Genomic DNA, 57,671 nt, shown 5'->3' with positions numbered 1-57,671 from the left:
GCTCCACAGCCGCGATCTTCCCGATCGACGAGGAGACGCTGCGCTACCTCACCCTGACCGGGCGCCCGCAGGAGCAGCTCGACCTGGTCGAGGCATACGCCAAGGAGCAAGGCCTGTGGCACGACCCTGCCAGGGAGCCGGTCTACTCCGAGTACCTCGAGCTCGACCTGTCCACCGTCGTACCGTCGATCGCAGGCCCGAAGCGGCCGCAGGACCGCGTCGCGCTGTCCGCCGCGCGGCCCTCGTTCCGGCAGTCGCTGCGCGACTACGTCACCCACGACGAACAGGTGCCGCACACCAACCTGGACGAGGTCGACGAGGAGTCCTTCCCCGCCAGCGACGCACCGTCGCTGTCCTTCGGCACCGAGGACCGCAGTCCCGCGCGGTCCGCGGCGGCAGGCTCGAACGGCAGGCCGTCCAAACCGGTGACGGTGAACTCGAGCGAGCGCGGCCAGTTCGAGCTCGACCACGGGGCCGTGGTGATCGCCTCCATCACCTCGTGCACCAACACCTCCAACCCGTCGGTGATGCTCGGCGCGGCCCTGCTGGCCCGTAACGCCGTGGAGAAGGGTCTGGAGTCCAAGCCGTGGGTCAAGACGTCGATGGCGCCCGGCTCGCAGGTGGTCACCGACTACTACGAGCGCGCGGGCCTGTGGCCGTACCTGGAGAAGCTGGGCTTCCACCTGGTCGGATACGGCTGCACGACCTGTATCGGCAACTCGGGACCGCTGTCACAGGAGATCTCCGAGGCGATCGCGGACAACGACCTGGCGGCGGTGTCGGTACTGTCCGGTAACCGCAACTTCGAGGGCCGCATCAACCCTGACGTGAAGATGAACTACCTCGCGTCGCCTCCGCTGGTCATCGCATACGCGCTCGCGGGGACGATGGACTTCGACTTCGACAACCAGCCGCTCGGCACCGACCGCGACGGACAACCCGTATACCTGGCCGACATCTGGCCGACCCCCGCCGAGATCCAGCGGACGATCGACTCGTCGATCACCAAGGACATGTTCACCCAGGACTACGCCGACGTGTTCGACGGTGGGCAGCGGTGGAAGTCCTTGCCCACGCCGACCGGCAAGACCTTCGAGTGGGATGCCGACTCCACCTACGTGCGCAAGCCCCCGTACTTCGACGGCATGCGGCTCGAGCCCGCACCGGTGACCGACATCAGCGGGGCGCGGGTACTCGCCAAGCTCGGTGACTCGGTGACCACCGACCACATCTCGCCCGCAGGCGCGATCAAGCTCGACTCCCCCGCAGGCCAGTACCTGGCGGCGCAGGGCATCGAGCGCAAGGACTTCAACTCCTACGGTTCCCGCAGGGGCAACCACGAGGTGATGATCCGCGGCACCTTCGCCAACATCCGCCTGCGCAACCTGCTGCTCGACGACGTGCAGGGTGGCTACACCCGCGACTTCACCCAGCCGGGCGGTCCGCAGTCGTTCATCTTCGACGCCGCGCAGAACTACGCCCAGCAGGACATCCCTCTGGTCGTGCTCGGCGGCAAGGAGTACGGCTCGGGCTCGTCGCGGGACTGGGCAGCCAAGGGCACCCGCCTGCTCGGGGTCCGGGCGGTCATCGCCGAGTCCTTCGAACGGATCCACCGCTCCAACCTGATCGGCATGGGCGTCATCCCGCTGCAGTTCCCGAGCGGGGAGTCGGCGGACTCGCTGGGCATCGACGGCACGGAGACCTTCGACATCAGCGGGATCACCGCGCTGAACGACGGGAGCACCCCGGAGACGGTGCGGGTCACAGCCACCCGCCAGGACGGCTCCACGGTGCGGTTCGACGCCGACGTCCGCATCGACACCCCGGGCGAGGCCGACTACTACCGCAACGGCGGCATCCTGCAGTACGTGCTGCGCAACATGCTGCAGTCGTGACACAGGCCCTGCTCGTCGCAGGGCTGGCGCTGTTCGTCGGCGCTGTCGTACAGGGCGCGGCCGGCTACGGGATGAACCTGCTGGCCGCGCCCGTACTGGCGCTGGTCGATGCCAGCCTGGTGCCGGTGCCGTTGCTGCTGGTCAGCGCCGTGCACGCGATGCTGGCCGTCGCACGCGAGCACCGGCACACCGACTGGTCCGGCGTCGGCTGGGCCATCGCTGGGCGGGTTCCCGGAGTGGCACTCGGCGTGCTCATCGTCGCCTCCCTGGCTCCCCGCCCGTTCTCCGTCGTCGTAGGCCTGTCCGTACTGGTCTGCGTGCTGCTGTCGGTCACGACCTGGCACCCGCAGCCGACGCCGCGCGCACTCGTACTCGGTGGCGTGGCAGGAGGCACGTTCGGAACCGCCGCCACCATCGGCGGACCCCCCATCGCGCTGCTGTACCAGCACCAGAACGGAGCCACGATCCGCTCGACGATGGCGGTCTACTTCGTGTGCGGATCACTGCTCTCGCTCGGTGGGTTGGCGCTCGGCGGCCAGATTCACTCCGACCCCCTCGTCCAGGCTGGCACGCTGCTGCCGTTCATGCTCACCGGGTTCGTGCTGTCCAACCCGCTCCGCCGGTTCCTCGACGCGGGCTGGATGCGGCCCGCCGTCCTGCTGATCGCCACCGCCAGCGCGCTCGCGCTGCTCGTGCGCAGCCTCGTCGGCTGACGCCGGTCCGGCTCCCGCTTCGCCACGTCACAACCGGCTCGACGGTGCCCGGGGTTTCGAGTCGCTAACGAAGCGCCGACGACAGCAGCAGACCCGTCACCCGGTTTCCGCTGTAACGTTAATCCGATCAGGGTAGATATAACTCGTAATTCGAGCGATCGTGATCGCTCCCCTTCATCCTGACCTCGTACAGCAAGGCCGCCACGTGACTGGACGACACACCTCCGCCACCGCGGGCGCGCGCACGTGGCCGACAGCCGTGCTCTCGGCTGCCGCCGGCGTGCTCGCCGTGCTGGTCGTGCTCGTCGGGTTGATGTGGATGATCGGGTCGCCCGACGGCGCCGAGTACCCCGGGCGCGCCGAGCAAGGCGAGCAGACCGGCGAGACCAGCCGGCCCGGGCAGGGCGGACAGGCCGGACAGGCGGAGAGCGGAACCGGCGCCGTCGAGCTGGTCGACTCCACCACGCACACCACCGTCGAGGGCGCTCCGGTGGACCCGGCTCCCCAGCAGGGCACCGACGGGGTCATCGTGCACCCCCTGCGACCGACCCCGGTGCACGCCGAACCGGGCGGCGAGGCAATCGCCAGGATGACGCCCACACAGATCAGCGACACGTGGCTGCCGGTCATCGACGAGCGCGACGGCTGGGTACGCGTGCTGCTTCCGTCCAGGCCGAACGGGTCCACCGGATGGCTCCGCGGCGAGGACCTCGAGCGCGCCTTCACCCCGTACACGATCCATGTGCATCTGGGGTCCATGACGCTGCGCCTGCTCTCCCGCGGCGACGAGATCGGCTCCTGGCCCATCGGTATCGGCAAGCCGGATACACCGACGCCTGCAGGCCGCACCTTCCTGCTCGGTTCGTTCACCGACGCCGCGCAGCAGTTCTCCCCGGTCATCCTGCCGCTGGGGTCGCACAGCGACACGCTGGACGACTTCGGCGGCGGGTCGGGCACCGTGGCCATCCACACCTGGCCGACAGAGGACGTCCTCGGCACCGCAACCAGCCACGGCTGCATCCGCGTTCCGCGGGACGCGCTCGACCGACTCACGGAGGTACCACTGGGGACGCTCGTCCTCGTGGATCAGCAATAACGAAGAAAGGCACGCGATACATGAAACGACGAGCACTCGCCGGAGTGGGAGCCACGGTCGGTTCCCTCACCGCCGCAACCGCACTGTTGATCGGGGCGGTGTCCGGGCACGCCTCGCCGGCCCCCTCCGAGGCCTACGGCGCCTTCATCACCGGCGTGATCGACCCACCGCAGCCGCACGTGCAATCCACCGACGGGACCGAGCAGTCCGACTCACTCGCGGAGCTGCCGGACAACCCGCTGCTGGATCTACGAGCCGCGACGGTCACCGCAGGCGACAGCCACGCCTCGGTGGAGCTCGCCAACGTGGAGATCGTGCCTTCGGGCGGGCTGCCACCCGAGCTCGAGGAAGCGCTGCAGCCGCTACTGGATCCCGTCGAGAGCGGATTCACCCAGCTCTGCGCGGAGGACCCGACGCAAGATCTCAGCGAGCAACTTCCCGCAGAGCTCGATCCGCTGACCGAGCAGCTCAGCCCGCAGCAGATGTGTGACATTGCCGAGGACGGTACTCCAGCCCTGCTGTCGGCCGACCTGATCACGGTGGCCTGCGAGGGCGACTCCGGCACCTTCGAGATCGCCAACCTGCGGCTGCTCGGACAGGAGATCGAGGTCCCCGGCCCGGACGCCAATACGGAGATCCCGCTCGACCCGCTGGTGAACATCACATTCAACAAGCAGTTCAGCGACGACGACGGCTTCACCACACAGGCAATGGCCGTCGAGATCGCCGAAGGCGAGTTCGAGGTCGTGCTGGCCTCCGCCACGTGTGGCACGGCGCAGGATGAGCCCGAGGAGCCCATGGCTCCGAAGCCGACTCCTGTCGAGACCCAGCTGCCCGTGACGGGCTGACCTCCGTACATCGCAGTGGCCCGGCCGGTGAACCGGCCGGGCCACTGCGTCATGCCCGCCCGCGGATGCCCGCGCGTTCGGGCGTGCTCCGAACCGCGCGCCGTTCGGGAGCGCTTGCACTGCCCGGGCCGACCCGGCAGGCGGGTCGCGTTCGGAGACGTCGCCACGAGCCGGATCCGTGGCGGTACGCGCCGCGCGACGGTCCCGATTACCGCACAGTAGCCCGCGAATTCACTGTCACCTCATCACACTGTCGAGTGAAGTTCGCCGGTCAGGCATCATCCGACAAACCGCCTCGAAGGAGCCAGAAGGCGCCCGCGACACGCCGCACGGCGCTGTACCGGGTTCACGCTGCGTCGCCACCAGGTCCCGCCATGACAGCGTTTTCGCAGCTCATGATCACCAATAGGCGACGCCGTTGCGGATACGCGACCATCACGGTGCGTACAAGGTGGATCCCTCGCAGTTGTCCACTCACGAACATGCTAAGTTCATCGGCAGTTCGGGGATGTAAGTAGGTAAACCAGACAGGCACCGGAATTTCCGCGTGCGTCCACATCATTGGGAAGTCAACTGTGTCGGATGAGGGTGTTTCAGGTTCTTCAGGCCGGTCACGCCTGCCCATGCTGCTGGCCTCGGTAGTCGCCGGGGTACTGGCGGTGGCACTGGTGCTGGCCGGAGTCATGTGGCTGACGGGGTCCGACGAGGTCGGTCAGCCACAGGCGGCGAACGAACCGGTGGAGGTGGATCCGACCTCGTTGGAGAATCTGCCGGTCGCCGATACACACGCCACGATCGAGGGCGCTCCCGAGGACCCGGACCCGCAAGGCAAGACGGATGGCACGATCGTCCACCCGACGGTTACCACCCCGGTGCACGACGCCCCGGACGGTGAGCCGATCGCGCGGATGGAGCCCGAGCAACTCGGGGACACTTGGTTGACCGTCATCGATGAGCAGGACGGGTGGGTTCAGGTACTGATGCCGTCACGGCCCAACCTGTCCACCGGCTGGCTGCCCACGGATGACCTCGAGGAGGCGTACACGCCGTACGTCATCGAGGTCCACCTGGAGTCCATGGAAATGAACCTGCGCTTCGAGGGTGAGCAGGTCGAATCCTGGGAGATCGGCATCGGCAAGGAGGACACCCCCACTCCGACGGGGCGTACCTACCTGATGGGATCGTTCACAGACAGCAACCAGCCCTTCTCGGAAGTGATACTTCCGCTGGGGTCGCACAGCGACACGCTGGACGACTTCGGCGGGGGGCCGGGCACCGTGGCCATCCACACCTGGCCGACAGAGGACGTCCTCGGCACCGCGACCAGCCACGGCTGCATCCGCGTACCGCAGCACGCGCTGGAGCGGCTGACCGAGGTACCACTAGGGACTCCGGTCCTCGTGGATCAGCAATAGTACAGAAAGGGACCCAACGAGATATGAAAAGACGAGCAATGGCCGCCGGTGCCGGCGCCAGCGCCGTGGGCGCCGCGACCGCCGTCACCGCACTCGTGCTTGGTTCGGTCACCGGGCACGCCCAGACGGGCACCTCGGAAGCGTTCGGCATTTCGGCGAGTGGCCTCATCCCCATCGAGCCCACACCGCACGTGGTGTCGGAGGACGGCAGCGAGGTGACAGACAGCTCCTTCAGCGTGCCTGAAGATGCGTCAGACCTCATCGAGCTCCACATTCAGCCCGTTCGCGCCGCGGACAACGAGGCCCAGGTCAAGCAGATTGACGCCACTGTCCTGCCTGAGCAGCTCGACCTCGTGGCGACGGTCGAAGACCTCAAGTGCGAGGGCGACTCCAGCTCGCTGAACCACGTGTACGTGGGCCTCGGCGGGGATGAGGTCGTCAACATCCCCGGCCCTGAGGGCACAGAAGAGCACGGGATTCCGGGTGTCCTTGACGTCACGATCCATCAGCAGGGCACGACCGAGGACGGCGACTACACCGCCCAGGGCGTTGTCATCGACGTCCTCGGTGGAGCCGAGGGTGCCGTTGAGGATGGCGTTCTGCCGCCGGAGCTGATCGACCCGCTGAACGAGCTCGCCGGCCAGACGATCACCATCGGTTCCGTCACCTGCGGCGGTCCCGCCGATGACGGTGACAACGGTGACAATGGCGACAACGGCGACGACGGTGACAACGGCGACGACGGTGACGACGGCGACGACGGCGACGACGGCGACGGTGACGACGGCAAGCCGACGGCCCCGAAGCCGACTCCGACCGAGACCGAGCTCCCGGTCACGGGCTGAGCCCCGCCTCACCCCGACCCGCGTGGGCCCTGCCGAGATCTTCTCGGCAGGGCCCACGTTCTTGTGCTCTCCCCGCCCGCTCGACGGATGCATTACCGCCCGACCGCCGACAGCCCGATCTCGGCAGCCGTGGAGCGCACCACGTCGATGATCAGGTTCAGCGCAGGCCTCCGCAGCGCGGTGCTGCGATACACGATCGACACCGTGCGAGTGATCGGCGCGGTCAGCGCGAGGGCATCCATTCCGGGCGGCCGCAACTGCAACCCCAGATCGGACACCAGCGTGACGCCGAGCCCGGCAGCCACCATGGACATCGCCGTCGACTGCTCCTCCACCTCGTGGGTGATCCGCAGATCGAACCCGTTGCGCAAGCACGCGGCGCGCACGGCGGTACCGAAGTGGCTCTTCGGCCCGGAGAGAATCCACGGCTGGTCGGCCAGATCCGCGAGGTCCACAGGGCCCGAGCCCAACGTCCCCGCCGGGGCGGCGACGTGCAGCCGCTCAACGGCGATCTGCGAGCCGAGCAGGCTGGAGTCCCACGGCATCGGCGCATCGGCGTAGTCGATCACGAAGGCGAGGTCGAGCTCACCGTCCCGAACCGCGACCGCGGTCGCTTCCGGTGCCAGCTGCTTGGTTCTCAGCTGGATCCCCGGATGCCGACCGGCCAATGTGTCCATCGCCTTCGGTAACAGTCCTGCCGCGACTGTCGCGAATACACCCGTGGTCAACCGGACCGTTATCGCTTCCTGTGCCTCCTCCAGCGCCATGCTGGCCCGTTCGACAGCTCCGAGGATCTCCTCGGCGTGCTCGGCAAGCAACGTACCGAGCTCGGTGAGCTGTACCCGCCTGCCGATCCGCTCGAACAACCGCGCGCCGACATCGCGCTCCAGCTGCGCCAGCTGCTGCGACACGGCCGAGGCCGTGTAGTGCAGCGACGACGCCGCGGCCGTCACGGTCCCCCTGCGGTGTAGCTCCCGCAGCATCCTCAACCGGTGTAGCGACAGGTCCATGAATGAACCATAAACAGACCAGTCCACGATCCGTAACTAGACGCGCAGGCAGTGGCGCAACCATGCTGGAAGGAGCAACGGGGCCCATGCTCGTCGCACGGATCGAACCGCCTCAGTCACCACGACGTCCTCGCCGGCCGGCCAACTACCTCATGGGCACGCGGCTGGTCTCGAGATCGCCGAGTGAGACGATCCGACCACGACAGGCCCGACCCGTGATCTGTGCGTATGTCTGGAGGTGGTGGACCGATGACGACACGCGACCCCATGGTGCAAGTCACCTGGACCGACCCGGTCACGGGAAAGCGTGGCTACCTGGTCGTGCACAGCTTGGTCTCCGGTCTGACCACCGGAGGCACCCGGATGCGGGCGGGCTGCACCGCCTCCGAGGTGGCCGATCTGGCGAGGGGGATGGACGCCAAGACCGCGGCGTTCAACCTGCCGATCGGCGGCGCCAAGGGCGGCATCGACTGCGACCCCAAGGACCCTGAGGCGCGTGGGGTGCTCGAGCGGTTCTGCACGGCCATGCGGCCCTGGCTGGACGACCACTGGGTCACCGCGGAGGACCTCGGAGTGCCGCAGGACCTCATCGACGACGTGTTCGCCTCCCTCGGACTGGACCAGACCTACCACGCCGCGATCAGGCGCGCACCCGACCCGCAACGCACCCTCCAGCGGGTGCGTGCGGGCCTGCACACGCCCGTTCCCGGGGGCCACGTCCTCGGCGACGTGATCGGCGGGTACGGCGTCGCACAGGCCTGCCTCGGCATCGCGAGCGCCTGGGGCTGGACCGAGGACGCCACGACGGTCGCCGTGCAGGGGGTGGGCACCATGGGCGGCGGCGCCGCCTGGTACCTGCACGAGGCAGGCGTGCCGATCGTGGCCGTCGCCGACGCGCGGGGCACGCTGTACGACCCGCAGGGCCTGGACATCCCGATGCTCCTCGAGCTCCGGGACGGCTACGGCGAGATCGACCGCGACCGGCTCCCTGCCGACGTGCGGCAGCTGCCCAGGGACGCGATCACCTCCGTCGAGGCCGACATCCTCGTGCCCGCCGCGATCTCGTACGCGATCACCGAGGCCAACGTCGGTGCTGTCCGGGCGAAGGTGGTCGTGGAGGCGGCGAACGCGGCGACCACGCCGGAGGCGGAGGCGGTGCTGACCGCCCGGGGCGTACCGGTGATCGCGGACTTCATCGCCAACGCGGGTGCCGCGGCATGGGCATGGTGGCTGCTGCTCGGCGAGGTCGGCGCGGAGCCCGCGGACTCGTTCCTGCGGCTGCGCTCGGAGATGCAGTCCAAGGTCGCGTTGCTCCTCGCGGACTGGGACTCGGCACGGATTCCGCCGCGTGAATCCGGAATCGCGCTCGCCGACCGCAACCGCGCCCAGAGCGTCGAGGCCGAATCCCGCGGCTCCGGCGCCCTCGCGATCCCGTAGGTTGAATGACGCTTTCAGTCCGCGTGGCGGACTGAAAGCGTCATTCAACCACCCTTGTGGAGTGAAAGCGTCATTCAGCGTGTCCTCCTGGCGGGTGGGAGGGATATCGCAGTACGTACGTACGGATTGCACGAACGGCCGCACCGGTGACAGGATCACAGGGTGCCACGGGTGAGTCAGGATCATCTGGACGCGCGCCGTCGACAGATACTCGACGGCGCGCGGGTGTGTTTCGCGCGCTACGGCTACGAGGCCGCCACCGTGCGCAGGCTCGAGGACACCATCGGCCTCTCGCGCGGGGCCATCTTTCATCACTTCAAGGACAAGGAGTCGTTGTTCCTCGCCCTCGCCGAGGACGACGCGGCACGCATGGCCGATGTGGTCGCCCGCCAAGGGCTCGTCCAGGTCATGCGCGACCTGCTCGCCGGGGACAGCGCCCACCCGCCCGACTGGCTCGGCACGCGCCTCGAGGTCTCCCGGCGGCTACGTACCGATCCCGAGTTCCGTGCGCGTTGGGCCGAGCGGTCCCGGAAGATCACCGTCGCGACCCGGGACCGGCTGCTGCGCCAGCGCGAGGCGGGGAAGCTGCGCGACGACGTGGATGTGGACGTGCTCACCTCGTTCCTCGAACTGGTACTCGAGGGACTTGTCTCACACCTGGCCATGGGCTTCCCCGCCGATGACGTGGAACCTGTGCTGGACCTCGTCGAGGAGACGGCCCGCCGGCACCGGGCCGGCGGGTAACGCACGACACGCACACTCGGCGGGCCCGGAACACGCGAGCTATTCTGAGCGACCGGTAACGGGCTATCATCGGAACTGCCGAGTGTTCACTGGCCCGTCGTATTGACACCTCCCATACAACGCCGACATCGCTGCAAGGAGTGACCACCCCTCGTGCGCATTGCGCCGTCACCCGATGACAGTGTCTTGTGCCGCCCGCGTCGCGGTCACCACCGTGTTCGATACCGCGCGCGCCATCGTCACCACGCTGTGTGCTCCCCCGGCTCGGCGGCTGAGCACGCGTCGAGCCGCCCGGTCCGAAGCAGGCGCACCGGATCCACCGAGCGGGGCGGCCGCTGATGGACTCGTTGCTCGCCGCCGGCGGTGTGCTGTTCTTCCTGCTGCTGACCGTGGGTACCGGGCTCGCTGTCGCCGCTGAGTTCTCGCTGACCGCGCTGGAACGCAGCACCGTCGAGACCAACATCCGGCAGCGCGGTGACCGCCGCGCGCGCACCGTGCTGAAAGCCCACCGCACCCTGTCGTTCCAGCTGTCCGGGGCGCAGGTCGCGATCACCATCACCACTCTGGTCAGCGGTTTCCTCGCCGAACCGATCGTCGGCGAGCTCGTCCGGCCGCTCTTCACGGCGCTGGGTGCAGGCGAGCGAGCGGCAGGCGTCATCTCGCTGGCGACCGCGTTGTTCCTGGCGACCTCCCTGTCGATGGTCCTCGGTGAGATGGTGCCCAAGAACCTCGCCATCGCACACCCGCTGGGCACCGCGCGCTTCGTCGCCGGTTACCACTCCACGTTCTCGGACCTGTTCGCCTGGCTGATCCGGTTGCTCAACAACAGCGCCAACCGAATCGTCCGCCTGTTCGGTATCGAGCCTCAGGAAGAGCTGCGCTCGGCGCGTTCACCCCAGGAGCTCGGGTCGATCGTGCGCTCCAGTGCCGAGCGAGGCACGCTCAACGCCGCCACGGCGGAGCTGCTCGGCCGCTCGCTGCGCTTCGGCAACCGCACAGCCGGTGAGCTGATGACCCCGCGCGTGCGCATCCAGTACCTGCTCCGGCACAGCTCGATCAACGACCTGCTCGCGCTGGCGCGCAGCACGGGGCTGTCCCGTTTCCCGGTCTGCAGTGAGGACCTCGACGGCGTCATCGGCGCCGTACACATCAAGCAGGCGTTCACCGTTCCCGCGGCCGAGCGCGATGCCGTCGAGGTCGTGTCGCTGACCCGCCCCATCCCCACCGTGCCCGAGTCGCTACAGGGCGATGCGCTGCTCAACCGGCTTCGCGACTCCGGCCTGCAGCTGGCGATCATCGTCGACGAGTACGGCGGCACCGCGGGCCTGGTCACCCTCGAAGACGTCGTCGAGGAGATCATCGGGGACGTGCGCGATGAGCACGACTACGGCGAGGAGGCCCCCGCCAAGCAGACCGGCGAACACAGCTGGCTGGTCTCCGGGCAGCTGCGCGGTGACGAGCTCGCCGAGGTCACCGGATTCGTCATGCCCGAAGGCGACTACGAGACCGTCGCCGGGCTCGTGCTGGCGACCCTCGGCGCGATCCCGAGCCCGGGCGAGTCGGTCACCGTCGGCGATTGGCAGCTCACCGTCACCCGGCTCGACCGGCACCGTATCGCGGAGCTCAGCGTACGGAAACTGGACGCGGAGGAGATGCCGGAGCACGGGACGGTGCGGTCATGAACGACTGGTTCGCCTTCCTGACGATCGTGCTCCTACTGCTGGCCAACGCCTTCTTCGTCGGCGCGGAGTTCGCACTGATCTCCTCACGCCGGGACCGGCTGGAGGCCCTGCTCGAGCAAGGCAAGACGCGGGCACGGATCGTCATCAGCGCGAGCAAGAACGTCTCCCTGATGCTGGCAGGCGCCCAGCTGGGCATCACGATCTGCTCCCTGCTGCTCGGGCGCCTCGGTGAGCCCGCTGTGGCCCACCAGCTGGCACTACTGTTCGACCTGACCGACGTGCCGGCGTACATCACACACGCGATCTCGTTCGCGATCGCCCTGGCATTGGTCACCGTCGCGCACGTGCTTCTCGGCGAGATGGTCCCGAAGAACCTCGCCATCGCCGAGCCGGAACGCCTCGCGCTGTGGCTGGTTCCCGTGCACGTGGTGTGGGTGAAGGTAGCCAGCCCCTTCATCTGGACGCTCAACATCACAGCCAACCTCATCCTGCGCATGTTCCGCGTGACGCCGAAGGACGAGATGGAGACCGCGTACACCTCGCGCGAGCTCGCAGAGCTGCTGAGCCAGTCCCGGAAGGAGGGGCTCATCGAGCACTCCGAGCACCGCAGGCTCAGCCAGACGCTGTCCTCGGTGGAGAAGTCGGTCGCGGACGTTCTCGTGCCCTCGGGCGAGCTCACCACCCTGGGGCAGGAAGCCACCGTCGGTGACGTCGAACGGGCGGTGTCGGCGACCGGGTTCTCCCGCTTCCCGGTACGCACCGACTCCGATGAGCTCGTCGGCTACGTCCACCTCAAGGACGTGCTCGACCAGATCAACGAGCGGACCGACTCCCCCGTACCGGCGAGCAGGTTGCGCCGCCTCACGCGGCTACCGGTCACCGCGCGGCTCGACGACGCGCTGTCGGCCATGCGGCAGGACGGCAGCCACCTGGCGTGCGCGGTCGCCGACGACGGCGCGACCATGGGCGTGGTCGCACTCGAAGACCTCGTCGAGGAGTACGTCGGAACGGTTCGTGACGGCACCCATGTGGCACTCTGAGTACACGTATGACGCGCAGCAACGCTACTCTCGCCTTCCCGCACGCCGTACTCGCCGAGGAGGACTGGCGTGCCCGTGAGCGCGCCCACGCCGAACGGGTGTGCCACTGGACCGAGCCGCACAGGCAGCGCAAGGCACGTGGTGCCAAGCACCCCGTCTGGGACTTCCTGTTCACCTACTACTCCTACCGACCCTCCCGGCTGGAGCGCTGGCAACCCGGCCCGGGTGTCGTCCTGGCCGGTACGGGCGCGGGCCGGTTCCTCGACCGTGCCGGCTATCGCGCGGTCTCCGAGGGGGTCACCCTCGACATGGCACGGTTCCACCGGACAAGGAGCGACTCGACCCGGTTCATCCTGTCCCTCCTTGAAGCCACGGCCGAGCGCCCGGCCAGGCTGAACTGTTTCGGGCTCCACGAGTGGGCCATGGTCTACCGCGAGCGCGGCGACGCCATCCGGCACTCCGAGGTACCCCTGCGGTTGGGGGCGGACGGCACCGACGACGTCGTCGACGCACTCGACGTACGCTGCAGCCACTACGACGCGTACCGGTTCTTCAGCGAAGCGGCCAAACCGCTCAACTCCACCACGCCGACCCGCTCCGACCAGCGCGCGCACGAGCAACCGGGATGCCTCCACGCGAACATGGACCTGTTCAAATGGGCCTACAAGCTCGACCCGTTCGTCCCCTCCGAGCTGCTGGCCGACACCTTCGAGCTGGCCGCGCGGGTTCGCGAGCTGGACATGCGCGCGAGCCCCTACGACCTGAGTGACTACGGCTTCTCCCCGGTCCGCATCGAGACCAGCCAGGGGCGAGCCGAGTACGCGCGCGCCCAGGCGGGGTTCTCGCGGCGCGCAGCGTCCCTGCGCGCGAGGCTGATCGACCACTGCCGGGCGCTGCTCGACCACGGCGGTGAACCGGATGCCGCGGGAGCTGTTCACACCGGGCCGGCAGCGGTGGAAGGCTGACCGACACAGCCAGTGAGCCTCGCTACGCCAGGTGAGCGACTGGCCGGAGCGAACGCAGACTGACCATCACATTTCGTTGACCCCACTCGCCTACCAGAGTGATAGCATCAACGACGGTGCACGTGCACATACCGATCTGATTGCGAAAGGGTCTCGACACGGATGGGGCGACACAGCAAGGCAACGCCTCGCGCGGGTTCCCTGGTCAGGCGTCCTCGGCAGTCCGGAAGCCACCGGGCGGACGACGACGCCGCACAGCGCCGCGGCATCGCCGGCTGGGCGATCGCCAGCATGGTCGCAGCGGGGCTGCTCGCGGTCGGTGGTGTCGGCTGGGTATGGGGCACCAACGCGATGAACACCCGGGCAGAGGCGAAGTCGCAGGAGTGCGAGGAACACAGCACCCTGCACGTCCTGGCCGACGAGGGCATCGTCGAGCCGGTCGAGGCCGTCGCCGAGGAGTGGAACTCGGGTGACGAGGTGGTGCGCGCACACTGCGTGACGGTCCAGGTGACCGGTGCCGACTCGGAGAGCGCAGGCGAGACGCTCGCCGGGTCCGACACGGACAGGGATATCCCGGCGGTCTGGATCCCCGCCTCCACCGGCCAGGTCGACGCCCTGGCCGATGCCCGCTCCGACCGCGTCGCCGCGGAACCCGAGTCGGTCACCGGCGACGGGGACGGCGACTACCCGCTTGTCCGGATCCAGGGCCCCGGCGTGGACGACGTGCAGGAACGAGCCGCCCAGAAGTTCCACACGTTCGTGTTCGAGCCGGAGCGGCAAGCGGTGTTCGACACGGTCGACGAGCCGTGACCCCCGTGCGGTAGCCGCCGCTACACGCGGTTGAACGTGTCGGGGTCCGGGCCCGTGCGGGTCCCGTCGTCGAGCTCACCGAGCGTCGCCATGTCTTCGGCGTCGAGCTCGAAGTCGAAGACATCGTAGTTCTGCACGATCCGCTGCTGAGTGACGGACTTCGGACCACGTTGCCGAGTTGAATGTGCCAGCGCAGCACGATCTGGGCGGGGGTCTTGCCGTACTTGCCCGCCAGTCCTGTCACCCTGCCGTCCTCGAGAACCTCGCCCTTGGCCAGCGGGCTCCACGCCTCGGTGACGATGCCGTTGGCCTCGTGGAAGCGGCGCAGCTCGTGCTGTTGCAGCCTCGGGTGCAGCTCGATCTGGTTGATGGCAGGCGGCACGTCCGCCTCGCCGAGAAGTTTCCGCAGGTGCGGGATGTGGAAGTTCGACACCCCGATCGCCCGCGCGCGTCCTTCGGAACGGATCCGTTCCAGCGCCCGCCAGGACTGCGTGTACAGGTCACGCTCGGGAACGGGCCAGTGGATCAGGTAGAGGTCGACGTAGTCCATGCCCAGCGCCGTCAGGCTCGCGTCGAAAGCCGCGAGCGTCGCGTCGTAGCCGTGGTCGGAGTTCCACAACTTGGTGGTGACGAACAGCTCGTCCCTGCCGATCCCGCAGTGCTGCACGGCCTTTCCGACGGCTTCCTCGTTGCCGTACGCGGCGGCCGTATCGATGCTGCGGTACCCGGCGTCGAGCGCCATCTCCACGCTCCGGGCGGTCTTCTCCTGCGGGATCTGGAACACTCCGTAGCCGAGCTGAGGTATCCGCACACCGTCGTCGAGCGTGATCTGCGGGGTCATAGCTGTCTCCTCCCGTACGGCACACACGTGACGCGCCGCACCCGACGTACCCGTCACGCAGAACGTTCGCTTGTCTCACGAGATGATCGCACAGTGACATGCCAATGAGTAACGAGACCGGCCGGGACTCGCGGGCCGCAAGGGTCACTCCCCTGCCCTTGGCGTTCCTGCTGCTGGGCACGCTGGCGGTACATGTGGCCATGTTCCTCAACCGCCCCGCGGCGTCCTACCGCGTGCTGGCGCTGGACGGTGACGCCCAGGCCGTCGGGCTCGTCGCGGCCTCCAGCGCGGTGCTGCCTGTCGTGCTCGCCATCCCGATGGGCCGGTGGTCGGATCGCGGCAAGGCGCCCGCCCTGCTCCTCGGCGGCGGGGCCGTCATGGTGCTCGGGTCGCTCCTGCTCGCCCACGCGGGATCGCTGCCGAGCATGGCCGCGTCCAACGCGATCCTCGGGGTCGGGCAGCTCGCGCTCATGGTCGCCGCACAGTCGGTCATCGCCGACCTGTCCACTCCGGCGCAGCAGGACAGGAACTTCGGCCTGTTCACCGCCGCGGCCTCGCTCGGGCAGCTGCTCGGACCGCTGCTCGGCGGCTGGGTGATCTCCGGCCGGGACTCCGCGGAGCTGCTCGAGGCCACCACACGGGCCTTCTGGGTGGGCGCGGGGGCCGCCGTGCTGATCGTGCTGTTCTACGGGCTGATGGTGTTCGTCCTGCGCGGCAGCACGTTCGGCACCTCCGCCCCCGCGGGCGAGACCCATCAGCCCGGCCGTGGCTCCGCGCTGGCCATGCTGCGCAACCGCCAGCTGTCCGTGGCGGTCTTCGTGAGCTTCAGTGTCATGGCCACTGTCGACCTGCTCGTCGCCTACATGCCTGTACTCGGGGAACACCACGGCTTGTCACCCACCGTCGTCGGCGTCCTGCTCGCCGTCCGCGCCGGGTTCTCCTTCCTGTCCCGGCTGCTCATCCCGGTACTGCTTCGCCACGTCGAGCGCCTGCTGCTACTCGCCATCAACGCGACGCTCGCCGCGGGAACCGTGTTCGGCGTCGTGGTCATCGACGACCCGATCACACTGGCCGTGCTGCTGATGGTGCTCGGCATGAGCCTGGGACTCGGCCAGCCGCTCACGATGACCTGGGTCGTGCGCGAGGCGCCGACCCAGCTGCGTTCCACGGCTCTCGCGCTGCGTATCACGGCCAACCGGGTGGCGCAGGCCGCAGGCCCGGCGGTGGCAGGTGGGCTGTCCACGCTCGTGGGCGTCACGGGCCCGTTCTGGCTGATGGCGGTGCTACTCACCGCGAGCACCGGCGCGATCCTGCCGTTGCGCCGCCGGCCCCGCGCGTGACGGGTGGCACGACCCGCATGCGCGGGGCCGGCAACGGATCAGCTCGAGTACGCGTCGATGGGCGGGCAGGAGCACACCAGGTTGCGGTCCCCGCCTGCCTGGTCGATCCGCCGGACCGGGGGCCACACCTTGTGCGCCGGATCCCCCGTCGGGAACACCGCGACCTCACGGCTGTACGGCCGGTCCCACTGCCCGGCGATGCACCGCGCGGTGTGCGGAGCATGACGCAGCGGGCTCTCCTCCAGCGGCCACTCGCCGGAGGCGACCCGGTCGATCTCACCACGAATGGCGATCATGGCGTCGCAGAACCTGTCGAGCTCGGCCAGGTCCTCGCTCTCCGTCGGCTCCACCATCAACGTGCCTGCGACCGGGAACGACATGGTTGGCGCGTGCAGCCCGTAGTCGGCGAGACGCTTGGCAACGTCGTCCACGGTCACGCCGGTGGACTTGGTGATACCCCGCAGGTCGAGGATGCACTCGTGAGCGACGAGCCCGTCCTGCCCCGCGTACAGCACGGGGTAGTACTCGTCGAGGCGGCGCGCCACGTAGTTCGCCGTGGCCATGGCCGTCAGGGTCGCCTTGGTGAGCCCTTCCGAGCCCATCATGCGCACGTACGCCCAGGATATGGGCAGGATCGACGCACTCCCCCAGGGCGCGGCACTGATCGGGCCGACGCCCGTCTCGGGGCCTGCCGCGTCCTGCAGCGGATGGTTCGGCAGGAACGGCGCCAGGTGCTCGCGCACGCCGATCGGTCCGACCCCGGGACCGCCGCCACCGTGCGGGATGCAGAAGGTCTTGTGCAGGTTCAGATGGGACACATCGGATCCGAACTTGCCGTACCGTGCCAGTCCGATCAGCGCGTTCAGGTTCGCACCGTCCACGTAGACCTGACCACCCGCGTCGTGCACGACACCACACACCTCCTGCACGGTGTCCTCGTACACGCCGTGCGTGGAGGGATACGTGATCATGATCGCCGCGAGGTCGTCCTTGTGCTGCTCGGTCACGTCACGCAGGTGCGCGAGGTCGATGTTGCCCTCGCTGTCACACTTGACCACGATCACCCGCATGCCTGCCATCACCGCGCTCGCGGCGTTCGTGCCGTGCGCGCTCGACGGAATCAGGCACACGTCGCGGTCCGGCTCACCGCGTTCCCTGTGGTACGCGCGGATCGCGAGCAGGCCGGCGAACTCGCCCTGGCTGCCTGCGTTCGGCTGCAGCGATACCGCGTCGTAGCCGGTGATCTGCGCGAGCCACCGCTCCAGGTCGGCGATCACGCGAAGGATGCCCGGCGCGTCCTCGGCAGGGGCGAACGGGTGCAGCTCGGCGAACTCCGGCCAGGTGATCGGCTCCATCTCGGCGGTGGCGTTGAGCTTCATGGTGCAGGAGCCCAGCGGGATCATGCTGCGGTCCAAGGCGACGTCCGCGTCGGCGAGCCTGCGCAGGTACCGCAGCAGCGCGGTCTCGGAACGGTAGGTGTGAAAGACCGGGTGGGAGAGGTACTCGCTGTTGCGAGTGAGCTCCTCCGGCAACGCGCCGGGAGTCTCGGCGTCCAGGCTGTCCACATCCGACACCGAGATTCCGAATACCTTCCACACCAAGGCAAGGTGCTCGCGCGTGGTCGACTCGTCACAGGTGATACCGACATGGTCGTCATCGACCTGCAACACGTTGACTCCGAGGCCGCGCGCCGACTCCACCACCGCCGCGGCGCGGCCGGGAACCCGGGCGCGCACGGTGTCGAAGAAGTCGTCGTGTACCACCTCGACACCGTTGCGGGTCAGTCCCGCGGACAGCACCGTAGCCATCCGGTGTGCGCGCATCGCGATGGCGCGCAGCCCCTCCGGCCCGTGGTACACCGCGTACGCCGAGGCGATCACAGCCAGCAGTACCTGGGCCGTACAGATGTTGGATGTGGCCTTCTCGCGCCGGATGTGTTGTTCCCGGGTCTGCAGGGCGAGCCGGTAGGCCCGCGTGCCGTCCGCGTCCACGCTGACACCGACCAGGCGGCCGGGAAGGTGCCGCTCGAGGCCCTCGCGCACGGCCATGTAGCCGGCGTGCGGACCGCCGAAACCCATCGGCACGCCGAACCGCTGCGCCGAGCCGACCACGACGTCGGCACCCATCTCACCGGGTGCGCGGACCAGCGTGAGCGCCAGCGGGTCGGCGGCGACGACCGTCGCGGCGCCGATGTCGGCTGCCTCGGCGATGATCCCCTCGATGTTACGCAGCCTGCCCGAGGCGCCCGGGTAGGACAGCAACACGCCGAAGGCCTCCCCTTCGACGCCTGCTGCGGCCAACCCGCCGGAGAGGTCCGCCCGCACGATCTCGATGCCCAGCGGCTCGGCTCGCGTCTCCAACACCGCGATGGTCTGCGGCAGGGTGTCGGAGTCGACGACGAAACGGCTGGACTTCGACTTGCTGGAACGCCGGAGCAGCGTCATCGCCTCGGCGGCGGCCGTCGACTCGTCCAGCATCGAGGCGTTCGCGATCGCCAGGCCGGTGAGGTCGGAGATCATGGTCTGGAAGTTCAGTAACGCCTCCAGCCTGCCCTGCGAGATCTCCGGCTGGTACGGGGTGTAGGCGGTATACCAGGCAGGGTTCTCGAGGATGTTGCGGCGAATCACCGGCGGCGTGATCGTGCTGTGATAGCCCAGCCCGATCATCTGGGTGTTCGTCCGGTTCTCCGCGGCCAGCGAGCGCAGCTCGGCGAGCGCCTGCGCCTCGGTGGCAGCGGCAGGCAGGTCGAGCGACCCGGCAACCGAGTCGTTCTCGAGGATCGACGAGGGCACGGCGCGGCGCGCCAGCTCCTCGAGGGAGTCCACGCCGATGACCTTCAACATCTGCGCGAGCTCGTCACGGCCTGGGCCGATGTGTCGCTCTGCGAACGGCGTACCGTGCTCGAGCGCGGACAGCGAAGTCGGCTCATGGGGGTGACGCTCTGTAGCCATCTGGTGCCTCCGGGGTCGGGTTCGCGGCGCGGGTCACTACCTTGCTGCGGCCCTCCCCACTGTCTATGCCCGTACTACGGGCGCCTGAGAGGTTCACCCGGCTCCCGGCCGAGCTTGCACCTTCGGCGGGGTCGTCGCGGGGCAGGCCCGCACGACCCTCTTTCCAGAGGCAACTCGCACTCGCGGTCCTTGGTGCCTGAGAGGTTCCGGGGAGGAGTTGCTCCTTCGGCGCCGGTCGGCGTCTCACCGACCGGACTCTCCCGCGAGGCTACAAGCGTCTGCACCTACACTCTATCGTGTCTGAAACGCGCGAGCTGCATCAACCGGTGCGGCGCGCGTCGCGTCGCTGGGACAGCTCGTCCGGTACCACCGTCTCCACCTCGCCACTGTCGGCACGTTCCGCGGGGAACTCGTGGATCGTTCCGGAAATCTCCTGCATTGCCCCGCTCACGGCGATACCGAAGACGCCTTGACCCCCTTGAAGCAGGTCCACGATCTCCTCGGGAGATGTGCACTCATAGACCGTCGTACCGTCCGAGAACAACGTCACGCGTGCGAGATCGCGCACACCGCGCTCGCGGAGATGCTCGACGGCGACCCGGATGTTCTGCAGCGATACACCGGTGTCCAGCAACCTTTTGATCACTTTCAGGACGAGGATGTCCTTGAACGAGTAGAGCCGCTGCGATCCCGAGCCGTGTGCGGTGCGGATACTCGGCCCGACGAGCTTGGTGCGCGCCCAGTAGTCGAGCTGGCGGTAGGTGATGCCAGCGATCTGGCAGGCCGCGGCGCCCCGGTAGCCGACAAGCTCGTCCGGCAGCGACGAGTCCGGGAACAGCTCGCCCTGCTGGCTCTGCGCCACGTAGACGGGCTTCTCCTCGACCACGCATACCTCCCCTCGCCCGGCCCTGAGCAGCCGACGAACATGACCGCCACCCCGAGGTAGAGGCGAGCGGCGCCGAATCACACCCACGCGATCCGCCATGCGGGAGGGCGAATCACACCCACGCGTCACCTGATCATCGACTGAATCACATCGACGCGATTCGTCTACTAAGACACTAAGCGTGCCGAGGGAGCGGGTCAACGCGACGCGCGGTTAACCTCAAGTTCACGTTGAGGCTTGACGTGTGAGTACCGGCGGCGGCCAGGGAACTCACCGGGAAGCGGCGAGGTGTGACGCTCGATACCTCCCGGCAGGCCGGGAGGGGCATCCGGAACGTGCCTCAGGTGTCCGCCCCGCGGAAGTCCTCCGGGGAGACCGAGTCGAGGAACTCCCGGAACTTCTCGACCTCGTCCTCCTGCTCGTCCGGGATGAGCAGGCCCGCCTCATCGAGCACCGTCTCCGCGGCGTGAATGGGTGCGCCTGCGCGGAGCGCGAGCGCGACCGAGTCGCTCGGCCGTGCCGAGACCCGGACATCACCGTGGAACACCAGTTCGGCGAAGAACGTGCCTTCCTTCAGGTCGGTGATCACGACCTGCTCCAGTTCCTTGCCGAGAGCGCCGATGACTTCCTTGAGAAGATCGTGCGTCAGCGGCCGTGCGGGACGCACTCCCTGCTGCTCGAGCGCGATCGCCGTGGCTTCCACTGATCCGATCCAGATCGGCAGGTAGCGCTCGCCCTCGCTCTCCCGCAGCAACAAGATCGGTTGGTTATTGGGCAGTTCGACCCGAACACCCACGACGTGCATCTCGCTCATCGGGCCTCGCCTCCCTGTACAGTGCGCCGGCTGACGCTTCTACCCGGCACTTCCCATATCGCTGCCATCGACGCTACTCGCCATACCGTCACTAGGCACAGCGTAAGCTCCATTTTCTCTCACTTGAAGGGTTCCACGCCGTACGGGGCCGTCCGTGTCCCGTTCGATGCAGAACCGCACGCCCGGCGACGGCGCGACCGCCACCGCCCCCGGCGGGACGTCCGCACGACACGACCCGTCCCCGTCCAGCTAGGTGCCCGTTACGCTCCGGATCCCGGACTTGACCAACAGCGTGTGCAACGTGACAGACAGCGCGGCGAGCTCGCGGACCACCTCGTCCGCCCTCGCCCGCGAGTCGGCGTCCCGCTGACGTGACACCGGCGTCACGATCTGCTCCAGCAGCCCCACCTCGCGATCGGCCGACGCCCGGAAGGCACGCAAGTGTCTCGGCTCGATGCCGTAGGTGGTCATCGACTTGACCGTCCTGGCCACATGCACCGCATCGGCATCGTAGAAACCTGCCGCGCCCGGCGTGATCAACCCGTACCGTTCCAGCTCCGCCAGCATCGCGTCGTCGATCCCTGCCTCGCTGAGCAGCTCCTCCTTGGTCAGCCGGATCTCCCGAGACGCCGCGAAGTCCCCGGCGGTCGGGGCTGCGTAGGAGTCACCGTCCAGCGACGCCAGCTGGCGGGGCAGCCGCGGCATCGGAGTCGACGGCTCCAGCCCCCTGTCGACGGCGTCGAGCTGTTCCCTGATGACCTTCAACGGCAGGTAGTGATCGCGCTGGGCGGAGAGCACGAAGCGCAGGCGCTCCACGTCGGCGCCCGTGAACTGCCGGTACCCGGAGGACGTCCGAGCCGGCTGCACGAGCCCTTCGGATTCGAGGAACCGGATCTTCGAGATCGTGACGTCGGGGAACTCGGGGCGCAGCTGCGCCAGTACGGAACCGATACTCAGACCGTCTCTGGGCCCGTCCCGGGACTGGCCCTCGGCAGCCGTCACTGCTCCCTCCTCCCACTGCTCGAACCGATCACGGATGCACGAGTGTGTCACGTCCGGAGAGCGCTTCTCGCCCCCGTCACCGACCACGCCACAGCGCGAGCACGGCTGTGCTCATGCGCAGGCAGGAGACGCCGAGGTCACGGGGTCCCCTGGCTTCCCTCCGCTGCCGCAGCGGTCAGGAACACCAACCGGAACTTGCCGATCTGAACCTCGTCGCCGCCTGCGAGCACCGCCTGGTCGACCGGCTCCCGGTTGACGTAGGTGCCGTTGAGGCTTCCCACGTCGATCACCACGAACTCGCCGCCCTCGCGGCGGAACTCCGCGTGCCGCCGCGACACGGTCACGTCGTCGAGGAAGATGTCGCTGTCCGGATGGCGTCCCGCGCTCGTGGTGTCCCTGTCGAGCAGGAAGCGGGAGCCCGCGTTCGGGCCGCGCTTGACGACCAGCAGGGCCGAGCCCGCCGGCAGAGCCTCCACTCCCGCGGCAGACGCCTCGTCCTGGGCGGGTTGTTCCTGCCCCTCGGCTTCGGAAAGAAAGTCAGCCCGGAAGACCGAGGTCCTCTCCGGAGACTGCTCCGGGGGAACGCCGGGCTCGTCGTTCGTGCTCACCTGAGGTCTCCTTACGCGCTGTGGGCTTGATCGACTATCGGGCTACGCGTCACCGCGAGGGGCCGTCAACCGGCTGTTCGCCCTGCTCCACCAGCTCCCGGGCATCGTGCCGGCTGCTCGTGTTCGCTGGATGGTGATCAGCCCTCCCACTGAACCGCTGCCTGGATGATTGTGTTCCTGCCAACGTACCGTGTCGGTACCGGCCTCGTGACCGAGACTCCCGGATCTCCTGGGTCCGGGCCGGCACCGCACGCGGCGGCGCGACGAGAGTTAATCGGAGATCAACCTCGTGTACGCCTCGGCGTTGAGCAGGCCCGCCGTGCTCGAGGCGTCCGCAGGGGTGATCTCGATGAGCCAGCCCGAGCCGTAGGGGTCGTCATTGATCAGATCGGGTGACTCCGAGACCGCTTCATTGATCGCGGCGACCTGACCTGCCATAGGCGCGAACAGTTCCGAGACGCTCTTGGTCGACTCGACCTCACCGAAGACCTCGCCCACGCTCAGTTCCTTGCCGACCTCGGGCAGGTCCACGAAGACGACGTCACCGAGCTGGTCCTGGGCGTACTCGGTGATCCCGATGCGCACGTTGCCTGTATCCCGCGCGTCGACCCACTCGTGCTCTTCGGTGTAGTGCAGTTCCTCAGGAACGGACACGTCACGTTCCCCTTTCTCCTCGTTCGTTCGGCCTGTGCAGCGGCGCTAGTTTCCCACCTACGCCGATCGCGCCGCACGGCGACTCCCCTGCACCGCGCGGAATGTCTGGAGCACGTACAACACACCGGACCAGACGTACAGCACTCCGCCCCAGATCATGAGCGCATAAGCTACCGGGCGGGCGAGCTCGACGATCGCCGATTCCCCCTGGATGAGCAAGAGTAGCGGGAAGGCGTACATCAGCACGAAGGTCGCGCCTTTGCCAATGTAGCTCACCTCCGGCAGCCGGAACCCACGGCTCCGGATGATCAGCAACGAGCCCGCGAGCAAGACCTCACGGCTGACCAGGACCACGATGACCCACCAGGGAAGGATGTCCCGATACAGGAAGGCGAACAGCGTCATCAGGATGTAGAGACGGTCGGCGGCCGGGTCGAGAATCTCGCCGAGCTTGCTCATCTGGTTGAGCCATCGGGCGAGCTTGCCGTCCAGCCAGTCGCTGAACCCCGCGAAGACCAGGACCACGATCGCGAGCTCGTCGTAGCGTGGGCCGAGCAGCAACCACAGGAACACCGGCACCAACGCCAGGCGCACGACCGACAACGCATTGGGGACGGTGAACATCTGCCGGACCAGGGTCAACTCCTGCCGACCCGAACTGAAAGGCGTGCTCACCTGATCACAATACGATCGCCCGCCGACGCGGGAGAATAGCCACCGGTGTGACTTCGCCCGCTTACTCGTGCCTGCCCCCTCGCACCGGGCGGCTGCTCATCCCCCATCATCTCTGACCTCCCACAATGCGCCTCTGCCCCGTTGTACTCATCACTCGCCGGTGAACTCGGGTTCGCGCCGCTCCATGAACGCCTGCACGGCCTCGCTGAGATCCTTGCTCGGCAGGAACGCCGCATTCCACGTCGACACGTAGCGCTGGCCCGCCTCGACCTGATCCTGCGTGTTGACCCCGAGCACCTCCTTGGCTCCCTGCACGGCCAGGGGCGGGTTGGCAGCGATCTCGGCGGCCAGCTCCCGTGCCGCGGCCTGCATCGACTCGGGGTCCGGATAGACATCGTTGACAAGCCCGATCCGCTCGGCCCGCGCGGCATCGATGTCGCGGCCGGTGAAGGCGAGCTCGCGCGCGTGCCCCTCTCCCACGATCGTGCCCAATCGTTGCAGGGTGCCCAGGTCTGCCACGATGGCCATCTTCACCTCGCGCACGCTGAACTTCGCGTCGGCACTGGCCAGACGGATGTCGGCCGCGGTGATCACGTCGATGCCTCCCCCGATGCACCAGCCGGCCACCGCGGCGACGACCGGCTTGCGGGTCCGTGCGATCGAGTTGACCGCATCCTGCAGCCGCCTGATCTCGTCCAGGAAGGCCGTACGGGGCGCGGCCAGCGCATCCCCACCGAGGTACTCGGACCATTGCGGCAGCATCGCCTGCAGGTCGAGTCCATAGGAGAAGTGCTCGCCGCCTCCGGTCAGTACGATCGCCCTGACCTCGGGGTCGGCGTCGGCGGCGCGGAAGACCCGCGGTAGCTCGTTCCAGAAGTCCGGCCCCATCGCGTTGCCCTTACCGGGCCCCAGCAGGGTGACCTCGGCCACATGCCCCGTACGCTCCACCCGCAGAGACGCGAGCTCGTCCAGATTGTCGATCATGCGGACCATCCTCGCGCATCGGGCACCGCCCTGACCAATCGTCAACACGTGTATGCCCCGGAGGGCCATGCGCAGGTCGGTGTACGGGGCCTGCCGAAGGGAGTTCGCGGGCGCCGGCTGGAGGTGACGGGCGACGCTCGGCGACACGTGCGTGGAGCACCGGCCCGACACGTGAATGAGGGGCGCGGAAAGCCCGTACCATGCGGTAGTACCGCTACCACCATCGTGTTCGAGCGCGGGCTCGCGCACGGCCCCGCCGCGGGAGTGACCCGGCGGTTCCTGCAGGCCGGCCCCGTGCCGGACCCGTCCCGTTAGCCGAGTGGAGCCGCGATCATGAATCTACCGGTGGACGAACTCACCGCGGGGCCGTCGCTGGGCGCCGCCCGCCCGCAGCCTCCGGCGCCGCCTCGTTTCGAGCTGGCAGGCTCGTTCCACCATGACGGTTTCCGGCTGGCCTACACGGAGTACGGCGACGGTGACGCTCTCGTCGTGCTGACGCACGGCCTGCTGATGACCCGCAGGATGCACCGGCCGCTCGCACGCAGTCTCGCGGACCGGGGTTTCCGGGTCGTCACGCTCGACCTTCTCGGGCACGGCGAGTCCGACCGCCCGTCGGAGTCGTGGCGCTACTCGATGACCGCGTGCGCCAGCCAGGTACTCGCCTTGCTCGACCACCTCGGCGCGGACAAGGCCGTTGTCGGTGGCACATCCCTCGGCGCGAACGTCGCTCTGGAGGTCGCCGTGCGCGCCCCGAACCGCCTGCACGGCCTGCTCGTGGAGATGCCCGTGCTGGACAACGCGGTGTTCGCGGGCTTGCTCGCCTTCCCACCCCTGCTGTTCGCCGCGCGGTTCACTCCACCGGTGATCAGCGGTGTCGCCACGCTGACGAGGTTGATACCGCAACGCAACCAATGGATGGCCGTGCTCGCCGAGACCCTGCGGCAGGAGCCTGCCCCCATGGCGGCCGTGCTGCACGGGATCCTGTTCGGGCGGATCGCTCCGCCACGCTCACTGCGCCAGGAGATCACCACCCCGGCACTGGTCATCGGGCACTCCAACGACCCGGTCCACCCGTTCGGCGACGCGGACACGCTCGCGAACGACATGCCGGAGGCCGAGTTCGTCCGCGCGCGTAGCCCCGTGGAGCTCCGCTTCGACCCCGCTCGGCTGACCGAGGCGATCGGGGACTTCCTCGCCGACCGCTACTCGGCCGCCGGGTTCCGCATCCCCGCGTAGAGGCCCGCGACCGGACCGATCACGATCACGGCAGGCGGGCGTATGCCTTCCGAGGCCACGTCGTCGGCGACGGTCTCGAGAGTGCTGTGCAGCACCCGTTCCCGGCGCGTGCTGCCCTCCTGGATCACCGCGACCGGGGTATCGCCCGGGCGACCGCCGCCGCGCAGCGTATCGGCGAACTGCCGGATGCGTTCCACGCCCATCATCAGCACGATCGTGCCGCGTAGCTTGGCGAGCGCGTCCCAGTCGGTGAGCGACTGTTCGTCTCCCGGCGGTACGTGACCGGAGACGACCACGACCTCGTGCGCGACGCCCCGGTGGGTCACGGGCACGTCGCCGAGCGCGGGTGCGGAGAAGGCGCTGGTGATGCCCGGAACCACCGACACGGGGACACCGGCCTCGGCACACGCGAGCGCCTCCTCGAACCCGCGCCCGAACACGTACGGGTCGCCGCCTTTGAGCCGCACGACCGACTTGCCCTCCTTGGCGCGCTCGATCAGCGTGGAGTTGATCACCTCCTGGCTCGCCGCCCGGCCATAGGGGATCTTGGCGGCGTCCACCACCTCGACGTGCGCGGGCAGCTCGTCGAGCAGCTCGCGCGGGGCGAGCCGGTCGGCGACGACCACGTCCGCTCGTGCGAGCAGCTTGCGGCCTGCCACCGTGATCAGCTCCGGGTCCCCCGGTCCGCCTCCGACCAGCGTGACCGAGCCGTACCCACCCGCGCCTGCGGGTGTGGCCCCGTCTGCGACCCTGCCGTCGCGCAGCGCCTCGATCAGACCGTCGCGTACCGCTGCCGAGCGCAGCGGGTCACCGCCGGAGAGCACCCCGACAAGTACGCCACCGTGCACCCCGCTTGCGGGGGTGACAGCGCTACCCTCCTCCCCCGCGTCGGCGCGAACACAGAACACCCGTGCCCGCTCGGCATCGGCGCACACCGCGGCGTTCACATCGGGATCGTCCGTGCACGCCAGCGCGTACCAGGCGTCATCGAGGTCACCGCGCGTATAGGCGCGGCGGTGCCAGACGAGCTCGCTCTCGTCGGCCAGCGCGCTCACGGCGGGTGTCGTGTGGGGTGAGATCAGTTCCACGTGGGCGCCGGCACCGATCAAGCGGGGAAGGCGCCGCTGCGCGACCGTACCGCCGCCCACCACGACCACGCGACGTCCGGCCAGGTCCAGGCCAACCAGGTAGTGCTGCTCTGCCATGCGTACAAGCATGCAGGGTGATCCAGTGCACCGCGCCGCCAGGGTGTTCGGCGGGCCCGCTGACCCGGCCCTCCGCCAAAACCGGCATCTCGGACGATCCGCCGTCGTCCGTGGCCGCGGTCCGTTGCCGCGGTCTTTGGTCGCGCTCGCCGGGATCCCCGCATCGGTGTGGTAGCCGAATGTGACATTTGGTTCTTCTATGGAACGCAATGTCACATTCTGCTCCCACACCAGGGACAGGTGACTAACCCTTCCGGGCTGCCGGGTACGGCAGCAGCGCCATCTCCCTGGCGTTCTTGATCGCCGCAGCTACCTGCTTCTGCTGCTGTGGCGTCAACCCGGTGACCCTGCGTGCCCGGATCTTGCCGCGATCGGAGATGAACGTCCGCAGCAGCTCGGTGTCCTTCCAGTCGACACGCGTTACCCCTCGCTCGTTCAGTACGTTGCGCTTGCGCCTGTCCGGCTTGCGTTCCCGCATCGATGTCACCTTTCTCACCAGCTCGACCCGCTCACGCCGGGCCGCTCCCCGCGGTGGGCCATCTCACGCACGCGGATGCGGGAGAGACCGAACGCCCGGAGATGTCCCAGCGGCCGGCCGTCCATCACATCGCGGTCGCGCAACCGCGTCGGGCCGGCATCCCGCGACATCCGCTGTAGCGCCGCCGAGGCTTCGGCTTTCTCCTCCGGGGTGGACCGGGGCGAGACGACCACGGCCTTGAGCCCGGCGTGGCGCGCCGCGTGCCGCGCCACGATCAGTCTGCGCTCGGCGTCCTTGGCGATCGTCGACTTCTTGGTCATCAGCGCTCCTCCCGGAGCTCCACGTGCCGGCGCACCACCGGGTCGTACTTGCGCAACACCAGGCGGTTCGGGTCGTTGCGGCGGTTCTTCCTCGTGACATAGGTGACCCCGGTACCGGCGACGGAGCGCATCCTGACCAGTGGGCGTACGACATCCCGTGCCACTACACCTTCATCCCCCGCGCGACCTTCATCCCCCGCGCGCGAAGCCCGTTCACGACAGCCTCGATACCGCGTTTGTCGATGGTTCGCATGCCCTTGACAGAGACCCGAAGGCGCACCCACCTGCCTTCGCTCGGCAGCCAGAACCTGCGCGACTGGATATTCGGTTCCCAGCGCCGCGATGTGCGCCTGTGCGAGTGCGACACCCGCTTTCCGTACCCGGGACGGCGCCCGGTGACCTGACACACGGCCGACACGACCCCTCCTTTATTGCAATCGACATTCGTTTTCAATTATTCTACATGCCATGCCGGTTGCGGACGAGGGCCGGCATGTCCGTTCGCCGAGCAACGCGTCCCACCATCAACCGGAGTGCGATCAGTGCCTGAACAGCCCCGTACGCCCGTCGTCCTCATCACCGGAATCTCCCCCGCGGCCTCCGTCGACCTAGGCGCCGAGCTGCGCACCGTACCGGGCACCGTGGTGATCCACCACGACCTGCGCAGCATCACCGAAGGCGTGGTGCGGCGCAGGGTCCAGTGCGGTGCGCGCGACGAGCTCACCGCACTGGAGCTCGCGCACGGCTGCGTGTCCTGCACCATGCGCGAGGACCTGCTCCCGCTGCTGTGCACGCTCGCGGGCGACCCCGGGGTCGCCCGGATCGTCGTACGGCTGGACGAGGCGATGGAACCGGAACCGGTCTGCTACGCGATCGCGAACGTACTGGTGAACGGCCGGGCCGCGGGCGATCTCGTCGAGGTGGAAGGCGTACTCGCCACCGTCGACCTGGCATCCTGGTTCGACGACGTCACGGGCGAGGACCTGCTCTGTGACCGGGGCATGCAGGCGAGCCCGGAGGACGAGCGCACTGTCGCGCAGCTCGCTGCCACGCAGGTGGAGTTCGCCGACGTTCTGGTGTGCGCGGGCCAGGCACCGGACACCTGGACGGCTGCCCGGACCGACGCCGTGCTGGACCGGCTCGCACCCGGCGTGCCGCGGCTCCCGCTGGGCGAGGTGCGCGGAACGTCCGCGGTATCCACGGTCCCCGGCGACGCGCGCCGTGGCAGGCTCACCGACATGCACGGCCCCGTACTGCGCGGACAGCCGCCGCTGGAGGTGGACTCCGGGGTCGCTACGGTGCTGTTCACCGACCCGCGGCCGTTCCATCCCGAGCGGTTGCACGAGGCGATCGACGTGCTGCTCGACGGGGTGGTGCGGACAACGGGACGCGCCTGGGTGGCCAGCCGGCCGGACGCGGCGCTGTGGATGGAGTCTGCCGGTGGTGGCATGGGAGTCGGACACGCGGGCGGCTGGATCGCGGGCGAGGACGGCCCCGACTGGGACGACGTCTCGGACGAACGGCGGGCCATGGCCTGGCTGCGCTGGCACCCGCGTTTCGGAGACCGCGCCCAGGAACTCGTGATCACCACGCACCGCACACCCCCGGACGAGATCACCTCCGCACTGACCCGAGCGCTGCTGACAGATGAGGAGATCGCGGCAGGCCCCGCGGTGTGGGCCACATACCCGGACCCGTTCGGCGACTGGCACGAAGACCCCTGCGAGGAGGTCGAGGTACCCGACGGGCACTCGGAGGCAGGCACCGCCAGGAACCAAGAGGAAACCGGGCCGAACCAGTAAGGAGACCAACCGTGAAACCCGGAATACACCCCGACTACCACCCCGTCGTCTTTCAGGACACCTCGACCGGCGACATGTTCGTGACCCGCTCGACGGCGACATCGGAACGCACCATCGAGTGGAGCGACGGCAATACCTACCCGCTCATCGCGGTCGACATCAGTTCCGCGTCGCACCCGTTCTGGACCGGTGCGGGCCGCATCCTCGACACCGCCGGCCAGGTCGAGAAGTTCCGCCGCAGGTACGGCGCGCGCGGCGCCGGGAGGATGTGAGCGATCATGGCGGTTCCCAAGCGCAAGAAGTCCGGATCGAACACCCGCAACCGGCGTTCGACCTGGAGATCGAGCACTCCCGAGCTGGTTCCCATCACAGTGGACGGTGAGCGTAAGCTCGTGCCACGCAGGCTCGTCAGATACTTTCGCACGATTGGCCGGTGACCATGCCCGAAGCCGGTGAGATCTTCCACGCGGCCCACGCCGAGTTCGCCACGTGGTCGCCGCGGCTGTGGCGACCGCTCGGCGAGATCACGGCCGCCATGTCGCGCCCGCAGCCGGGTGAGCGGGTCCTCGACGCCTGCTGCGGATCGGGCGCCTCAGCGCTCCCGGCCGCCCGCGCAGTGGGCCCGGACGGTTCGGTGGACGCGCTCGACCTCGCGGAGAACCTGCTGCGCCAGGGACGGCGGGAAGCCGAGTGGCACGAGCTGGCGCACCTGCGCTTCGTCAACGGCGACGTGACCACCTGGCAACCTTCCGAGCCCTACGACCTGGTCCAGTGCTGCTACGGGGTGTTCTTCTTCCCGGATATGGACGCCGGGTCCCGGCACCTGACATCCCTGCTGCGACCCGGTGGACGGTTCGCGGTGACCACGTGGCTGGAAGGCGGCATGGAGCGGATCGTCCCGCTCGCCAACAACGCGATCGGCGAGGTGCGACCGGACCTCACCGAGTCGTTCACCCGCCCGAACTTCAGCGAGCGGGTCAACACCGTGGGCAAGATCCGGGACTGGATGGGATCCCTCGGTCTCGAGCGGATCACCGTCGAGACGGCGACCTACCGGCAGCCCCTGCACCCGGACGACGCGTGGACGCTGCTGCTCGGCGCTGCCCTGCGCGGCCTGCTCGACCAGCTCTCCCCCGCCGAGCTGTCCGACGCCCGCCGCCACTTCGAGCGCGGGATGCACGGCGCCGGGATGCGCGAGCTCGATGCCAGCTCACTCATCGCCGTCGGCCACACCCCAGGATGATCGCTCCCGCCTCGCTCGCGCAGACGGTCACTCGGCCCAGGCGCGATCGGTCGTGAACGACACCGTGAGCCACAGCTCGTAGTCGAGGTCGCTGAGCTCGTCGGTGATCTCCCGCCGGATCGCGTCGAGCACCTCGACACTGCGGTCCGGGGTGTGCTCACCGACGATGTAGTCCACCTCGACCACCAGCTGGCCATCCACCTTCGTGCTGCGCAGGTAGCTGTCGTCGAAGCCGTGCCGGCGCTGGACCTGCCGGATGCACCGCCGGACCCGCTCGCCCAGCTCTCGCGGTGGGGCCATGAACAGGACCTCGCGGAAGCCGTGCACCAGCAAGCGCAGCGGCATCGCCAGGAACAGCAGGCAGACCAGTGCGACCATCGCCGGGTCGACGTAGGCCGCGAGCCGCTCGTAGCCGGTCCGTTCGAGCACCGCGGCCGCGATGAACCCGGCGAGCACGCCCGCGCTCAACACCGTGTCCATCAGCCACTGGGTGGTCTCCGCGCGGACCAGGTCGGAACGCACCGCGCGCTGCTCGCGGCCGAGGTAGGCGGCCACAACGGCACAGCCCCCGGTCGCGACAGCGGCATAGGCCACGGCCCAGCCCGTGTTGACCTCCCGTCCACCGGTGAGCAGCTCCATCACCGCGACGCTCAGCGCGTAGACGCACAGTGTCCCGATGGCGATGGCCTTGACGATGATCGTCAGCGGCTCCAGCGCGTCACGGCCGAACGGGAAGCGCTTGCTCTGCCCCTTGCGGATGATCCGGAAACTCAGCAGCGACAGCAGGGACAGCAACACACTGATCAGCGAGTAGAGACCGTCGAAGACGATCATCTGGGACCGTACGGCCAGGCCCCACCCGATCGCCAGAACGGCCCAGAACAGCCCTGCCCACACCGACAGCAGGATCAACCGGCCTGCCGAGCTACCCGTGCGACTCATCGTCGATCACTCTAGCCGCGCCCGGGAGGAGCCGAAGGGCGCCTCGGGTGCAGTAGAGGTATCGAAGTAGTCCTTCGGCTCCGCGTCCCCGCCTCGCCGTCAGGAGACGATCTCGGCGGCCTTGCGCAGGAGCGAGGCGTCGCCGCGCAGCAGCAGGGAGGTCACCACCGTCTCGCGCCAGGCTTGCAGCTCGTCGCGGATCTTAGCCGGTGGGCCGATCAGCGCGATGTCCTCGACGAGCTTGGTCGGGATCGCCGCGGCGGCGTCCTTCTTGTGGCCTGCGAGGTACAGCTCCTGCACCTTGGTCGCGGTTTCCTCGTACCCCAGCCGCGCGAAGACGTCCCGGTGGAAGTTCATCTGCTTGGCGCCCATACCGCCGATGTAGAGGGCGAGCGAGGGGCGGATGAGGTCCGCGCACTGTTCGACGTCGTCGTCCACGATCAGCGGGACCGAGGCGGGGACCTCGAAGTCCTCCCAGCCACGCCGCGCACCCGGCCTGGCGAAGCCCTCCGCGAGCGCATCGCGGTAGAACTCGTTGCTGCGCGGCGAGAAGAACATGGGCAGCCACCCGTCGGCGATCTCGGCGGACAGCGCGACGTTCTTCGGCCCCTCGGCAGCCAGGTAGATCGGCAGCTCGGCACGCAACGGGTGCACGGTCGGCTTCAGGGGTTTACCGAGCCCTGCCCCACCCCGGTACGGAAGCTGGAAGAAGTCGCCGTCGTAGGTGACCGGAGCCTCCCTGGCGAACACCTGCCGCACGATGTCGATGTACTCGCGCGTGCGAGCCAGCGGGCGCGGGTACGGCCGGCCGTACCAGCCCTCCACGACCTGCGGCCCGGAGGCGCCGAGGCCGAGCACGAACCGCCCTCCGGACAGGTGGTCCAGGCTCAGCGCGCTCATCGCCGTCGCCGTCGGTGTGCGCGCCGACATCTGCACGATGTTGGTTCCGAGCCGCACCGTCGAGGTCGACGACCCCCACCATGCCAGCGGCGTGAACGCGTCCGAGCCGTACGCCTCGGCGGTCCACACCGAGTCGAAGCCGAGCCTCTCGGCTTCCAGGATCGTCTCCAATGCCCCGTGCGGCGGACCTGAGGACCAGTACCCGATGTGGTAGCCGAGTTTCATCGCACCTCGCTCACGTGACGTCTCCGGCGGATACGGGCCATCATCGCCCGTCGTGGGCCGAGACGCACCCCCACACAACGTGAAACACGTTACAAAAGGCGCCGGACGAGCCGCGACGGCCCGCGTGAGGCAGGCTCCACAGGCGGGGAGTAGTGCTTCGGGCTGTCCCGCTCGGCACGGGGCGGCAGGTTGCGGTAAGGAGTCTCCACCGTCCCGGTACCCGTCTGTGCGCGCCGTGCCCGTCGCCACGCCGCCCTCGCGCGCGGGTGGTACCGCCACTCGAACGGGACCAGCTTCCAGCAGGCGCTGGTCACCGCGCCGACAATCCGGAAAGCCACCTCGTCACCGCGACCCCACCGGTAACCCAGCCGCTCACGCACCGCGGGGTGGTACAGGCCCACCGTGAGCCAGGTGAACCCGCGTGCCACCGGCAGGCGCAGCACCCGCCACAACCGTTCGGGCAACCACCACAACGCGGGCGGCCTGCTCAGCTCACCGAGGTCCAGCACGTCGCGGGTGGCGTTGTTGACCTCGAGCACGCTCGTGCACATGTGCTCCCAGTAGCGCCGGAACTCGTCCCAGTCGGCAGGCACGGGACGCATGCTCATGCCGTACAGCCCGTACCACCGCACGCTCTCCTCGTACAGCGTGCGCTTGGCCTCCTCCGACAGCCCCTCCCCCAGCCGGTCCTGGAACACGATCATGCCCATGAAAAAGGTGGCGTGTGCCCAGTAGTACGTCTCCGGGGTGAGCGCATGGTACTGCCGGCCGTGCCGATCGACGCCGCTCACCTCCGTGTGATAACCGCGGACCTCCCGGGCGGTGGTCGCGGCCCGATCGCCGTCGTAGACCACGCCGTAGATCGGATACAGCGAGCGGAACAACCGCGCGAACCGTTCGGTGAAGAACTGCGAGTGCTCCTCGACGCCCGCGCCGAGCTGCGGATGCATGTTCTGCATCGAGCCCGCCCACAGCGCGAGCAGGATGCCGCGCCAGTCGCCGAAGTAGCGCCAGGTCAGCGACTCGGGACCGAGTGGCTCGGGTGCTGCGCGTTGCGCACCCCCGTCCTCGCGCCCGTGTGCACCGGCGGGGGCGTCGTGCTGCGCCATCGTGACCTCATCCCTACTACACAGAAACTGACTACGGTCGTTGTCAGGTTAGGATCGGCACCGCACGCGGTCAAGAGAGGAGACCTCACATGCCAACGGCCGGCGACGCCGCGCAACGGACATGGGCAGGCACCACGCTCGCCGACCGCCGTGCCGCCCGCAGGCAGCAACTGCTCGACGCCGGCCTCGAGCTGCTCGGCACGGACGGCACGGGCGCGGTGTCCGTACGCGCGGTGTGCCGCACGGCTCGCCTGACCGAGCGTTACTTCTACGAGAACTTCACCGACAGGGACGCACTGCTGGTCGCGGTGTACGAACACGTCGCGCGGCAGGCGCACCACGCACTCGTCGACGCGGTGCACGGCGCGCGGCCCGACGTGGACGCGCGGGCTCGCGCCGCGGTCTCGGCCTTCGTCGAGCTGATCCTGGATGACCCGCGCAAGGGAACCGTCCTCCTGCTGGCGCCGCAGACCGATCCCGTGCTCGGCAAGCGCGGTAACGAGCTCCTGCCGACCTTCGCCGACCTCGTCCGCGAGCACCTGCCCTCCGGAACCGATCCCGCCGAACGCAAGATGACCGCGCTCGGTCTCGTGGGCGCGCTGGCGAACCTGTTCATCGCGTATCTCGCAGGATCCCTCGACGTGGCCCGCGACCACCTCGTCGAGCACTGCGTGCGCCTCGTCCTGAACGCGGCATCCCGCTACCCGACCGCCCCGGAGCGTTGACACCGGGCCCACCGGCGGCGTCGGTGATCAACGCACCGCGCGTCCTCCCCGGCGGGCTCACAGGTCCACGACGACCCGCCCGGTCGCGCGGGAGACGCAGATCATCATGGTGTTCTCCCGCTCGGGCTCCGGCAGCACCCTGTCGCGGTGCTCGACCGTGCCGGAGATCAGGCCGACGGCGCAGGTCCCGCAGTGCCCCTGGCGGCAGGAGTACGCCACGTCCGGCACGGCCTCCCGCACCACGTCCAGGGCGCTGTGGTCTGCGGGCACCGGCAGGACCCGGCCGCTGCGGGCGAGCTCGATCTCGAACGGCGCGCCGTCGGAAATGGGCGGCGGGCCGAACCGCTCGAAATGCAGCGAACGGACCCGGCTGGCAGGACGGTCCACGCGCAGGCTCGTGATCATCGGCGTAGGGCCGCAGCAGTAGGCCGCGGCACCCTCCGGCGCGCGCTCCAGCAGCTCCGCTCCGGATGCCGGGATGCCGTACTCGGTGTCCGGCCTGATCCACACCCGCCGAGGATCGATCCGGGTCAGCTCGTCGATGAACGGCATCGAGGCGGTGGTGCGGCCGGTGTAGACGAGCTGCCAGTCGGCTCCCCGCGCTGCCGCGGCACGCACCATCGGCAGGATCGGGGTGATCCCGATACCGCCCGCGACGAACAGGTAGGAACGCGCGGGCGCCAGGGGGAACGCGTTACGCGGCCCCCGCACGGTGACCCGGGAGCCGGGCCGCAACTCCTCGTGCACCTCCCCGGACCCGGTACCGCCCGGCAGGCGACGCACGGCGATCCGGTACGCCCGCGTGTCGGCCGTGTCGCCGCACAGGGAGTACTGCCGCACGCACCCGGAGGGCAGCACCACATCCAGGTGTGCGCCGGGCCGCCAGGCGGGCAGCGTGGCGCCGTCCGGTGCCGTCAGGCGCAGGCTCACCACGTCTTCGGCCTCGGTACGCATCCGGTCCACGACCAGCTCACGGTCCCGCGAGACGGGGGTCACCGGCCTGCGGCGCCTCCCGCTGTACGCGCTGATCCGCTGGTACACGGACACGACCGCCTCGAGCGAGGACATCAGGCGATCGCGCCTCGGCCGTCCCCGCAGGTCACTCGGGTACTTCGGAACTCCGGTAGCCATCGGTCCGCCGGTGAGGGTCACTGCTGCGCCTCGGCCGCCTGCGCGGCAGGCGAGCTCGCCAGGTACGCGATCGCGCGCTCCGTCGAGCCGTACTGCGAGGGGTGGAACGAGCGGGTGAAGTACGGGCGCACCTCGCCGAGCATCCCGCGCAGGGTGGGCAGCGTGCCCCGTGCGGAAGCTGCCCGCAGCTGCCGCAGCCGCGCCTTGTCCCGGCCACCCAGCTGCGGGTCGTTGCACATCAGGAAGCGCGTACCGCGCACGAACAGCCACAGCATCACCGGTGCCACGATCGACATGGCGCGTGTCCGGCGGGTGTACCGGCCATCGAGGTGGCAAAAGAGGTCGTAGGCCACGCTACGATGCTCGACCTCCTCGGCGCCGTGCCAGCGGAGCAGGTCGAGCATCGTGGGATCGGCGCCCGCGGCGTCCAGGCCGGAGGCGTCGAGTATCCACTGCCCGAGGAACGCGGTGAAGTGCTCGATCGCCGCGATGATCGCCAGGCGCTCGACCAGCCACTCCTCGGCCGCCTTGCCGTGCAGGTCGCGGTCACCGAGCAGGCGCCGGAACATCCATTCGACCTGCCGGGTGAACGGGCTCGCATCGAGCCCGTGCGCGGCGAGGTGGTCGGCCACCCCGCTGTGTGCCTCGGCGTGCAAGGCTTCCTGCCCGATGAACCCCAGGACATCGGTGCGGAGGCGCTCATCGGCGATCAGCGGGAGGGCTTGCTTGAACACCCTGACGAACCACCGCTCCCCTTCCGGGAGCAGCAGGTGCAGGACATTGATGGTGTGCGTGGTCTGGGGATCGCCTGGCACCCAGTGCAGCGGCAGGTTCGACCAGTCGAAACGCACCGCCCTGGGATGCAGCACGAGCTGCTCCTCGCCGGGCTCGACCTCGTTGTCCGCAGCCATACTCGCCTCCCGTCGGCATCCCGCCGTCGGCATCCCGGTACGGATACCGTGCGTGTCACCGGCCGTTCGTGGCCCTCACCGATCCCGCCGTCGATCCTGCCGCCGATGCTGCCGCTGGGCCCACGCTGCCACCTCGCCCGATCACCTGGTACTCGCTGGGATCCACCTTGCGCGTCTTCAGCCAGTACCGCCAGGTGAAACCGGGCCAGATCGTACGGTTCACGCCCTGCGAGTCCAGGTACCAGCTGGTGCAGCCGCCGGTGGTCCACACCCCGTTGCTCAGCTTCCGCTGGATGTCGTTCTGGAACCGCTCCTGGACATCCTTGCGCACGTCCAGCGCAGCCGCATCGTGCGCGTCGGCCAGCCGCACCGCGTCGACCACGTACTTGGCCTGCTGCTCGATCATGAACACGACCGAGTTGTGCCCCAGTGCCGTGTTCGGGCCGAGGAGGAAGAACAGGTTCGGGAAGCCCGCGACGGTGATGCCGTTGTGCGTCTGCATGCCTTCCTCCTGCCACACCTTGGCGAGGTTGCGCCCCTCGGCTCCGGTGATGTCCAGGTAGTCGAACGCATCGGTGACGTGGAAGCCGGTCCCGTAGATCAGCACGTCGGCCGGGTGCTCGACGCCTGCGGTGTCCACCACACTGTGCTCGCGGACCTCGCGCACGCCCTCGGTCACCACGTCGACGTTGTCCCTTGTCAGAGCGGGATAGTAGTCATTGGAGATCAACACCCGCTTGCACCCCATCGTGTAGTCGGGAGTGAGCTTGGCGCGCAGCTGCGGATCGCCGACGTGTTTGCGGATGTGGCGCTTCGCGAGCAGCTCCCCGGCCTTCATCAGCGCCGGGTGCCCGTTGAATCCGACCGCGCGTACCTCGAGCATCCAGTACAGCAGGTAGCGATAGGCCCGCTGCACCGCCGGGACGGACCGGAACAGCGACCTCGTCCATTCCGGCATCGCGTGATCAGGCTTGGGCATGATCCACGGTGGGGTGCGCTGGAAGACGGCCAGCCCGGCGACCTCCGGTGCGATCCGCGGGACGAACTGGATCGCACTGGCACCCGTGCCCACCACGGCGACCCTCTTGCCTTCGAGGTCGACGTCGTGATCCCACCGCGCGGAGTGGAACGTCGGGCCGCGGAACCGCTCGATGCCGGGAAGCTCCGGGATCTGCGGGATGTGCAGTCCCCCGACGCCGGAGACGAGGAACTGCCCGACGTACTCGTCGCCGGTCGTGGAGTACGCGTACCAGCGACCCTCGTCCTCGTCCCAGCGGGCTCCCGCCATCTCGACGCCGAAGTGGATCTTCTCGTAGAGGCCGTGCTTGGCGGCGACGCCGCGGAGGTACTCGAAGATCTCCGGCTGCCCGGAGAACGCCCGGGACCACTCCGGGTTCTGCTCGTAGGAGAACGAGTACATGTGCGACTGGATATCGCACGCGCAGCCGGGATACGAGTTGTCCCTCCAGGTGCCGCCGACCTCGTGCGCCTTCTCCAGGATGATGAAGTCCGTGATTCCCGCTCGGGTGAGCTGGATCGCTTGGCCGAGGCCACCGAAACCCGTCCCCACGATCACGACCTTGGCCTGGGCACGCTGCGCCATGCTCTTCCTCCACGCCATGCTGGGATGCACCCGCCGTCCGGTGTGCTGCCGAAACCGTCCTGACGTTACCATCAGTAACAGTTACCTTTGAGTAGGATGAGCGAGCGGAGGGTCCGTGTCAAGCAGCGACCCGGATCCACACGTCAGGTGATCGTCGCCTGCGAAGTCACCGCGACCGGGCGGGCGATCGGGCGGTAGTCCGCCCGCGGGGTGAATGTCCACGAACGGGCGATACGCACTCGATACCTCGAAATGAGTACCGTCCCACTGGGGTACGATGACGGCGGTGTGTCCAGCGAATGGTCAACCTGACGTGGTATTTCCCACGCAATGGCCGCTCGGGTATGCCAATAATCCACTGTTCACATTAAAGTAGGAGGACCCGGCGACCCCGGGCACTGCGATACGCACTTGAGGCGCGCAGCCTGGCCTGCGCCAATCCGGGGCCGGGTCCAGCGCCATCCGCACGACGACGTGCGCATGCGGCTGCACAGCGAGGTGCGGCCACTCGCCCGCACAGGGTCGGCCCGGGCAACGTGGGCAATCGTCCCGCGGGCCTCACCGACCGACCGGCGAGATCTGGGCATCTCGCGTCTGAAGAGCAGACCACCGCGATTCCCGGCAGAGGCAGCGCCCGCCCACCACGTGGGGCGGGCGCGATAGCGCTGCCTGGACGCACCGACACCATGGGAGGGCGGCTAGACGTGACCCGCCACAACGCAAGCTCACTGAGCGCAGCGCAATCCTCGACGCTGCCCTCTGTCGGGGGCCTGTACGACAAGCAGTACGAGCACGACGCCTGCGGCGTCGCCTTCGTCGCCGACCTCGCCGGTCGCCGCGACAACTCCGTTGTGCGCAAGGCACTGACAGCGCTGCGCAACCTGGAACACCGTGGCGCCCGCGGTGCCGAGGCCGAGACCGGTGACGGTGCCGGGCTGCTGATCCAGATCCCCGATGCGTTCTTCCGCGCGGTCGTCGACTTCGACCTTCCCGAGGCAGGTGGATACGCGGTCGGTACAGCCTTCCTGCCGAGTGCGGAGCGGGAGCGGGACAAGGCCAAGTCCACCATCGAGCGGGTCGCCGCCGAGGAGCACATGCGGGTGATCGGGTGGCGTGACGTGCCGGTCGACACCGACCATGTCGGGCCGACCGCCGCAGGCGTCATGCCCTACTTCGCTCAGGTGTTCCTGGCCCCGAAGGAGTCCGGCGCCGAGACCGCCACCGGGTTGGCGCTCGAGCGGATGGCGTACTGCGTGCGCAAGCGCGCCGAGCACGCCACCGACGTGTACTTCCCCAGCTTGTCCGCGCGCACCATCGTCTACAAGGGCATGCTGACCGAGCCGCAGCTGGACAGGTTCTTCCTCGACCTCGCAGACGAGCGGGTCACCAGCGCGATCGGTCTCGTGCACTCCCGGTTCTCCACCAACACGTTCCCGTCCTGGCCGCTGGCGCACCCGTACCGGTTCGTCGCGCACAACGGCGAGATCAACACTCTGCGCGGCAACAAGAACTGGATGAACGCGCGCGAGTCGATGCTTCGCTCCGAGCTCATTCCCGGTGACCTGGAGCGCATCTACCCGATCATCACACCGGATGCCAGCGACTCGGCCACCTTCGACGAGGTGCTCGAGCTGCTGCACCTCGGCGGCAGGAGCCTGCCGCACGCGGTGCTGATGATGATCCCCGAGGCGTGGGAGAACCACGACGAGATGGACCCGGACCGCCGGGCCTTCTACGAGTTCCACTCCACGCTGATGGAGCCGTGGGACGGGCCTGCCCTGGTCTCGTTCACCGACGGCACCCAGATCGGCGCCGTCCTCGACCGCAACGGGCTGCGCCCTGCGCGCTACTGGGTCACCGAGGACGGCCTCGTTGTCCTGGCCTCCGAGGTCGGCGTCCTCGACCTCGAACCGTCGAGCATCGTGCAGAAGGGCAGGCTCGAGCCCGGCAGGATGTTCCTCGTCGACACCGCCGAGGGGCGGATCATCGACGACGAGGAGATCAAGGGCGAGCTCGTCGCCGAACACCCCTACTCCGAGTGGATCGAGGCTGGTCGGGTACGGATCGACGAGCTGCCGGAGCGCGAGCGCGAGGTGCCGACGCACGGCTCGCTTGTCCGCCGCCAGCAGACCTTCGGCTACACCGAGGAGGAGCTGTCGGTACTGCTCGAGCCCGTTGCCCGTTCCGGGGCCGAGCCGATCGGGTCGATGGGCAACGACTCCCCGCTGGCCCCGTTCTCGGGCCGGTCGCGTCAGATGTTCGACTACTTCACCCAGCTGTTCGCCCAGGTCACCAACCCGCCATTGGACGCGATCCGGGAGGAGATGGTGACCTCGCTCGAGGCCCAGCTGGGCACCGAGCCCAACCTGCTCGAGGCGGGTCCGCAGTCCTGCAGGCGGATCGTGCTGCCGTTCCCCGTGCTGGACAACGACGAGCTGGCCAAGCTCGTGCACGTCAACGACGACGGGGACCTGCCGGAGTTCCAGTCGGCGACCATCGACGGTCGCTACCACGTGCACGGCGGCGGCGAAGCGCTGGTCAAGCGGCTCGAGGAGATCCGGGGTGAGGTCAGCGAAGCGATCGCGGACGGCGCGCGCCTGATCGTGCTGTCCGACCGCGGTGCGGACGCCGACCACGCCCCGATCCCGTCACTGCTGCTGACCGGCGCGGTGCACCACCACCTCGTACGGGAGAAGACCCGCACCCAGGTCGGGCTCGTCGTCGAGTCGGGCGACGCCCGGGAGGTGCACCACATCGCCCTGCTGATCGGTTACGGCGCCGCTGCGGTCAACCCGTACATGGCCATGGCCACCGTCGAGGAGATGGCCGAGCGCGGCCTGATCGAGGGCACCGATGCCAAGCAGGCCACCCGCAACCTCATCAAGGGCCTCGGCAAGGGTGTCCGCAAGACCATGTCCAAGATGGGCGTGTCCACGGTCGCCTCCTACACCGGCGCGCAGATCTTCGAGGCGATCGGCCTCGGCTCCGAGGTCGTCGACTCCTGCTTCACAGGGACCACCTCGCGGATCGGCGGTGTGGACTTCGACGTCATCGCCGAGGAGGTCGCCCAGCGGCACCGCACGGCCTTCCCGGCCGACGGTGTGCGCCCGCACCACCGCGAGCTCGAGTTCGGCGGTGACTACCAGTGGCGTCGCGAAGGTGAGCCGCACCTGTTCAACCCGCACACCGTGTTCAAGCTCCAGCACTCCACACGGTCCGGCCAGTACGACATCTTCCGCGAGTACACCCGCGGCGTGGACGACCAGGCCGAGGAGCTGATGACGCTGCGCGGCCTGTTCTCCTTCCGGGAGGGCGAGCGCGAGCCGGTTCCGATCGAGGAGGTGGAGCCGGTCTCGGAGATCGTCAAACGGTTCTCCACCGGCGCGATCTCCTACGGCTCGATCTCCCAGGAGATGCACGAGACCCTGGCGATCGCCATGAACCGCCTCGGCGGCAAGTCCAACACCGGCGAGGGCGGCGAGGACGCCGACCGGCTCTACGACCCGGAGCGCCGTTCGGCCATCAAGCAGGTCGCCAGCGGCCGGTTCGGGGTGACGAGCGAGTACCTGGTCAACTCCGACGACATCCAGATCAAGATGGCCCAGGGCGCCAAGCCGGGCGAGGGTGGCCAGCTGCCCGGCACCAAGGTCTACCCGTGGATCGCCAAGACCCGGCACTCCACGGCGGGCGTCGGCCTGATCTCGCCCCCGCCGCACCACGACATCTACTCGATCGAGGATCTCGCGCAGCTGATCCACGATCTGAAGAACTCCAACCCGGACGCGAGGATCCACGTCAAGCTGGTCTCCGAGGTCGGGGTCGGAACCGTCGCGGCCGGTGTCTCCAAGGCGCACGCCGACGTGGTGCTCATCTCCGGTCACGACGGCGGCACCGGTGCCTCTCCCCTGTCGTCGATCAAGCACGCGGGCGCGCCGTGGGAGCTGGGGCTGGCCGAGACACAGCAGACCCTGCTGGCCAACCGGCTGCGTGACCGCATCGTGGTGCAGACCGACGGCCAGCTGAAGACGGGTCGCGACGTCATGATCGCCGCCCTGCTCGGCGCCGAGGAGTTCGGTTTCGCGACGGCCCCGCTGATCGTGTCCGGCTGCATCATGATGCGCGTCTGCCACCTCGACACCTGCCCGGTCGGGGTCGCCACGCAGAACCCGACCCTTCGGGAGAAGTTCTCCGGCAAGGCGGACTACATCGTGAACTTCTTCCAGTTCATCGCGCAGGAGGTTCGCGAGTACCTGGCGGCACTCGGGTTCCGCTCGCTGGACGAGGCGATCGGGCACGCCGAGATGATCGACACCCGCAAGGCGATCGAGCACTGGAAGGCCGAGGGACTGGATCTCTCGCCGATCCTGCACGTGCCCGAGCTGGAGCCGCGTGCGGCCCGCCACCAGGTGGTCGAGCAGGACCACGGCCTGGACAAGGCACTGGACAACACGCTGATCCAGCTGGCGGAAGGCGCGCTGTCCTCCGGCGACAGGGTGCGGCTCGACCTGCCGGTGCGTAACGTCAATCGCACCGTCGGCACGATGCTCGGCTCCGAGCTCACCAAGCGCTGGGGCGGCGAGGGTCTGCCCGACGACACGATCGACGTCACCTTCACCGGTACGGCGGGCCAGTCCTTCGGTGCCTTCATCCCACGGGGCATCACCCTGCGGCTGGTCGGGGATGCCAACGACTACGTCGGCAAGGGCCTGTCCGGGGGCCGCATCGTCGTGCGACCGCATCCGGACGCGCCGTTCGCAGCCGAGCACAACCTCGTCGCCGGCAACGTCATCGGTTACGGCGCCACGGGCGGCGAGATCTACCTGCGTGGCAAGGTCGGCGAGCGGTTCTGCGTGCGCAACTCGGGCGCGACCGCCGTCGTGGAGCACGTCGGCGACCACGGGTGCGAGTACATGACCGGCGGCAGGGTCGTCGTTCTCGGCGGGATCGGCCGCAACTTCGCCGCCGGGATGTCCGGTGGCATCGCGTACGTGCTCGACCTGCCGCACCACCGGGTCAACACCGAGATGGTCGACCTCGACCCGTTGGACGAGGAGGACCTCGAGTTCCTCAAGGGCGCTGTCGAGCGCCACTACGCCGAGACGTCCTCGGAGGTGGCACGGTCGCTGCTCACCGACTGGGACGCCGCCGTCGAGCGGTTCGGCAAGGTAATGCCCAAGGACTTCAAGCGTGTCCTGCAGGCACGCGAAGCCGCGGTCCGCGAAGGCCGCAGTATCGACGAGGCAGTGATGGAGGCCGCACATGGCTGACCCGAAGGGCTTTCTCACCACCCGGCGCGAGGCCGCCAAGCCGCGTCCCGTCGACCTGCGGTTGATGGACTGGCGAGAGGTCTACGACGAGTTCGGCAACAACAAGCTCCAGGAGCAGGCCGGGCGCTGCATGGACTGCGGCATCCCGTTCTGTCACGAGGGCTGCCCGCTGGGCAACCTCATCCCGGACTGGAACACGCTGGTCTGGCGGCAGGACTGGGCCGATGCGATCGAGCGCCTGCACGCGACGAACAACTTCCCGGAGTTCACGGGGACGTTGTGCCCCGCACCGTGCGAGGCCGCCTGCGTGCTCGCCATCAACGACGACCCGGTGACGATCAAGCAGGTCGAGATCTCCATCATCGACAAGGCCTGGCAGGAAGGCTGGGTCAAGCCGCAGCCGCCGGTCACCAAGACCGGCAAGAAGGTCGCTGTGGTCGGTTCGGGCCCCGCGGGGCTCGCCGCCGCGCAGCAGCTCACCCGGGCCGGTCACGATGTCGTTGTCTACGAGCGCGCCGACGCTGCCGGAGGGCTCCTCCGGTACGGCATCCCCGCGTTCAAGATGGAGAAGTGGCGGCTGGATCGCCGGATCGAGCAGATGCGCGCGGAGGGCACCGAGTTCCGTACCGGGGTCGATGTCGGCGTCGACGTCACAGCCGAGCAGCTGCGTGCCGACTACGACTCCGTCGTGCTGACCGGCGGCGCGACCGCGTGGCGCGACCTGCCCGTTCCCGGCCGCGAGCTGGAGGGTGTCTACCAGGCGATGGAGTACCTTCCGCCCGCCAACCGGGTGGCCAGCGGCGAGCTGGACGCATCGCCCATCGACGCCAACGGCAAGGACGTGATCATCATCGGCGGTGGTGACACCGGCGCGGACTGCCTCGGTACAGCCCACCGTCAGGGGGCACGCTCGGTCACCCAGCTCGAGATCATGCCGGAGCCTCCGGAGTCACGTCCGGAGACCCAGCCGTGGCCGACCTACCCGATGGTCTACCGGACCTCGTCGGCGCACGCAGAGGGTGGCGAGCGCGTCTTCTCGGTGAACACGCAGGAGTTCCTGGGTGACGAGGACGGCAAGCTGCGTGCCCTCAAGATCGTGGAGGTCGAGCGTTCCGGCGGCGGGTTCGTCCCCGTCGAGGGAACCGAACGCGAACTGCCCGCACAGCTGGTCACCCTCGCGATGGGCTTCGTGGGTCCGGAGAAGGGCGCGCTGCTGTCCGACCTCGAGGTGGATCTCGACGAGCGTGGCAACGTCGCACGCGGGAACGACTACCAGACCAGCGTCGAGGGCGTGTTCAGCGCGGGCGACATGGGACGCGGCCAGTCGCTCATCGTCTGGGCGATCGCGGAAGGGCGCGCGGCAGCCGCGGGCGTGGACGCCTACCTCACCGGAAGGGACGTGCTGCCCGCTCCCGTCAAGCCGACCGACCGCCCCATCTCCTGACGCGGTCACGTACACGAAAGCTGCGGCCTACCGTCAGCGTCGCCGGTAGGCCGCTCCCACCCGGAAGTCACGGAGCCTGCGGGGCCGTCGCGCAGTGCCGGCGCACGACCATCACGGGGCACTCCGCGTGGTGCACGAGTGCCTGGCTCGTCGAACCGAGCAACATGCCCCGGAACCCGCCCCGTCCGCGGCACCCCACGACGATGAGGTCGGCGGCGGCGCTCCACTCGAGCAGGCGCTGTCGAGGCTTCGCGCGCACCAGGTCCCGTTCGACGGGCACGTCCGGGTAACGTTCGGACCATCCCGCCAGCCGTTCGGCGAGCACCCGGTGTTCCGCTTCGGCGAGCGGCTCCCATTCGAACGTCACACGTGACTCGCTGAACAGCTCCTCCGGATCGGAGTCGTTCCACGCGTGCACGGCCACGAGCCTGGCCTCCCGGAATGCGGCCTGCTCGAACGCGCAACCGAGAGCGTCATCGCTGAGGTCGCTGCCGTCGACCCCGACAACGACGACGCCGGTCGGCGAGCGTTCCGCCGGGCCACGCACCGTGACCACCGGGCAGTGCGCGTGCGCCGCGAGAGCGATCGTCGTCGAGCCGAGCAGCGCTCCGGTGAACGCTCCCCTTCCGGACTCGCCGAGTACGACACACCGGGCGTGCGTCGACTGGTCGATCAGCGTCACCACCGGCGAGTCCGTCAACGACTCGGCCTGGATGGGCACCTCCGGCGCGGTACTCGCGGCCAGCTCACGTGCCTCGGCGAGTACCGCATCGCCGTCGCGTTCGAGGAGGTGGAACAGCTCGGTGGACGGCGAGATCGCCCCTCCGGGAAAGAAGTCCGGAACGCCGATGGCGTGCACGATGTGCAAGGGCGCGTGATGGCTGCGCGCCTCGTGCGCGGCCCAGCGCACCGCACGCCCTGCCGCCTCGGAGCCGTCCACGCCCACCACGACCGGTCCCGGGCGGGCGTGCTCGGGGCCGTACTCGGACCTGTCCACCGGCCGCCTCCAGCGATCGCGACGAGCTGCTGCTCGGGAGGGATTCTTCCAGAGCCACCATGGACCGCAAAACGGCACGGACGTACCGTTTCGCCTGCTCACCGGCCCGCAACGGCGGCGCGCTCCGCTCGGCCCGACCCCTGGGCACGCCTCGTGCTCCGGTGCGGCCACGTCGAGTCGTCGTGCAGTCGACGGGAGATCTCCGGCCGCACCGGAGCGCGCGGCCGCGGACACGTGATACGTCCGGAATCGGGGTGCACTAGGCTGTATCGACGGCTCTCGACATCGTGTGGCGCGTGAGCACCGTGCCGTGACCGCGGGGGACGAGTGTTGGTGTGCCTCGCGCTGGGAGGGAGGACTCGTACGGATGCTGGGCGAGCCCGACGACGCGACCGCGGACTCGCGGCAGCCCCCGGTCCGGTGGCGCGCCAGGGTGTTGCCGGTGATCGCAGGTGCCGTGTGGATTCTCGGCGCCGTGTACCTCCTGGACGTGTTCACCTCATCCCAGCAGCTACGGCCTGCCGTGTCCGTCGCAGGGGTCGATGTGGGCGGGCTCGGCAAGGAGGCCGCTGCCGAGACGTTACGCGAGCGACTCCAGCCGAATCTCGAGGATCCGGCCCGCGTGCGGGCAGGCGGCTCGGACCTGACGATCGACGCCGAGCGGGTCGGCGTCACCGGCGACTGGGAGGCCACGGTCGACGAGGCCGCCGCGCGGCCGTCCTCCCCCGCAGCCTGGTTGACCTCCCTGTTCACGCGGCGAGACGTCGATCCCGTGGTGACCGGCGACGACTCGGCACTCGCCGACGTGCTGGCCACGCTGCGCGACGAGGTCGAGCGCGAGCGTGTCGAGGGCGACATCGAGTTCGACGGTGCCAAGCCGAAGGCAGTACTCCCCGTCTCCGGGCAGGAGCTGGACCTCGACGCGGCCGTGCGGACCGTGTTCGACGAGTGGGTGCACGGCGAGGTCATCGCGCTGCCTGTCGACGAGCAGCCGACGCTGGCCACGGCCGAAGGCGTGCGCACGGCCCTGACCGAGGTCGCGCGGCCGGCCGTGGCCGGGGCCGTGGACCTGGTGGGTGACGGCCACGCCGTCACCCTGGAGCCCGCCGAGATCGCGCTCCTGCTGTCGTTCGAGCCGGACGGTGACGGAGGTCTCGCCGCCGACGTCGCGGCGGAGGACCTCGACAGCGTGACCGGTACCGAGCTCGCCGAGACGGAACAGGAGAGCCGGAACGCGACCATGAGCTTCGACGACGACACGCCTACCGTCGAACCCTCCGTCGACGGGCAGCGCATCGACTGGCCGGAAACCGCGGACGCCCTGCTCGCCACACTGCCCACCGACGGGCGCGAGGTCGAGGTCGTCTACCGGGACGAACCGGCCGAGGTGACCACCAGTGAGGCCGCCGAGCTCGGCATCGAGGAAGTCGTCGGCGAGTTCTCCACGGGCGGTTTCGCCCCGGACTCGGGCGTCAACATCCGCACCGTCGCCGAGGAGGTGAACGGCGTGATCATCCCACCGGGTGAGTCGTTCAGCCTCAACGAGTTCACCGGGCCGCGCGGCACCGACGAGGGTTACGTCTCGGCCGGGATCATCGAGCAAGGTCAGCCGTCCAGGGCCGTCGGCGGCGGTATCTCCCAGTTCGCCACGACCCTGTACAACGCGGCCTACTTCGCCGCCATGACCGACGTGGAGCACACCGAGCACAGCTACTACATCAGCAGGTACCCCGTCGCCAGGGAAGCCACTGTGTACCAGAATCCCGACGGCACCAGCGTGATCGACCTCGAGTTCCGCAACGAGCACCCGACTGGCGTCGCGATCGAGACGGAGTGGACACCGCAAGAGATCACGGTCCGCATCTGGGGCACCGAGCACTACGAGGTGGAGTCGGTTACCGGCCCGAAAACGAACTTCACCAGCCCGACGGTCCGCACGATCCCGCACGGCGAGGAGTGCAGCCCGAGCAACGGCTCACGGGGATTCACCGCCACGGACACCCGCATCATCCGTGATCTCGACGGCAATGAGGTGGACCGGGAGGAACGCACGGTCGTCTACAACCCGCAGCCCACCGTGCGCTGCGCGCCGCCACCGGAGCCCTCGCCGACACCCACTCGCGAGCCGGATGACGACTCCGATGGCGGCAACGGTGGCGACGGCGACAGTGACGACGGTGACAGTGACGACGGCGACAGCGCCGACGGCGGTGACGGTGACGACGGTGACGGCGGCGGGAACGCCGACGACGGCGAAGACGGTGAGGCCGGTGCCGGTGGCGGTGACGGTGCCGGCGGTGGCGACGGAAGCGACTGACAGTTCCTCAGGGGCCGGCCGACACGCCCGTCACGGGGTACTCGGCAGCTGCACGGTCACCGACAGCCCGCCGCCGACGACGGGCTCGGCCACCACACTGCCGTGGTGAGCATCGACGGCGGCCCGCACGATCGACAGGCCCAGCCCGGAGCTGCCCCGGCCGGTGCGTGCCACTCCCCCACGCCGGAACGGCTCGAACAGCTCCGATACCGCCTGGGGGTCGATCAGCGGCCCGGACGAGCGCACCGTCAACGACGACATCCTCGACTCGGCCGTGGTCCGCACCGATATCCATCCACCGGCAACGTTGTGCCGGACCGCGTTCTCCATCAGGTTGCCTGCCACACGCTCGAGCAACGCCGGGTCCCCCACGGCCGGAGCGGCAGGCGTGTCGAAGTCGACACGCAGCCCACGATTCTCGCCCTCGTCCCGTACGGCGTCCCACGCGGTGCGCGCCACCGCGGCCAGGTCGACCGGTTCGCGCACAGCCAGCTCCGCGCCGTCCGTCCGGGCCAGCAGCAGCAATGCCCCGACAAGCTGTTCGGCACGCTGGCTCGCCGAGCGCACCACCTCAGCCATCCTGCGTAGCTCGGCGTTGTCGGCGTTCTCATCCGCCAGCGTCACATCCAGCTCCGTACGCATCACCGTCAGCGGCGTGCGGAGCTCGTGACTGGCGTTGGCGACGAACCGGCGCTGCGCGTCGAACGTCTCCTCGAGCCGGTCCAGCATCTGGTCGATCGTCTCGGCCAGCTCGGCCAGCTCGTCGCGGGGCCGAACAGGCCCGATACGTTCGTTCATCGACTCCGCGGACAACCGTTGCGCCGTGCTCGCGATCTCGCGCAGCGGCCGCAACACATGCGCCGTCAGCGCCCAGGCGAGGATCCCCGCCGCGAGTACCACGCACGAGAACGCGGCGGCACCGACCAGCAGCACCCGGGATCGCGCCTGGTCACGCAAATACTCGGCCAGCGCCGCGGCCTCGACATCGACCCCGTCGACGCGCACGATCGTGCCCGGCGGCATCTGCGGGACCGCGGCGACCGACTCGCTCACCAGCCGCCACGCGAGCACCAGCAGCACGGCGCTGATCGCGGCCGCCAGCAGCACCGACAGCACGGTGATACGAGCCCGTAGCCCTCGCACGGGAAGGAGCGTGCGCCCTCTGGTCACTGTGCGTCCCACGTCGGCGCCGGATGAGTCAGTTCCCTGTGACAGTAACGTCCTGGTCGGCTTCCGGAACGCGGTACCCGGATCCCACGACGGTCTCGATGATGCCGGGCTCACCCAGCTTCTTCCGCAGCGTCATCACCGTCACGCGAACCGTGGTCGTGAACGGGTCGGCATGCTCATCCCAGACGCGTTCGAGTAGTTCCTCGCTGCTGACAACCGATCCCGCCGCCGAAAGCAGCACCTCGAGGACGCCGAACTCCTTGCGAGTCAGCTCGATGGGGCCGCTGTCGCGTACGACGGTGCGCCTCGCCGGGTCGAGGCGCACGTCCCCCGCCTGCAGCACGGGAGGCGTCGCCGGGGTCGACCGGCGAGCCAGCGCCCGCACCCTGGCGATCAGCTCGGCGAAGGCGAACGGTTTCGCCAGGTAGTCATCCGCCCCGAGGGACAGCCCGTCCACGCGGTCCTCGACCGTTCCACTCGCCGTGAGCATCAGGATCCTGGTCAGCTCGCCTGAGCCGGCGATCTCCTCACACAGTGAGTCACCGGACATACCAGGCAGATCACGATCAAGCACCACGACGTCGTAGCGAGTGATCGTCGCCTTCTCGTGCGCGTCATCGCCGTTGAACGCGACGTCGACAGCCATCCCTTCGCGACGCAGTCCCCGAGCCACGGCCTCCGCCAGTGGCTCCTCGTCTTCGACTACCAGAACTCGCACGTCACCAGCGTGCCATACCTTCCTGAGAGGGAGGTGAGCTGTCCTGAGAGGGAGATGAGCTGTCGAGCTCGGCATCGACCGCAGTCTCCCGCGAGCCGAACCGGTCGACCACCCATTCGGTGACCCTGCGCGCGACGTGCTGGGCGGTGAGGCCGAACGACGCCAACAGTTCGGACCGCGACGCGTGCTCGTGGTACTCCTGCGGTATCCCGAGGTCGCGTACCGGCACATCGCATTCCGCATCCCGCAGCGCGCCGGCCAGCGCGGAGCCGAACCCACCGTGCCTGCCGCTGTCCTCGACGGTCACGACGAGGCGATGCGCGCGGGCAAGGTCCACGACATCGCCGGAGACCGGCAGGATCCATCGCGGGTCCACGACCGTCACCCCGATGCCCTGCGCGGAGAGCTTGTCCGCCGCCGCGAGACCCAGCTCGGCGAACGCCCCGACCGTCACAAGCAACACGTCGCCGGCTCCTGCGCCCTCGGGCTCGCGCAGCACGTCGGCCGTACCGGCGCGGCGGGCCGCAGGCACCTCGGCGGAAACGCTGCCCTTGCAGTAGCGCAGCGCGGTCGGTCCGTCCGACACGGCGACCGCCTCGCGCAGCTCCTCGCGCAGGGTTGCCGCGTCACGCGGCGCCGCGACGGCCATTCCGGGCACGGTGCCCAGCAACGACAGGTCCCACATCCCGTGGTGGCTCGGCCCGTCCGGGCCGGTGATCCCCGCCCTGTCCAGCACGAACGTCACCGGCTGGTGGTGCAGCCCGACATCGAGCAGCATCTGGTCGAACGCCCGGTTGAGGAACGTGGAGTAGACCGCCACGACCGGGTGCATACCTCCCATGGCGAGGCCGCTCGCGGAGGTCACCGCATGTTGTTCGGCGATTCCCACGTCGAAGACACGCTCCGGGTACCGGGCGGACATCTTGTGCAACCCGGTCGAGTGCAGCATGGCCGCGGTGATACCCACGACGTCCGGACGCTCGTCGGCGACCTCGACGAGCGCGTCACCGAACACCGATGTCCAGCTCGTGCCCTTGGCGGGGGGCGCGCCGGTGTTCGGGTCGATCGCATCCGTCTGATGCATCTGGTCGGTCTCGTCGTTCACCGCCGGCGGGTACCCGTAGCCCTTCTGCGTGACCGCGTGCACGACGACCGGCCCCCCGAACGCCTTGGCCTTGGCCATTGCCGCTTCCATCGCAGCGAGGTCGTGGCCGTCCACCGGGCCGATGTACTTCAACCCCAGGTCGGAGAACAGCGCCTGCGGGCTCAGTGCGTCCTTCAGACCGGCCTTGGCCGCGTGCGCGAACGCGTACAGCGGCCTACCCACCACCGGCGTGCGCTGCAACAGCTCCTTGCCGCTCTCCAGGAGGGTCTCGTAGCCGGGCCGCAGCCGCAGTGCGGCCAGCCGCTCGGCGATGCCTCCGATGGTCGGCAGGTACGAGCGCCCGTTGTCGTTGACGACGATCACCAGCGGCCGGTTGGACGCGGCGATGTTGTTCAGCGCTTCCCAGCACATGCCGCCGGTCAACGCCCCGTCCCCGACCACGGCGACGACGCTACGCCCGCCGCCGGTGAGCTCGAACGCCTTCGACAGCCCGTCCGCGTAGGACAGCGCGGTCGACGCGTGGCTGTTCTCGACGAGGTCGTGCTCGCTCTCGTCGCGTGCCGGGTACCCCGCGACGCCGCCCCGCTGCCTGAGGCCGTCGAACCCGTCCTGCCTGCCCGTTACGAGCTTGTGCACGTAGCTCTGGTGCCCCACGTCGAAGACGACGGCATCGCGCGGGGAGTCGAACACCCGGTGCAACGCCAACGTCAGTTCGACCACTCCGAGGTTGGGTCCGAGGTGACCGCCTGTCTTACGTACCTTCTCCACGAGAAACGCGCGGATCTCGGCCGCCAGCGCCACCAGCTCGTGCTGGTTCATCCGCTTCACGTCGTCCGGCCCTTGCACCGTACTCAGCAACGCCACGGCTCCACCTCGCTTCGTTCACCGATCTCGCCCCGCCCCGGAAGGCTTGTCTCAGAAGTCGGGTCATGCACGACCGAGCGCGAGCCGTGTTCAACCCACCCGAACAACGAACATCCCCCAGTCTAGTGGGAAGTGCTGCCGTCCCTGTCCATCGCGGCCTACCGGGTCGTCAGCAGCGCGACACACTCCACGTGATGCGTCATGGGGAACGCGTCGAACGCGCGGAGCTCACACAGGTGGTAGCCGGCATCGGCGAACGTGGCGAGGTCGCGGGCCAGCGCGGCGGGATCGCAGGAGACGTAGACCACACGACGTGCCCCGGCGCAGGCGATCGACCGCACCACGCGGCTGCCCGCGCCCTTGCGCGGCGGGTCGAGTACGACCACCTCGGGCGCGCGTGCGGGGTGCGCGGCGATGACCCGGTGTACGGCGCCGCGCCTCCAGCGCACCTGCGGCAGGTCGGCCAGGTTGCGCCGCCCGGCCTCAACCGCGCCGCGTGCGCTCTCCACCGCGAGCACACTGCCCGACGGGCCGACCTGCTCGGCGAGTACCGCGGCGAACAGGCCGACACCGGCGTAGAGGTCCCAGGTGTGCGCTCCCGCCGGTGCCCCGGCCCACTCCCCGACCACAGTGGCGAGCGCCTCGGCGGCATGGGGGTGGACCTGCCAGAACCCGTGCGCGTCGACGCGCCACTCCCGCCCGGCGGCACGCTCGTGCGCGGTGCCCCCGCGTACCTGCCGCGCCCGCGCACGCTCGCCGGCTCCCTCGTACGCGCTGATGTGTGTCTCGCCCGTGGAGTCCCTGGTCACCGCGACCTCGGTGCCCGGTCGCCAGCGCTGTCCGAGCACCTCGTCCACGGAGCCGGGCACGGCGATCCGGCATCCGTGCTCCTCGACCGGCACCACGCGGTGGCTGCGGTGTGCACGGAAACCGAGCCTGCCGTCGGAGCCCGCCACGAGCCGGAGCCTGCTGCGCCACCCGAGTGTCCCGCCCGGCAGCGCCTCGACTTCGACGTCGCGGTCGATCCCGGCGAGCCTGCCGAGCTGCTCGCGCACCACGTCGGCCTTGAGACGCCGTTGCGTCGGCGCGTCCGCATGCTGCCAGTCACACCCGCCGCACCCGGCGGGGACAGCCAGCGGGCACGGCGGCTGCACGCGCCCCTGTGCCGCGCGCACGACCTCGACCGCCTCGGCACGGCAGAACGACCCGCCGCGGTCCTCGGTGACCTCCGCGATCACCAGCTCGCCCGGAAGCGCGTGCCGTACGAACACGACCCGCCCCTCGAAGCGCCCCACGCAGTGGCCGCCGTGCGCCACGGCGTCCACCTCGAGCTCGAGGCGCTGCCCCGTCCAGTCGCCGCTCAACCGTTCACTCTCTCTCCGCCGTCCGACCGGGCCCCATACTCGTAGCGACACCCGTAGCGTGCACGGCAGGCAACTGTGCTGTTGCGGGAGGGCCGATACCCGCACCAGCCGCACCGTATCCGGCACGCGGGGCACCGGGACCGAACAGTAGCCTGAACGTGAGCGGCACCACCACGACAGGAGGCATCGGCGTGCACGTGGTCATCATGGGATGCGGACGGGTCGGCGCGTCGCTGGCGAACGCTCTCGAACGGCTCGAGCACAGCGTCTCCGTCATCGACAGGGACCTCGATGCGTTCCGCAGGCTGAGCACGGACTTTCACGGCGACCAGGTCCTCGGCAACGGTTTCAGCAAGGAGACGCTGCGCGAGGCAGGCATCGACAAGGCCGGGGCGTTCGCGGCCGTCTCCAGCGGGGACAACTCCAACATCATCTCGGCGCGGGTGGCCCGCGAGACGTTCCACGTGCCGCACGTGGTGGCCCGTATCTACGACCAGAAACGAGCAGCCGTGTACGAACGGCTGGGCATACCGACGGTGGCGACCGTGCCCTGGACGACGGATCGTTTCCTGCACACGCTCCTCGCGGACGGCGCGGCGCCCGCCTGGCGCGACCCGTCCGGCCAGGTGTCCTTGCTGCAGGTGTGGCCGCACGACTCGTGGGCGGGCCACACGGTCGGCAGGCTGCAGGAGGCCAGCGGCGCCCGGGTGGCGTTCCTGCACCGCTCCACCGCGCCGGTGCTGCCCGACCACGACGAGCGGCTACTCGAAGGCGACTCGGTATACGTCGTCACGGTTTCCGAGCGCTCGCACACGGTCTCGAAGGTCATCGAGCAGGGGCCGGACGCAGGCTCGCGCGGGGAGGTGCGCTGATGTATGTGGTCATCGCCGGGGCAGGTGCCGTCGGGCGGTCGATCGGCAAGGAGCTCGTGGAGGTCGGCCACCATGTCATGCTGCTGGAACGGAGCCCGAAGAACTTCGCCCCGGAGAGCGTGGAGGAGGCCGACTGGGTACTCGGCGACGCCTGCGAGGTCGCCACGCTGGAGGAGTCCGGCCTGCTCGGCTGCGACGTGGTCATCGCTGCGACCGGCGACGACAAGGTCAACCTGGTCATCTCGCTGCTCGCCAAGACCGAGTTCTCCGTCCGCCGCGTGGTGGCCAGGGTCAACGACCCGGACAACGAGTGGCTGTTCGACGACAGCTGGGGCGTCGACGTCGCGGTGTCCACCCCGCGCATGCTCGCGGCCATGGTGGAGGAGGCCGTCGGCGTCGAGGACCTCGTGCGGCTGATGACGTTCCGCCGCGGTCAGGCCAACCTCGTCGAGATCACCCTGCCGCCGGGAAGCGCCCTCGCCGGCCGTTCGGCAGGCGATCTCCCGCTACCGTCCAACACCGCCCTCGTGGCCGTGCTGCGCGGCGACACCGTGATCACACCTCGCGGCGACGAGACCCTCAGCCACGGCGACGAACTGCTCTTCCTGGCCAACGACGAGGCCGAGGACACCATCCGGCAGATGGTCAAGAACCCCGACGGCAAGTAGCGCCTGCCCCGCGACGACGCAGCGCCAGGAGAGGGCGGGCGCCGCGTATCGTCATCACCCCGACTGGGGTGCGAGTCGAAGGACCCCGCCGGTACATATGTGGTACCCACGGAGTCCTCGGGCTCGCCATACGCGGTACCTAGCCCGGGCCGCTGTACTTCTCGCGGAGGCGCTGCTCGATCTCGGCGTCGGTCTCCTCGGTTTCGGTCTCGGCCTCGATCACGCGCAGGCGCTTGGTCGAACGCCGGATGGCCCAGATGGTCACCAGCAGCGCCAGGGCGAACAGCGGGAAGCCCATCGCGATGCGCGCCACCGCGAGCATGCCCGTCTCGTCCTCGAGGTACAGCCAGTTCTGCACCACGAACCGCGCTGCGAAGACCACGGCGAACGACAGAGTGGCGATGTCGTAGGCGTGCAGCGAGGGCTTGTCCGCGCGCCAGGCCCGCCCCGTGCCGTTGAGGAAGTTCCAGATCACGCCGACCAGCGGCCACCGCACAGCGACCGAGACCACGAAGATCGCGCAGTACAGCAGGCTCATCCAGATGCCGTAGAGGAAGAAGCCCCTGGCCTCGCCCGTGCGGTAGGCGATGAAGGCCGCGATGCCGGTGCCGAACAGCCCGGCGACAGCAGGCTGCAGGGTTTCCTTCCGGATCGCGCGGGCCACCCCGATCACGGCGGCCGACCCGACCGCGCTCCAGATCGCGGGGATCAGCCCGAACGCGGAGTTGGCGACCACGAACACCACGATCGGCACCGCCGAGAACAGCATCCCGTACACGCCGCCGAGCTGTTCGAGAAGTGTCTGCTCGCTCAGTGCGCGCCCGGCCCCGCTCCGGTGCTCTTCCGGTTCCGAGGACATCTCGCCTTCGGACTCGTCGTGTGCTCGTTCGGTTGGATCGACCACGATCACCCTGTACTCGTCTGGACCTGTGCTCGTCCGCGCAGGTCGGGTCCGGCTGGTAACGGCGGCGACAGCGTCGTCGCGCCCCGCCGCCGGGTGTCCGGTGACCGCGAACCGCCCGTGCGGACGACCCGGTCACCACCCGGTGACGGACGTTCTCGTCGCGTGTCTCCAGAGTATCTGCCGCGGCCACGGCGGTCCCGCACCGACTCGTCGGTCCGCTAGAGTTCGTGCGAGCACGGCATGCACGCACGTTCGTCCCTGCCCGTCCAGGAGCACCTCATCACCGTCGAGCTCACCCTGCCGTCGAGCACCGCGGCGTTGCTGCCCGGTACCGGCTCGGACGACACCTTCGTCCGCGCCGCCTTCGAGCGGCCGCTGCGCCTGATGGGCATCCGGTTACTCGCCCCGTTCCCGGCACCGGGCGCCGGTATCGTCGAGAACGCCTTCGCAGCGCTGGACGACGCCGCCGAACGGTCGCCGGCTCCACTGATCGTCGGTGGCGTCTCCTTCGGAGCCCACATCGCCGCCGCGTGGTCGTTGCGCAACCCCCGACGCTGTGCCGGGCTGCTGATCGCGCTGCCCGCCTGGTCGGGACAGCCGGACGGTGCGCCCGCGGCCCGTGCCGCCCACCTGTGGGCCACCTGGGTCCGGGAGAACAGCCTGGACAACGCATTGACGCTGGCGACACGCGATGTCCGGCCGTGGCTGGCTCGCGAGCTGCACCGTACGTGGCGCAGGCACGGCGCCGGCCTGGCCGACGGCCTGGACGCGGCCGCGACGCACCCGGCGCCGGAACCGGCCGAGCTGCGCGCGCTCGACGTGCCGGCAGGGATAGCGACCTGCACCGACGACGCGGTGCATCCCACGACCGTCGCGGAGGACTGGGCACGCGCCCT

The 57,671-nt window shown here is 69.1% G+C and carries 51 protein-coding genes, 1 pseudogene and 2 riboswitches (2 of these 54 only partly in view); of the genes and pseudogenes, 25 read left to right on the top strand and 27 right to left on the bottom strand.

Annotation, left to right across the window (positions count from 1 at the left end; all coding sequences use genetic code 11):
* The 6 genes from CHB84_RS10720 to CHB84_RS22880 all read left to right on the top strand — a co-directional run.
* Window positions 1-1,895: the 3' portion of an aconitate hydratase gene (locus tag CHB84_RS10720; protein ID WP_089301396.1), read on the top strand. It extends 916 nt beyond the left edge of the window; the window shows 1,895 of its 2,811 coding nt (coding positions 917-2,811); the start codon falls outside the window, past its left edge; it ends in the stop codon at window positions 1,893-1,895.
* On the top strand, window positions 1,892-2,608 hold the full coding sequence (locus CHB84_RS10715; protein WP_089301395.1) for a sulfite exporter TauE/SafE family protein: 717 nt from the start codon (window positions 1,892-1,894) through the stop codon (window positions 2,606-2,608). The genes CHB84_RS10720 and CHB84_RS10715 overlap by 4 nt, the downstream gene beginning before the upstream one ends.
* 205 nt (window positions 2,609-2,813) lie before the next feature.
* The gene (locus tag CHB84_RS10710) at window positions 2,814-3,704 is read left to right on the top strand and encodes a L,D-transpeptidase (protein ID WP_217898513.1); all 891 of its coding nucleotides are present in this window, start codon (window positions 2,814-2,816) and stop codon (window positions 3,702-3,704) included.
* A 20-nt stretch (window positions 3,705-3,724) separates the two neighbouring features.
* Window positions 3,725-4,552, top strand: coding sequence for a choice-of-anchor P family protein (locus CHB84_RS10705; protein ID WP_141134642.1), 828 nt, complete (start codon window positions 3,725-3,727; stop codon window positions 4,550-4,552).
* Window positions 4,553-5,175: 623 nt separating this feature from the next.
* Complete coding sequence (locus CHB84_RS10700) at window positions 5,176-5,967, top strand: L,D-transpeptidase (protein ID WP_089301393.1); 792 nt, start codon at window positions 5,176-5,178, stop codon at window positions 5,965-5,967.
* A gap of 23 nt (window positions 5,968-5,990) precedes the next feature.
* A complete protein-coding gene (locus CHB84_RS22880; protein ID WP_176439901.1) occupies window positions 5,991-6,812 on the top strand; it encodes a hypothetical protein in 822 nt (273 codons plus the stop codon).
* A 92-nt stretch (window positions 6,813-6,904) separates the two neighbouring features.
* On the opposite strand, the gene CHB84_RS10690 is transcribed toward CHB84_RS22880, so the two are convergent.
* Complete coding sequence (locus tag CHB84_RS10690; RefSeq protein ID WP_089301391.1) at window positions 6,905-7,822, bottom strand: LysR family transcriptional regulator; 918 nt, start codon at window positions 7,820-7,822, stop codon at window positions 6,905-6,907.
* A gap of 249 nt (window positions 7,823-8,071) precedes the next feature.
* Here CHB84_RS10690 and CHB84_RS10685 point away from each other — a divergent pair, with 249 nt between their 5' ends.
* The 6 genes from CHB84_RS10685 to CHB84_RS22875 all read left to right on the top strand — a co-directional run bounded on the left by CHB84_RS10685 (window position 8,072) and on the right by CHB84_RS22875 (window position 14,500).
* The gene (locus CHB84_RS10685; protein WP_089301390.1) at window positions 8,072-9,259 is read left to right on the top strand and encodes a Glu/Leu/Phe/Val family dehydrogenase; all 1,188 of its coding nucleotides are present in this window, start codon (window positions 8,072-8,074) and stop codon (window positions 9,257-9,259) included.
* A 162-nt stretch (window positions 9,260-9,421) separates the two neighbouring features.
* Window positions 9,422-10,003: a TetR/AcrR family transcriptional regulator gene (locus tag CHB84_RS10680; RefSeq protein WP_089301389.1), complete on the top strand. Its 582-nt coding sequence runs from the start codon at window positions 9,422-9,424 to the stop codon at window positions 10,001-10,003.
* Window positions 10,004-10,341: 338 nt separating this feature from the next.
* Window positions 10,342-11,685 carry a hemolysin family protein gene (locus tag CHB84_RS10675; protein WP_089301388.1) on the top strand — a complete coding sequence of 448 codons (1,344 nt, stop codon included), beginning with the start codon at window positions 10,342-10,344 and terminating at the stop codon, window positions 11,683-11,685.
* Window positions 11,682-12,725: a hemolysin family protein gene (locus CHB84_RS10670; RefSeq protein WP_089301387.1), complete on the top strand. Its 1,044-nt coding sequence runs from the start codon at window positions 11,682-11,684 to the stop codon at window positions 12,723-12,725. The genes CHB84_RS10675 and CHB84_RS10670 overlap by 4 nt, the downstream gene beginning before the upstream one ends.
* A gap of 8 nt (window positions 12,726-12,733) precedes the next feature.
* A complete protein-coding gene (locus tag CHB84_RS10665; RefSeq protein ID WP_245818669.1) occupies window positions 12,734-13,690 on the top strand; it encodes a 3-methyladenine DNA glycosylase in 957 nt (318 codons plus the stop codon).
* Between the two features lie 162 nt (window positions 13,691-13,852).
* Window positions 13,853-14,500: a hypothetical protein gene (locus CHB84_RS22875; protein WP_089301386.1), complete on the top strand. Its 648-nt coding sequence runs from the start codon at window positions 13,853-13,855 to the stop codon at window positions 14,498-14,500.
* A 20-nt stretch (window positions 14,501-14,520) separates the two neighbouring features.
* Here CHB84_RS22875 and CHB84_RS10655 read toward each other — a convergent pair.
* Window positions 14,521-15,341: pseudogene (locus CHB84_RS10655) on the bottom strand (aldo/keto reductase).
* A gap of 104 nt (window positions 15,342-15,445) precedes the next feature.
* On the opposite strand from CHB84_RS10655, the gene CHB84_RS10650 reads away from it, so the two are divergent.
* Window positions 15,446-16,681 (top strand): MFS transporter, encoded by a 1,236-nt coding sequence (locus tag CHB84_RS10650; RefSeq protein WP_176439900.1) that lies wholly within the window; start codon window positions 15,446-15,448, stop codon window positions 16,679-16,681.
* Between the two features lie 38 nt (window positions 16,682-16,719).
* Here the strand turns inward: CHB84_RS10650 and gcvP are convergent, their stop codons facing one another.
* The 8 genes from gcvP to CHB84_RS10610 form a co-directional block, all read right to left on the bottom strand.
* The gene (gene gcvP, locus CHB84_RS10645) at window positions 16,720-19,632 is read right to left on the bottom strand and encodes an aminomethyl-transferring glycine dehydrogenase (RefSeq protein ID WP_089301384.1); all 2,913 of its coding nucleotides are present in this window, start codon (window positions 19,630-19,632) and stop codon (window positions 16,720-16,722) included.
* A gap of 59 nt (window positions 19,633-19,691) precedes the next feature.
* Window positions 19,692-19,805, bottom strand: a riboswitch (glycine riboswitch).
* Window positions 19,806-19,905: riboswitch (glycine riboswitch) on the bottom strand. It abuts the riboswitch before it with no gap.
* Between the two features lie 46 nt (window positions 19,906-19,951).
* A complete protein-coding gene (locus CHB84_RS10640) occupies window positions 19,952-20,518 on the bottom strand; it encodes a MerR family transcriptional regulator (RefSeq protein WP_089301383.1) in 567 nt (188 codons plus the stop codon).
* Between the two features lie 340 nt (window positions 20,519-20,858).
* The gene (locus CHB84_RS10635; RefSeq protein ID WP_089301382.1) at window positions 20,859-21,332 is read right to left on the bottom strand and encodes a bifunctional nuclease family protein; all 474 of its coding nucleotides are present in this window, start codon (window positions 21,330-21,332) and stop codon (window positions 20,859-20,861) included.
* Window positions 21,333-21,581: 249 nt separating this feature from the next.
* The gene (gene ftsR, locus CHB84_RS10630; RefSeq protein ID WP_425432298.1) at window positions 21,582-22,289 is read right to left on the bottom strand and encodes a transcriptional regulator FtsR; all 708 of its coding nucleotides are present in this window, start codon (window positions 22,287-22,289) and stop codon (window positions 21,582-21,584) included.
* Window positions 22,290-22,471: 182 nt separating this feature from the next.
* Complete coding sequence (gene garA / locus CHB84_RS10625; protein ID WP_089301381.1) at window positions 22,472-22,942, bottom strand: glycogen accumulation regulator GarA; 471 nt, start codon at window positions 22,940-22,942, stop codon at window positions 22,472-22,474.
* A gap of 270 nt (window positions 22,943-23,212) precedes the next feature.
* Window positions 23,213-23,596: a glycine cleavage system protein GcvH gene (gene gcvH / locus CHB84_RS10620; protein WP_089301380.1), complete on the bottom strand. Its 384-nt coding sequence runs from the start codon at window positions 23,594-23,596 to the stop codon at window positions 23,213-23,215.
* 57 nt (window positions 23,597-23,653) lie between these two features.
* Window positions 23,654-24,220, bottom strand: a complete 567-nt coding sequence (gene clsA, locus CHB84_RS10615) for a cardiolipin synthase ClsA (protein ID WP_089301379.1) — start codon at window positions 24,218-24,220, stop codon at window positions 23,654-23,656.
* A 201-nt stretch (window positions 24,221-24,421) separates the two neighbouring features.
* Entirely contained in the window at window positions 24,422-25,255 is an 834-nt protein-coding gene (locus tag CHB84_RS10610; RefSeq protein ID WP_425432296.1) for a crotonase/enoyl-CoA hydratase family protein, read from the bottom strand.
* Between the two features lie 333 nt (window positions 25,256-25,588).
* Between CHB84_RS10610 and CHB84_RS10605 the strand changes: the two genes are divergently transcribed.
* Window positions 25,589-26,491 carry an alpha/beta fold hydrolase gene (locus tag CHB84_RS10605; RefSeq protein ID WP_089301377.1) on the top strand — a complete coding sequence of 301 codons (903 nt, stop codon included), beginning with the start codon at window positions 25,589-25,591 and terminating at the stop codon, window positions 26,489-26,491.
* On the opposite strand, the gene cobA is transcribed toward CHB84_RS10605, so the two are convergent.
* The 5 genes from cobA to rpmB form a co-directional block, all read right to left on the bottom strand.
* On the bottom strand, window positions 26,458-27,696 hold the full coding sequence (cobA, locus tag CHB84_RS10600; RefSeq protein WP_089301376.1) for a uroporphyrinogen-III C-methyltransferase: 1,239 nt from the start codon (window positions 27,694-27,696) through the stop codon (window positions 26,458-26,460). The genes CHB84_RS10605 and cobA overlap by 34 nt on opposite strands.
* 244 nt (window positions 27,697-27,940) lie before the next feature.
* The gene (rpsR, locus tag CHB84_RS10595) at window positions 27,941-28,174 is read right to left on the bottom strand and encodes a 30S ribosomal protein S18 (RefSeq protein WP_089301375.1); all 234 of its coding nucleotides are present in this window, start codon (window positions 28,172-28,174) and stop codon (window positions 27,941-27,943) included.
* 14 nt (window positions 28,175-28,188) lie between these two features.
* Entirely contained in the window at window positions 28,189-28,494 is a 306-nt protein-coding gene (gene rpsN / locus CHB84_RS10590; protein WP_089301374.1) for a 30S ribosomal protein S14, read from the bottom strand.
* The gene (rpmG, locus tag CHB84_RS10585; RefSeq protein WP_089301373.1) at window positions 28,494-28,658 is read right to left on the bottom strand and encodes a 50S ribosomal protein L33; all 165 of its coding nucleotides are present in this window, start codon (window positions 28,656-28,658) and stop codon (window positions 28,494-28,496) included. The genes rpsN and rpmG overlap by 1 nt, the downstream gene beginning before the upstream one ends.
* Window positions 28,658-28,912, bottom strand: coding sequence for a 50S ribosomal protein L28 (gene rpmB / locus CHB84_RS10580; protein ID WP_089301372.1), 255 nt, complete (start codon window positions 28,910-28,912; stop codon window positions 28,658-28,660). Before rpmB ends, rpmG begins: the two co-directional genes overlap by 1 nt.
* Before the next feature lie 124 nt (window positions 28,913-29,036).
* Between rpmB and mrf the strand changes: the two genes are divergently transcribed.
* Genes mrf through CHB84_RS10560 form a run of 4 tightly spaced genes read left to right on the top strand, consistent with a single transcriptional unit; the run spans window position 29,037 to window position 31,539 of the window.
* Window positions 29,037-30,296 (top strand): ribosome hibernation factor-recruiting GTPase MRF, encoded by a 1,260-nt coding sequence (gene mrf, locus CHB84_RS10575; RefSeq protein WP_089301371.1) that lies wholly within the window; start codon window positions 29,037-29,039, stop codon window positions 30,294-30,296.
* An 11-nt stretch (window positions 30,297-30,307) separates the two neighbouring features.
* Window positions 30,308-30,568: a type B 50S ribosomal protein L31 gene (locus CHB84_RS10570; RefSeq protein WP_089301370.1), complete on the top strand. Its 261-nt coding sequence runs from the start codon at window positions 30,308-30,310 to the stop codon at window positions 30,566-30,568.
* A gap of 6 nt (window positions 30,569-30,574) precedes the next feature.
* Window positions 30,575-30,733 (top strand): 50S ribosomal protein L32, encoded by a 159-nt coding sequence (gene rpmF / locus CHB84_RS10565; protein ID WP_089301369.1) that lies wholly within the window; start codon window positions 30,575-30,577, stop codon window positions 30,731-30,733.
* 2 nt (window positions 30,734-30,735) lie between these two features.
* A complete protein-coding gene (locus tag CHB84_RS10560; protein WP_089301439.1) occupies window positions 30,736-31,539 on the top strand; it encodes a class I SAM-dependent methyltransferase in 804 nt (267 codons plus the stop codon).
* A gap of 27 nt (window positions 31,540-31,566) precedes the next feature.
* Here the strand turns inward: CHB84_RS10560 and CHB84_RS10555 are convergent, their stop codons facing one another.
* The 3 genes from CHB84_RS10555 to CHB84_RS10545 form a co-directional block, all read right to left on the bottom strand.
* Window positions 31,567-32,481 carry a cation diffusion facilitator family transporter gene (locus CHB84_RS10555; RefSeq protein WP_089301368.1) on the bottom strand — a complete coding sequence of 305 codons (915 nt, stop codon included), beginning with the start codon at window positions 32,479-32,481 and terminating at the stop codon, window positions 31,567-31,569.
* Between the two features lie 99 nt (window positions 32,482-32,580).
* On the bottom strand, window positions 32,581-33,606 hold the full coding sequence (locus CHB84_RS10550; RefSeq protein ID WP_089301367.1) for an LLM class F420-dependent oxidoreductase: 1,026 nt from the start codon (window positions 33,604-33,606) through the stop codon (window positions 32,581-32,583).
* A gap of 89 nt (window positions 33,607-33,695) precedes the next feature.
* Entirely contained in the window at window positions 33,696-34,715 is a 1,020-nt protein-coding gene (locus CHB84_RS10545) for an oxygenase MpaB family protein (RefSeq protein ID WP_089301366.1), read from the bottom strand.
* Window positions 34,716-34,804: 89 nt separating this feature from the next.
* Here CHB84_RS10545 and CHB84_RS10540 point away from each other — a divergent pair, with 89 nt between their 5' ends.
* Complete coding sequence (locus tag CHB84_RS10540) at window positions 34,805-35,440, top strand: TetR/AcrR family transcriptional regulator (RefSeq protein WP_089301365.1); 636 nt, start codon at window positions 34,805-34,807, stop codon at window positions 35,438-35,440.
* Window positions 35,441-35,497: 57 nt separating this feature from the next.
* On the opposite strand, the gene CHB84_RS10535 is transcribed toward CHB84_RS10540, so the two are convergent.
* The 3 genes from CHB84_RS10535 to CHB84_RS10525 form a co-directional block, all read right to left on the bottom strand.
* Entirely contained in the window at window positions 35,498-36,508 is a 1,011-nt protein-coding gene (locus tag CHB84_RS10535; RefSeq protein ID WP_245818668.1) for a PDR/VanB family oxidoreductase, read from the bottom strand.
* An 80-nt stretch (window positions 36,509-36,588) separates the two neighbouring features.
* Window positions 36,589-37,482: a metal-dependent hydrolase gene (locus CHB84_RS10530; protein WP_089301364.1), complete on the bottom strand. Its 894-nt coding sequence runs from the start codon at window positions 37,480-37,482 to the stop codon at window positions 36,589-36,591.
* 55 nt (window positions 37,483-37,537) lie between these two features.
* Complete coding sequence (locus CHB84_RS10525; protein WP_089301363.1) at window positions 37,538-39,085, bottom strand: flavin-containing monooxygenase; 1,548 nt, start codon at window positions 39,083-39,085, stop codon at window positions 37,538-37,540.
* Window positions 39,086-39,771: 686 nt separating this feature from the next.
* Between CHB84_RS10525 and gltB the strand changes: the two genes are divergently transcribed.
* Entirely contained in the window at window positions 39,772-44,352 is a 4,581-nt protein-coding gene (gene gltB, locus CHB84_RS10520; RefSeq protein WP_089301362.1) for a glutamate synthase large subunit, read from the top strand.
* On the top strand, window positions 44,345-45,796 hold the full coding sequence (locus tag CHB84_RS10515; RefSeq protein WP_089301361.1) for a glutamate synthase subunit beta: 1,452 nt from the start codon (window positions 44,345-44,347) through the stop codon (window positions 45,794-45,796). Before gltB ends, CHB84_RS10515 begins: the two co-directional genes overlap by 8 nt.
* 67 nt (window positions 45,797-45,863) lie before the next feature.
* Here CHB84_RS10515 and CHB84_RS10510 read toward each other — a convergent pair whose 3' ends face one another.
* A complete protein-coding gene (locus CHB84_RS10510; protein WP_089301360.1) occupies window positions 45,864-46,793 on the bottom strand; it encodes a universal stress protein in 930 nt (309 codons plus the stop codon).
* A gap of 367 nt (window positions 46,794-47,160) precedes the next feature.
* On the opposite strand from CHB84_RS10510, the gene CHB84_RS10505 reads away from it, so the two are divergent.
* Window positions 47,161-49,110, top strand: a complete 1,950-nt coding sequence (locus CHB84_RS10505; RefSeq protein WP_245818667.1) for a VanW family protein — start codon at window positions 47,161-47,163, stop codon at window positions 49,108-49,110.
* 30 nt (window positions 49,111-49,140) lie between these two features.
* On the opposite strand, the gene CHB84_RS10500 is transcribed toward CHB84_RS10505, so the two are convergent.
* From CHB84_RS10500 to CHB84_RS10485, 4 genes are all read right to left on the bottom strand, one after another.
* On the bottom strand, window positions 49,141-50,253 hold the full coding sequence (locus tag CHB84_RS10500; protein ID WP_245818666.1) for a sensor histidine kinase: 1,113 nt from the start codon (window positions 50,251-50,253) through the stop codon (window positions 49,141-49,143).
* Between the two features lie 55 nt (window positions 50,254-50,308).
* Window positions 50,309-50,998, bottom strand: a complete 690-nt coding sequence (locus CHB84_RS10495; RefSeq protein WP_176439899.1) for a response regulator transcription factor — start codon at window positions 50,996-50,998, stop codon at window positions 50,309-50,311.
* Window position 50,999: 1 nt separating this feature from the next.
* The gene (gene dxs / locus CHB84_RS10490; protein ID WP_089301358.1) at window positions 51,000-52,967 is read right to left on the bottom strand and encodes a 1-deoxy-D-xylulose-5-phosphate synthase; all 1,968 of its coding nucleotides are present in this window, start codon (window positions 52,965-52,967) and stop codon (window positions 51,000-51,002) included.
* 158 nt (window positions 52,968-53,125) lie between these two features.
* Window positions 53,126-54,331, bottom strand: coding sequence for a class I SAM-dependent RNA methyltransferase (locus tag CHB84_RS10485; RefSeq protein ID WP_089301357.1), 1,206 nt, complete (start codon window positions 54,329-54,331; stop codon window positions 53,126-53,128).
* Between the two features lie 191 nt (window positions 54,332-54,522).
* On the opposite strand from CHB84_RS10485, the gene CHB84_RS10480 reads away from it, so the two are divergent.
* Entirely contained in the window at window positions 54,523-55,203 is a 681-nt protein-coding gene (locus CHB84_RS10480; protein ID WP_089301436.1) for a potassium channel family protein, read from the top strand.
* Entirely contained in the window at window positions 55,203-55,871 is a 669-nt protein-coding gene (locus CHB84_RS10475; protein WP_089301356.1) for a potassium channel family protein, read from the top strand. The genes CHB84_RS10480 and CHB84_RS10475 overlap by 1 nt, the downstream gene beginning before the upstream one ends.
* 139 nt (window positions 55,872-56,010) lie before the next feature.
* On the opposite strand, the gene CHB84_RS10470 is transcribed toward CHB84_RS10475, so the two are convergent.
* Window positions 56,011-56,730, bottom strand: coding sequence for a DUF3159 domain-containing protein (locus CHB84_RS10470; protein ID WP_089301435.1), 720 nt, complete (start codon window positions 56,728-56,730; stop codon window positions 56,011-56,013).
* Window positions 56,731-57,015: 285 nt separating this feature from the next.
* On the opposite strand from CHB84_RS10470, the gene CHB84_RS10465 reads away from it, so the two are divergent.
* Window positions 57,016-57,671: the 5' portion of a serine aminopeptidase domain-containing protein gene (locus CHB84_RS10465; protein ID WP_141134639.1), read on the top strand. 109 nt of this gene lie beyond the right edge of the window; only the first 656 of its 765 coding nucleotides appear in the window; it begins with the start codon at window positions 57,016-57,018; its stop codon lies off the right edge, out of view.

Source organism: Haloechinothrix alba (assembly GCF_900188115.1).
Taxonomy (GTDB): domain Bacteria; phylum Actinomycetota; class Actinomycetes; order Mycobacteriales; family Pseudonocardiaceae; genus Haloechinothrix; species Haloechinothrix alba.
Note: the sequence above shows the minus strand (reverse complement) of the source record. Positions and strands in the feature narration are given on the sequence as shown.

Coding starts and splice junctions, on each gene's coding strand:
- CHB84_RS10650 (WP_176439900.1), top strand. CDS start 15,446: ATGAGTAACGAGACCGGCCGGGACTCGCGGGCCGCAAGGGTCACTCCC.
- gltB (WP_089301362.1), top strand. CDS start 39,772: ATGGGAGGGCGGCTAGACGTGACCCGCCACAACGCAAGCTCACTGAGC.
- CHB84_RS10685 (WP_089301390.1), top strand. CDS start 8,072: ATGACGACACGCGACCCCATGGTGCAAGTCACCTGGACCGACCCGGTC.
- CHB84_RS10530 (WP_089301364.1), bottom strand. CDS start 37,482: ATGGCTGCGGACAACGAGGTCGAGCCCGGCGAGGAGCAGCTCGTGCTG.
- CHB84_RS10515 (WP_089301361.1), top strand. CDS start 44,345: ATGGCTGACCCGAAGGGCTTTCTCACCACCCGGCGCGAGGCCGCCAAG.
- CHB84_RS22875 (WP_089301386.1), top strand. CDS start 13,853: ATGGGGCGACACAGCAAGGCAACGCCTCGCGCGGGTTCCCTGGTCAGG.
- CHB84_RS10545 (WP_089301366.1), bottom strand. CDS start 34,715: ATGGCGCAGCACGACGCCCCCGCCGGTGCACACGGGCGCGAGGACGGG.
- CHB84_RS10605 (WP_089301377.1), top strand. CDS start 25,589: ATGAATCTACCGGTGGACGAACTCACCGCGGGGCCGTCGCTGGGCGCC.
- CHB84_RS10550 (WP_089301367.1), bottom strand. CDS start 33,606: ATGAAACTCGGCTACCACATCGGGTACTGGTCCTCAGGTCCGCCGCAC.
- CHB84_RS10505 (WP_245818667.1), top strand. CDS start 47,161: ATGCTGGGCGAGCCCGACGACGCGACCGCGGACTCGCGGCAGCCCCCG.
- CHB84_RS10635 (WP_089301382.1), bottom strand. CDS start 21,332: ATGAGCGAGATGCACGTCGTGGGTGTTCGGGTCGAACTGCCCAATAAC.
- CHB84_RS10540 (WP_089301365.1), top strand. CDS start 34,805: ATGCCAACGGCCGGCGACGCCGCGCAACGGACATGGGCAGGCACCACG.
- gcvP (WP_089301384.1), bottom strand. CDS start 19,632: ATGGCTACAGAGCGTCACCCCCATGAGCCGACTTCGCTGTCCGCGCTC.
- CHB84_RS10525 (WP_089301363.1), bottom strand. CDS start 39,085: ATGGCGCAGCGTGCCCAGGCCAAGGTCGTGATCGTGGGGACGGGTTTC.
- CHB84_RS10555 (WP_089301368.1), bottom strand. CDS start 32,481: ATGAGTCGCACGGGTAGCTCGGCAGGCCGGTTGATCCTGCTGTCGGTG.
- rpsN (WP_089301374.1), bottom strand. CDS start 28,494: ATGACCAAGAAGTCGACGATCGCCAAGGACGCCGAGCGCAGACTGATC.
- clsA (WP_089301379.1), bottom strand. CDS start 24,220: ATGTTCACCGTCCCCAATGCGTTGTCGGTCGTGCGCCTGGCGTTGGTG.
- CHB84_RS10470 (WP_089301435.1), bottom strand. CDS start 56,730: ATGTCCTCGGAACCGGAAGAGCACCGGAGCGGGGCCGGGCGCGCACTG.
- CHB84_RS10560 (WP_089301439.1), top strand. CDS start 30,736: ATGCCCGAAGCCGGTGAGATCTTCCACGCGGCCCACGCCGAGTTCGCC.
- CHB84_RS10690 (WP_089301391.1), bottom strand. CDS start 7,822: ATGGACCTGTCGCTACACCGGTTGAGGATGCTGCGGGAGCTACACCGC.
- CHB84_RS10670 (WP_089301387.1), top strand. CDS start 11,682: ATGAACGACTGGTTCGCCTTCCTGACGATCGTGCTCCTACTGCTGGCC.
- CHB84_RS22880 (WP_176439901.1), top strand. CDS start 5,991: ATGAAAAGACGAGCAATGGCCGCCGGTGCCGGCGCCAGCGCCGTGGGC.
- rpmF (WP_089301369.1), top strand. CDS start 30,575: ATGGCGGTTCCCAAGCGCAAGAAGTCCGGATCGAACACCCGCAACCGG.
- CHB84_RS10675 (WP_089301388.1), top strand. CDS start 10,342: ATGGACTCGTTGCTCGCCGCCGGCGGTGTGCTGTTCTTCCTGCTGCTG.
- CHB84_RS10665 (WP_245818669.1), top strand. CDS start 12,734: ATGACGCGCAGCAACGCTACTCTCGCCTTCCCGCACGCCGTACTCGCC.
- CHB84_RS10475 (WP_089301356.1), top strand. CDS start 55,203: ATGTATGTGGTCATCGCCGGGGCAGGTGCCGTCGGGCGGTCGATCGGC.
- CHB84_RS10700 (WP_089301393.1), top strand. CDS start 5,176: ATGCTGCTGGCCTCGGTAGTCGCCGGGGTACTGGCGGTGGCACTGGTG.
- CHB84_RS10610 (WP_425432296.1), bottom strand. CDS start 25,255: ATGATCGACAATCTGGACGAGCTCGCGTCTCTGCGGGTGGAGCGTACG.
- rpsR (WP_089301375.1), bottom strand. CDS start 28,174: ATGCGGGAACGCAAGCCGGACAGGCGCAAGCGCAACGTACTGAACGAG.
- cobA (WP_089301376.1), bottom strand. CDS start 27,696: ATGGCAGAGCAGCACTACCTGGTTGGCCTGGACCTGGCCGGACGTCGC.
- CHB84_RS10535 (WP_245818668.1), bottom strand. CDS start 36,508: ATGTCCTCGCTCGAGGCGGTCGTGTCCGTGTACCAGCGGATCAGCGCG.
- CHB84_RS10705 (WP_141134642.1), top strand. CDS start 3,725: ATGAAACGACGAGCACTCGCCGGAGTGGGAGCCACGGTCGGTTCCCTC.